The organism is Bacillus sp. UNC41MFS5, from assembly GCF_000686805.1.
On record NZ_JMLP01000019.1, the window covers coordinates 1 to 57,671 of the forward strand.

The 57,671-nt window shown below is 36.7% G+C and carries 52 protein-coding genes and 2 pseudogenes (1 of these 54 running past the window's edge); 11 read left to right on the forward strand and 43 right to left on the reverse strand.

The window, feature by feature from the left end; translation table 11 throughout:
- From BR30_RS0111280 to BR30_RS0111300, 5 genes are all read right to left on the reverse strand, one after another.
- A partial coding sequence (locus BR30_RS0111280; RefSeq protein WP_026565114.1) for an MFS transporter occupies nucleotides 1-758 on the reverse strand: 758 nt, incomplete at its 3' end.
- Nucleotides 759-977: 219 nt separating this feature from the next.
- Complete coding sequence (locus BR30_RS0111285) at nucleotides 978-1,352, reverse strand: ArsR/SmtB family transcription factor (RefSeq protein WP_331280784.1); 375 nt, start codon at nucleotides 1,350-1,352, stop codon at nucleotides 978-980.
- 222 nt (nucleotides 1,353-1,574) lie between these two features.
- On the reverse strand, nucleotides 1,575-2,129 hold the full coding sequence (locus tag BR30_RS0111290; RefSeq protein WP_026565116.1) for a TetR/AcrR family transcriptional regulator: 555 nt from the start codon (nucleotides 2,127-2,129) through the stop codon (nucleotides 1,575-1,577).
- Nucleotides 2,130-2,234: 105 nt separating this feature from the next.
- Entirely contained in the window at nucleotides 2,235-3,590 is a 1,356-nt protein-coding gene (locus BR30_RS0111295) for an MFS transporter (protein ID WP_026565117.1), read from the reverse strand.
- Nucleotides 3,591-3,650: 60 nt separating this feature from the next.
- The gene (locus BR30_RS0111300) at nucleotides 3,651-4,256 is read right to left on the reverse strand and encodes a TetR/AcrR family transcriptional regulator (protein ID WP_026565118.1); all 606 of its coding nucleotides are present in this window, start codon (nucleotides 4,254-4,256) and stop codon (nucleotides 3,651-3,653) included.
- Between the two features lie 186 nt (nucleotides 4,257-4,442).
- On the opposite strand from BR30_RS0111300, the gene BR30_RS0111305 reads away from it, so the two are divergent.
- Entirely contained in the window at nucleotides 4,443-4,883 is a 441-nt protein-coding gene (locus BR30_RS0111305) for a PaaI family thioesterase (protein ID WP_026565119.1), read from the forward strand.
- A 707-nt stretch (nucleotides 4,884-5,590) separates the two neighbouring features.
- On the opposite strand, the gene BR30_RS0111310 is transcribed toward BR30_RS0111305, so the two are convergent.
- From BR30_RS0111310 to BR30_RS33185, 8 genes and pseudogenes are all read right to left on the reverse strand, one after another.
- Nucleotides 5,591-6,019, reverse strand: coding sequence for an organic hydroperoxide resistance protein (locus BR30_RS0111310; protein ID WP_026565120.1), 429 nt, complete (start codon nucleotides 6,017-6,019; stop codon nucleotides 5,591-5,593).
- A gap of 136 nt (nucleotides 6,020-6,155) precedes the next feature.
- The gene (wrbA, locus tag BR30_RS0111315) at nucleotides 6,156-6,821 is read right to left on the reverse strand and encodes an NAD(P)H:quinone oxidoreductase (RefSeq protein WP_026565121.1); all 666 of its coding nucleotides are present in this window, start codon (nucleotides 6,819-6,821) and stop codon (nucleotides 6,156-6,158) included.
- A 133-nt stretch (nucleotides 6,822-6,954) separates the two neighbouring features.
- Nucleotides 6,955-7,557: an alpha/beta hydrolase gene (locus BR30_RS0111320; RefSeq protein WP_026565122.1), complete on the reverse strand. Its 603-nt coding sequence runs from the start codon at nucleotides 7,555-7,557 to the stop codon at nucleotides 6,955-6,957.
- Nucleotides 7,557-7,782 (reverse strand): annotated as a pseudogene (locus BR30_RS0111325) (ring-cleaving dioxygenase); the annotation flags it as partial. The gene BR30_RS0111320 and the pseudogene BR30_RS0111325, both read right to left, overlap by 1 nt.
- A gap of 47 nt (nucleotides 7,783-7,829) precedes the next feature.
- Nucleotides 7,830-8,768 carry a ring-cleaving dioxygenase gene (locus tag BR30_RS0111330; protein ID WP_026565124.1) on the reverse strand — a complete coding sequence of 313 codons (939 nt, stop codon included), beginning with the start codon at nucleotides 8,766-8,768 and terminating at the stop codon, nucleotides 7,830-7,832.
- A gap of 185 nt (nucleotides 8,769-8,953) precedes the next feature.
- The gene (locus BR30_RS0111335; RefSeq protein ID WP_026565125.1) at nucleotides 8,954-9,379 is read right to left on the reverse strand and encodes a MarR family winged helix-turn-helix transcriptional regulator; all 426 of its coding nucleotides are present in this window, start codon (nucleotides 9,377-9,379) and stop codon (nucleotides 8,954-8,956) included.
- Between the two features lie 127 nt (nucleotides 9,380-9,506).
- On the reverse strand, nucleotides 9,507-9,902 hold the full coding sequence (spxA, locus tag BR30_RS0111340; protein ID WP_026565126.1) for a transcriptional regulator SpxA: 396 nt from the start codon (nucleotides 9,900-9,902) through the stop codon (nucleotides 9,507-9,509).
- Between the two features lie 143 nt (nucleotides 9,903-10,045).
- Entirely contained in the window at nucleotides 10,046-10,498 is a 453-nt protein-coding gene (locus BR30_RS33185) for a nucleoside 2-deoxyribosyltransferase (RefSeq protein ID WP_051633569.1), read from the reverse strand.
- A gap of 273 nt (nucleotides 10,499-10,771) precedes the next feature.
- Here BR30_RS33185 and BR30_RS0111350 point away from each other — a divergent pair.
- Nucleotides 10,772-11,155 (forward strand): annotated as a pseudogene (locus BR30_RS0111350) (transposase); the annotation flags it as partial.
- A 743-nt stretch (nucleotides 11,156-11,898) separates the two neighbouring features.
- Here BR30_RS0111350 and BR30_RS0111355 read toward each other — a convergent pair.
- From BR30_RS0111355 to BR30_RS0111405, 11 genes are all read right to left on the reverse strand, one after another.
- A complete protein-coding gene (locus BR30_RS0111355; protein ID WP_026565128.1) occupies nucleotides 11,899-12,087 on the reverse strand; it encodes a hypothetical protein in 189 nt (62 codons plus the stop codon).
- Nucleotides 12,088-12,125: 38 nt separating this feature from the next.
- Complete coding sequence (locus BR30_RS0111360; protein WP_026565129.1) at nucleotides 12,126-13,109, reverse strand: ROK family glucokinase; 984 nt, start codon at nucleotides 13,107-13,109, stop codon at nucleotides 12,126-12,128.
- A gap of 268 nt (nucleotides 13,110-13,377) precedes the next feature.
- Complete coding sequence (locus tag BR30_RS33190) at nucleotides 13,378-17,664, reverse strand: glycoside hydrolase family 66 protein (RefSeq protein ID WP_051633570.1); 4,287 nt, start codon at nucleotides 17,662-17,664, stop codon at nucleotides 13,378-13,380.
- 329 nt (nucleotides 17,665-17,993) lie between these two features.
- Nucleotides 17,994-19,670, reverse strand: a complete 1,677-nt coding sequence (locus BR30_RS0111370) for a glycoside hydrolase family 13 protein (protein ID WP_026565130.1) — start codon at nucleotides 19,668-19,670, stop codon at nucleotides 17,994-17,996.
- 3 nt (nucleotides 19,671-19,673) lie between these two features.
- Nucleotides 19,674-20,921, reverse strand: a complete 1,248-nt coding sequence (locus tag BR30_RS0111375) for an extracellular solute-binding protein (RefSeq protein ID WP_026565131.1) — start codon at nucleotides 20,919-20,921, stop codon at nucleotides 19,674-19,676.
- Between the two features lie 48 nt (nucleotides 20,922-20,969).
- Nucleotides 20,970-22,508 (reverse strand): response regulator, encoded by a 1,539-nt coding sequence (locus tag BR30_RS0111380; protein ID WP_026565132.1) that lies wholly within the window; start codon nucleotides 22,506-22,508, stop codon nucleotides 20,970-20,972.
- On the reverse strand, nucleotides 22,501-24,291 hold the full coding sequence (locus tag BR30_RS0111385; RefSeq protein ID WP_026565133.1) for a cache domain-containing sensor histidine kinase: 1,791 nt from the start codon (nucleotides 24,289-24,291) through the stop codon (nucleotides 22,501-22,503). The genes BR30_RS0111380 and BR30_RS0111385 overlap by 8 nt, the downstream gene beginning before the upstream one ends.
- Nucleotides 24,292-24,439: 148 nt before the next feature.
- Nucleotides 24,440-25,147, reverse strand: a complete 708-nt coding sequence (locus tag BR30_RS0111390; RefSeq protein WP_026565134.1) for a YesL family protein — start codon at nucleotides 25,145-25,147, stop codon at nucleotides 24,440-24,442.
- Nucleotides 25,148-25,182: 35 nt separating this feature from the next.
- A complete protein-coding gene (locus BR30_RS0111395) occupies nucleotides 25,183-26,124 on the reverse strand; it encodes a carbohydrate ABC transporter permease (protein ID WP_081825420.1) in 942 nt (313 codons plus the stop codon).
- A 17-nt stretch (nucleotides 26,125-26,141) separates the two neighbouring features.
- A complete protein-coding gene (locus BR30_RS0111400) occupies nucleotides 26,142-27,032 on the reverse strand; it encodes an ABC transporter permease (RefSeq protein ID WP_026565136.1) in 891 nt (296 codons plus the stop codon).
- A 72-nt stretch (nucleotides 27,033-27,104) separates the two neighbouring features.
- Nucleotides 27,105-28,772, reverse strand: a complete 1,668-nt coding sequence (locus BR30_RS0111405) for a type 2 periplasmic-binding domain-containing protein (protein ID WP_231507679.1) — start codon at nucleotides 28,770-28,772, stop codon at nucleotides 27,105-27,107.
- Nucleotides 28,773-29,519: 747 nt separating this feature from the next.
- Here BR30_RS0111405 and BR30_RS0111410 point away from each other — a divergent pair.
- Nucleotides 29,520-29,762, forward strand: a complete 243-nt coding sequence (locus tag BR30_RS0111410) for a glutaredoxin family protein (protein ID WP_026565138.1) — start codon at nucleotides 29,520-29,522, stop codon at nucleotides 29,760-29,762.
- Nucleotides 29,763-29,845: 83 nt separating this feature from the next.
- Here BR30_RS0111410 and BR30_RS0111415 read toward each other — a convergent pair whose 3' ends face one another.
- The 3 genes from BR30_RS0111415 to BR30_RS0111425 form a co-directional block, all read right to left on the reverse strand.
- Entirely contained in the window at nucleotides 29,846-30,619 is a 774-nt protein-coding gene (locus BR30_RS0111415) for an arylamine N-acetyltransferase family protein (protein WP_026565139.1), read from the reverse strand.
- 51 nt (nucleotides 30,620-30,670) lie between these two features.
- Nucleotides 30,671-32,971, reverse strand: coding sequence for an RNA polymerase recycling motor HelD (gene helD / locus BR30_RS0111420; RefSeq protein WP_026565140.1), 2,301 nt, complete (start codon nucleotides 32,969-32,971; stop codon nucleotides 30,671-30,673).
- 144 nt (nucleotides 32,972-33,115) lie between these two features.
- A complete protein-coding gene (locus BR30_RS0111425) occupies nucleotides 33,116-33,301 on the reverse strand; it encodes a hypothetical protein (RefSeq protein WP_026565141.1) in 186 nt (61 codons plus the stop codon).
- Between the two features lie 206 nt (nucleotides 33,302-33,507).
- On the opposite strand from BR30_RS0111425, the gene BR30_RS0111430 reads away from it, so the two are divergent.
- Nucleotides 33,508-34,365: an SPFH domain-containing protein gene (locus tag BR30_RS0111430; RefSeq protein WP_026565142.1), complete on the forward strand. Its 858-nt coding sequence runs from the start codon at nucleotides 33,508-33,510 to the stop codon at nucleotides 34,363-34,365.
- A gap of 13 nt (nucleotides 34,366-34,378) precedes the next feature.
- Complete coding sequence (locus tag BR30_RS36665; RefSeq protein WP_155928579.1) at nucleotides 34,379-34,534, forward strand: type II toxin-antitoxin system antitoxin; 156 nt, start codon at nucleotides 34,379-34,381, stop codon at nucleotides 34,532-34,534.
- A 174-nt stretch (nucleotides 34,535-34,708) separates the two neighbouring features.
- Here BR30_RS36665 and BR30_RS33195 read toward each other — a convergent pair whose 3' ends face one another.
- Nucleotides 34,709-35,053 (reverse strand): hypothetical protein, encoded by a 345-nt coding sequence (locus BR30_RS33195; protein ID WP_035445415.1) that lies wholly within the window; start codon nucleotides 35,051-35,053, stop codon nucleotides 34,709-34,711.
- A 374-nt stretch (nucleotides 35,054-35,427) separates the two neighbouring features.
- The gene (locus BR30_RS38835) at nucleotides 35,428-35,511 is read right to left on the reverse strand and encodes a putative holin-like toxin (protein WP_395947634.1); all 84 of its coding nucleotides are present in this window, start codon (nucleotides 35,509-35,511) and stop codon (nucleotides 35,428-35,430) included.
- A gap of 303 nt (nucleotides 35,512-35,814) precedes the next feature.
- On the opposite strand from BR30_RS38835, the gene BR30_RS0111455 reads away from it, so the two are divergent.
- From BR30_RS0111455 to BR30_RS0111465, 3 genes are all read left to right on the forward strand, one after another.
- Entirely contained in the window at nucleotides 35,815-36,585 is a 771-nt protein-coding gene (locus BR30_RS0111455; RefSeq protein WP_026565143.1) for a putative protein N(5)-glutamine methyltransferase, read from the forward strand.
- 164 nt (nucleotides 36,586-36,749) lie between these two features.
- Entirely contained in the window at nucleotides 36,750-37,193 is a 444-nt protein-coding gene (locus tag BR30_RS0111460) for a GNAT family N-acetyltransferase (protein WP_026565144.1), read from the forward strand.
- Nucleotides 37,190-37,849 carry a YczE/YyaS/YitT family protein gene (locus tag BR30_RS0111465; protein WP_026565145.1) on the forward strand — a complete coding sequence of 220 codons (660 nt, stop codon included), beginning with the start codon at nucleotides 37,190-37,192 and terminating at the stop codon, nucleotides 37,847-37,849. Before BR30_RS0111460 ends, BR30_RS0111465 begins: the two co-directional genes overlap by 4 nt.
- A 78-nt stretch (nucleotides 37,850-37,927) precedes the next feature.
- On the opposite strand, the gene BR30_RS33200 is transcribed toward BR30_RS0111465, so the two are convergent.
- From BR30_RS33200 to BR30_RS0111490, 5 genes are all read right to left on the reverse strand, one after another.
- The gene (locus BR30_RS33200; RefSeq protein ID WP_051633572.1) at nucleotides 37,928-38,878 is read right to left on the reverse strand and encodes a sugar ABC transporter substrate-binding protein; all 951 of its coding nucleotides are present in this window, start codon (nucleotides 38,876-38,878) and stop codon (nucleotides 37,928-37,930) included.
- Between the two features lie 42 nt (nucleotides 38,879-38,920).
- Nucleotides 38,921-40,981: a PAS domain S-box protein gene (locus tag BR30_RS0111475; protein ID WP_051633573.1), complete on the reverse strand. Its 2,061-nt coding sequence runs from the start codon at nucleotides 40,979-40,981 to the stop codon at nucleotides 38,921-38,923.
- On the reverse strand, nucleotides 40,923-41,768 hold the full coding sequence (locus BR30_RS0111480; RefSeq protein ID WP_231507680.1) for a CheR family methyltransferase: 846 nt from the start codon (nucleotides 41,766-41,768) through the stop codon (nucleotides 40,923-40,925). The genes BR30_RS0111475 and BR30_RS0111480 overlap by 59 nt, the downstream gene beginning before the upstream one ends.
- A 5-nt stretch (nucleotides 41,769-41,773) precedes the next feature.
- Complete coding sequence (locus BR30_RS0111485) at nucleotides 41,774-44,512, reverse strand: hybrid sensor histidine kinase/response regulator (protein WP_026565148.1); 2,739 nt, start codon at nucleotides 44,510-44,512, stop codon at nucleotides 41,774-41,776.
- Nucleotides 44,513-44,792: 280 nt separating this feature from the next.
- Nucleotides 44,793-45,239 (reverse strand): Rrf2 family transcriptional regulator, encoded by a 447-nt coding sequence (locus BR30_RS0111490; RefSeq protein WP_026565149.1) that lies wholly within the window; start codon nucleotides 45,237-45,239, stop codon nucleotides 44,793-44,795.
- A gap of 220 nt (nucleotides 45,240-45,459) precedes the next feature.
- Here BR30_RS0111490 and BR30_RS0111495 point away from each other — a divergent pair, with 220 nt between their 5' ends.
- On the forward strand, nucleotides 45,460-46,323 hold the full coding sequence (locus BR30_RS0111495) for an SDR family oxidoreductase (protein WP_026565150.1): 864 nt from the start codon (nucleotides 45,460-45,462) through the stop codon (nucleotides 46,321-46,323).
- A gap of 83 nt (nucleotides 46,324-46,406) precedes the next feature.
- Here the strand turns inward: BR30_RS0111495 and BR30_RS0111500 are convergent, their stop codons facing one another.
- Nucleotides 46,407-46,955, reverse strand: a complete 549-nt coding sequence (locus tag BR30_RS0111500; RefSeq protein WP_026565151.1) for an NADPH-dependent FMN reductase — start codon at nucleotides 46,953-46,955, stop codon at nucleotides 46,407-46,409.
- A gap of 51 nt (nucleotides 46,956-47,006) precedes the next feature.
- Entirely contained in the window at nucleotides 47,007-47,195 is a 189-nt protein-coding gene (locus BR30_RS0111505; protein ID WP_026565152.1) for a Fur-regulated basic protein FbpA, read from the reverse strand.
- 445 nt (nucleotides 47,196-47,640) lie between these two features.
- On the opposite strand from BR30_RS0111505, the gene BR30_RS0111510 reads away from it, so the two are divergent.
- A complete protein-coding gene (locus BR30_RS0111510) occupies nucleotides 47,641-47,820 on the forward strand; it encodes a hypothetical protein (protein WP_231507681.1) in 180 nt (59 codons plus the stop codon).
- 119 nt (nucleotides 47,821-47,939) lie between these two features.
- Here the strand turns inward: BR30_RS0111510 and BR30_RS35180 are convergent, their stop codons facing one another.
- From BR30_RS35180 to BR30_RS0111540, 6 genes are all read right to left on the reverse strand, one after another.
- On the reverse strand, nucleotides 47,940-51,923 hold the full coding sequence (locus tag BR30_RS35180) for a S8 family serine peptidase (protein ID WP_051633574.1): 3,984 nt from the start codon (nucleotides 51,921-51,923) through the stop codon (nucleotides 47,940-47,942).
- A 169-nt stretch (nucleotides 51,924-52,092) separates the two neighbouring features.
- Entirely contained in the window at nucleotides 52,093-52,755 is a 663-nt protein-coding gene (locus tag BR30_RS0111520; protein ID WP_026565154.1) for an amino acid ABC transporter permease, read from the reverse strand.
- Nucleotides 52,756-52,767: 12 nt separating this feature from the next.
- A complete protein-coding gene (locus tag BR30_RS0111525; RefSeq protein WP_026565155.1) occupies nucleotides 52,768-53,406 on the reverse strand; it encodes an amino acid ABC transporter permease in 639 nt (212 codons plus the stop codon).
- Nucleotides 53,407-53,497: 91 nt separating this feature from the next.
- A complete protein-coding gene (locus tag BR30_RS0111530) occupies nucleotides 53,498-54,304 on the reverse strand; it encodes a transporter substrate-binding domain-containing protein (RefSeq protein ID WP_026565156.1) in 807 nt (268 codons plus the stop codon).
- Nucleotides 54,305-54,319: 15 nt separating this feature from the next.
- On the reverse strand, nucleotides 54,320-55,048 hold the full coding sequence (locus tag BR30_RS0111535) for an amino acid ABC transporter ATP-binding protein (protein ID WP_026565157.1): 729 nt from the start codon (nucleotides 55,046-55,048) through the stop codon (nucleotides 54,320-54,322).
- A 193-nt stretch (nucleotides 55,049-55,241) separates the two neighbouring features.
- Complete coding sequence (locus tag BR30_RS0111540; protein ID WP_026565158.1) at nucleotides 55,242-56,594, reverse strand: amino acid permease; 1,353 nt, start codon at nucleotides 56,592-56,594, stop codon at nucleotides 55,242-55,244.
- Between the two features lie 300 nt (nucleotides 56,595-56,894).
- Between BR30_RS0111540 and BR30_RS0111545 the strand changes: the two genes are divergently transcribed.
- Nucleotides 56,895-57,572 carry a cell wall hydrolase gene (locus BR30_RS0111545; protein ID WP_026565159.1) on the forward strand — a complete coding sequence of 226 codons (678 nt, stop codon included), beginning with the start codon at nucleotides 56,895-56,897 and terminating at the stop codon, nucleotides 57,570-57,572.
- 67 nt (nucleotides 57,573-57,639) lie between these two features.
- Here the strand turns inward: BR30_RS0111545 and ypfJ are convergent, their stop codons facing one another.
- Nucleotides 57,640-57,671, reverse strand: the end of a protein-coding gene (gene ypfJ, locus BR30_RS0111550; protein ID WP_026565160.1) for a KPN_02809 family neutral zinc metallopeptidase. 808 nt of this gene lie beyond the right edge of the window; 32 of the gene's 840 nt are visible here — the last part of the coding sequence; the start codon falls outside the window, past its right edge — the gene reads right to left on this strand; its stop codon occupies nucleotides 57,640-57,642.

The window sequence follows — 57,671 nt, forward strand, 5'->3', positions numbered from 1 at the left end:
CCAAATAAGCTTGCAACTCCAAGAACAAGTAAAGTAATGCTTATAAGAGAATCACTCATTCCTACATTTTTTACAAGGAATGGAGATAAATAAGTAAAAAGAATTCCGTACCCTGTCATTAAAAAGAAGGTGATTGATAATGCTAAAGCAATTTTTGGTTTTTTGAACATAGCCATTTGTCTCGTTAAAGGGATTGAAGCATCACCATTCATTTTTGGTATGGTATTTAAAACAATAAAAATGACAAGTAAAACTAATATTGCGGTACCGATAAATACAAATTTCCAGCCATACGTAGATGTAATAAAACGTCCAATAGGAACACCAATGATTAATGATGCGGTAAATCCCATGACAACTGTTGCAATTGAACTGGCCTTTTTATTAGCAGGTGCAATCTTGGCGGCGATATTTAAAATTGTAACGACCGCTACACCTGTACTTAAAGCCATAATAATGCGGGCAATTATAAATAATCCATACCCGGGAACAATCACTGAAAGTAAATTTCCTGCAATAAAAACAAATAACGCATAGATCAGTAATTTACGTCTTTCCATTTTAGCCGTTAATACCAGTAATATAGGTGTACCGATGGCATAGGCTAATGAAAAGACTGTAATTAATTGACCAGCCGCTCCAATTGACACTCCTAGAGCCTCTGCCATTTTATCCAAAATACCTGAGATGATGGGTTGTGAAGTACCGACTAAAAAACTTATCAGTGCTAAAATATAAATCCTTGCTGTATTTGACATGTGAAATTTTCTCCTCGATATATTATTAATTTATATATTTCTATATTTACATAAATACTGAAATAATTTTCAAAATGAAAGAACCTATTAAACCATTTTTTAATTTCCTCAAGAATTTGTTTCTTCGCTAATTTGACCCTTCCATTTTCTTCGCTTATTTCAGTTATTCAGTATTTCTATAAATAATGAAATTAAAAGTAAAATTATTCCGCTTTAACATTAAAGTAAAGCGGGAGCGTATTGAGCAAGGACTTCTCGTTGTAGACTGTAATATCTGAAGGTTCCCTCTCTGCGAACTGCTAATAATCCGCAATCGAGTAATGGTTTTAAATGATGCGTCAATGTTGAGTTGTTCGGGACTTTTAATTGATTTGCCATTTCTAGGCAAGCTAACTCTGATTGTTGAGTAAGTAATTTTACGATTTGTAAACGAGTCGATTCACCTAGTGCCTTATAGACTTTTACTGCAATATCATCATTCACTGTTAAAAACCTCCTTTCAGCAACCATTATTCCAGTATTTCTAGAAATTTTATATTTAATCAGAGATGCTCTGTCAATTGAGCTGCCATCACAAATATATCTAACAAACAAAGGAACATATAAAGCTATTTTTTTACAGCATAACGCTCCTCCTGAATAATTCCAATTGAATTGTCAATAAACGTAATTTTTTAAAAGTCGATCTATCCATACTTTATATTAAGTTGGCTTGCTCGTTTATGAAATCTGAGTAAAGCGATCAGTATAGTCTACAATTTTATACCAACAACCTTTACTTATTAGTGAAAGTAACGGTTGTTGGTATGTAAGCTGCTATTTATCAGTAAGATTGCTTACTTGTTTCATAAAATCGGCGATAAGGTCCTTTCCAAGCACACGTTGGTATTGAAGAACCCCTTTACCAGCAGCCAAAATCATTAGGGCAAGAGAATCGACATCGACTGAAGATTGAAGGTCACCTTGTTCCTGTATTTCCCGGAGTATATTCGTAATAATTAATAGTTCCTTTTCGCTTATTTCCTTTACCTTTTTCTGCATTGCCTCAGGCAAAGATTCAAAATCTGTTTGTAAGGACGAGATTGGGCAAATGTCATAACATCTAAATCGTTCCATTCTGTCCGTAAAAAAATTCTTTAGCTTCTCTTTTGGCGATATAGAGGCATTGCTATTCGAAAATCTATCCAATCGTTGCATGATCCTATCGGTAATCGCCGCTCCTAGATCCTCCTTTTTCTCAAAATGATAGTGAATGCTTGCCTTTGTGACACCCAGTTGTTTAGAAATGTCATCGTAGCTAAACGCTACATACCCTTTTTGTTGAATTAACTGCATTGCTAAATCTATTATTTGTACTTTTCGATTTTCCATAGTGCAATTTTAACTTACTAATAGGTAAGTGTCAATACCTCCATGATGTTACTGGCCACTTTTTATTTACCAAATCTATTTTTCCTCAATTGTTCATTTATTTCGCTATCTCGCCCGCGCTTTTTCCGTTATGTTACCCCTCGAAGACTCGGACCGACGGACGGATAGCATGTACCAGAGCAGCGTGATTAACGAGAAAATGCATACCGCAATTAAAGTGCCGTACACATTTTCATAGGCACGAACCAGCGAATTCTTTTTTTGAAATTCGAGTAATATACCGCAAACCGCAACGGAAAATGAACCGCCGAAAAACTGGATGAGTTGCATAAATCCCATTCCTGAACCGATCAACTTGTTCGGCAAAATACGTGACGTTTCGTAGTTTAAAGAAGCTAACGTTACAGAGGTCGCAGGCGAGAAGAATAGGTACCCGAGCAAGATGACAGTCGGTGATGTGCCTAGGTCTGCCCAAAAGGCTATCAAAACGAGAACTAAAATCCCATGCCCGAGTATCAGAAACCGCACACTGCCGTACTGGTCGATCCAGCGTCCGATGAAGAACGTGAGAAAGGCTGATAAAACGGCGCCTGGTCCGATAGTAAAGCCGATAGCCAACGGAGATTTGCCAAATAGATTAGCAAGTGCCAGTGGCATTAAAAACAAGTTACCGATATTCAGCACCATAAGGAAGAAACCGACAACAAGGAGTTTCCGGTACATTGGCTTTGCCAAGAGTTCCGGGTTGATAAAAGATTCTTTCGTGCGTTTGAGGTGCCAGACATGGGCAGCAATCGATAACAATCCGGCTGTCAGCCAGACGGCTGAACGTTGCGTTACGGCGGTGAGAAGAGTCACCGCATGGACGACAGTCAGAAAAGCGCCGGTTATATCAAACCGGAAAAGCTTTGGCTCCTCTTTGGGGAGCAGGCGCAGCAGAATTGGGAGAAGAGCAAGCACATGGCAAGAGACAGCAAATAACCATTTCCAGCCGATGTACTCGCTGATCATCCCACCGACGATTGGCCCGAGGCCAAATGCCATGGCAGTTCCCGCCGAAATCATTGAAATTGCTCTGCCTCGCCTTTCATAAGGAATATACCGGCTGGCTAAAACGAGGCCAAGTCCCGGCATCACGCCTGCGCCGGCGGACTGCGCAATTCGAGCTATTAGCAGAGCTTGAAAATTCGTCGCGAAGATGCCGAATACGGAAGAAAGCCCCAGTATCATGAGTCCAACTGCCAGCAATCTTCGAATAGGCAGGACGTCGGAAAGTCTGCTGAAAATCACCGTTGATAATCCATATCCGATCGAGTAACTTGAAACAATCCACGATCCAAGTGACGCCGAAACCCCGATATCCTTAATGATGCTCGGAATGGAGACGTTAAACATCGTCGTGTTCATCATGACGATGAACAGTCCGAACGTCCATACCGGCATTACGATTTTGTCATTCATATTGTTAGCTCCTATCCGATGTTATTTTTTATTCTTTAAATAAAGTGAATAATTCAATTCTCAACCTTTATTATTCGTCGTTTCAAGTTTAGCTAGGTAATCTCTTAAGAAGCCAATAGAGCGGTTTATATAAATGGGGTCATAATATAGCTTTGTCATCATAAGAGAACCCTCAATTGTGGATATAAATATAGTTGTAAAAGTTTCAGAATCTATTGTAGAAATGATTTCTCCGTTTTTTATCCCCTTTCGAACTATTCGAACAATCATGGAATATAAATCATTCATGGCCCTTACTGTCGCCTCCCGTAAATCGGGATGTGCATCATCTGACTCTATCGCTGCATTTAAGATCGGACAACCTCCAGGAATAGGCTTCCCTTCTACTAATAACAAAAAAACATCAAGTATAGCATACAGCTTTTCAATAGTAGTATTTTGGTTATCAATTGCTTTTTGAAAAGTCATGGACATGGTATTAATTGAGTAGGAAAATGCTTCCAATGAAAGTTCTGCTTTACTTTTAAAATGATTATATATTCCTCCCTTTTCCATCCCGGTTTCTTCCATGATAGCAGTAATAGAAGTACTCATATAACCTTCTATATTTAATAGCCCAGAGGCTTTTTCAATAATCATCTGCTTCGTTCGTTCGCCTTTGCGCATATTTTTGTCCTCTTTTCTGACTGATTTTTCAAACTGAACGGTCTGTTAAATTTAGTATAACTCTATAAGTCTTCAAAATCACTTTATCTTTATCTGAACATTGCAATTATATTGACAAATAAAATCTATTAAAGTATATAATAAAAACAGACCGTTTTGTATTTTTTATAATGGAGGGTTGTTAAAATGAGTAAAAAAGTTCTTGATATGCAAAAAATTATGAATGGTGAAGTTCCACCACCACCCATTGCAAGGTTAATTGGGGCGGAGCTGGTAGATGTCGAAGAAGGAAAAGCAGTTTTTGAATTAGAATGTAATACAGAAAAACATGCAAATCCTATGGGGACAATCCACGGTGGGATTCTATGTGATATTGCCGATATGGCGATGGGTGTAGCCTTTGCGAGTACATTAGAAACTAATGAATCCTTTACAACCGTTGAACTTAAAATTAACTATTTAAAACCCGTCTGGAACGAAAAAATTATAGCAAAAGGAGAGGTTATGAAAAGAGGAAACACTATAGGGTTGATTAAGTGTGATGTTTTTGATGAAGGAGGTTCCCTAGTCGCCCATGCTTTAAGCACATGTATGATTCTTCGAGGAGAAAAATCAGCAGGAAGATAGGAGTACAAATTTAGCTTATAAATTACTGGTAATGTTCCAGCGGATCCAAATGGTTTATTATCTTATCAAAACAAGAGTCTAGCTGTTCATTTTTGTTTAACAGAAAACAATAATCATTTATAAAACAGCCTTATTTTATATATTAGTTTTTTGGCAGGGGGTCATAAAAACTGAAAAATGGTGATATTATAATTTTCAATGGAGAGAAATTTATCATTCAATGGATATATGAAAGTGGGTATTGTGAAATAAAACATATTGACAAAATTAGAAATGAACTTGTCCATATTTCAGATATTCAAATCCATTTGAAACAAAACTTTAAAATTTAACAAAAATTTCTCTCTTATTTAACCATAGTGCTTGAGTGGATGATGATAAAGCTGCTTTTTACAGCAGCTTTATTTTTTGTGTTGGCGTGGCCTGTTAGTAAAGAACGGGTGCAATAGTTTAAGATTATCAACTGTTTAAGCGTCTTTTTTTGCTTGTTGCACTACCATGAAAATTAAATTCTGTGAGATCCGAAAAATAGTTTTGAATTGAGCATTTATGTCTAAAACGCCTCTGAATTGTCCTGAGGCGTTTTATTTAATTCTCAGTATTAATTTTTTGGTATTAAAAATGTAAGACAAACTTATATTGCAGAACACTTTCCTCCACAAGCCATTTATTTTTTTAATAAATTAGATCCAACCAATGAATTTGATTTATTCAACAACCTGGAGAGTGACGTCAATATTCCCTCTTGTGGCTTTTGAGTATGGACAGAATTCGTGGGCCTTATGTACAAGCTCTTCTAATTTTTCCTTTTCCACACCAGTCCCTTTTACTTGCAACGTTACCGCAATTTTGAATCCTTGATCGGCCTCATCTTTTAAGAAATCTACATTTGCCGTTACTTGTGATTCGAATTTGACATGTTCCTGCCTTGCGATGTGCTGTAAAGCCCCATCGAAACAAGCAGAGTAACCGCTAGCGAACAACTGTTCAGGGTTTGTCGCGTTTGGTAATTCTTTCGCTCTTGGGGAGCCGGGCATTGCTAAATCCACTTTTATCTTGCCATCAGATGATTCAACTCTGCCTTGTCTTCCTCCACTAGCTGTTGCAGATGATGTGAATAATGGTTTTGTAGTCATCGATTTTCTCCTTTTTAAAGAATAATGTCTTGCCTTAATGTTCACAAAGAGATAGCTTATTACCCTTAATTCAAAACCTAACATTTTGAAAAGCTAATCTGAAATTTCCGACTAGCTTTTCTTATCGGTCAAAATGTTATTGATTCGCTTTTTTGACCCACTCCGCAACTGTAACGGTACGTTTAGCTTGATGTTTAACAGCGGCCTGTACGTCTTCGATCATTTTCCCATCTTGTCCAACAGTAACACTTGTTCCATAAGGGTTACCACCTGCTCCGAAGGTGACTGGATCTGTATAACCAGGAGCTGCTACAATTGCACCCCAATGATACATGGTGGTATAAAGGGATAAAATCGTTGCTTCTTGACCGCCATGAGGATTTTGTGCAGAAGCCATGGCGCTAACTACTTTGTTTACAAGTTTTCCGTTAAACCATAAACCTCCGGTTGTATCCAAAAATTGCTTCATTTGTGCAGGCATGTTACCAAATCGCGTAGGTACACTGAAGATAATGGCATCTGCCCATTCCAAATCATTTAATGTTACTTCAGGTACTGCCTTTGTTGCTTCAACATGAGCTTTCCAACCAGGATTTCCTTCAATAACTGATTGTGGTGCAAGCTCAGGGACTTTTAATACTTTTACTTCAGCACCCGCTACTTTTGCTCCTTCTTCAGCCCATTTTGCTAATTGATAGTTTGTTCCACCCATGCTGTAATAAATTACGGCTAATTTTACATTTGTCATAGTTTCGACCTCCTTTTCTGATGAATCCCCAAATAGTTTTGATAAAAAACCCATTTTAATACACCACCTATTTTCTCAATCATTTTCAATTAATATTCATTATAATGCCGTTTCTTTATTTTTTTGATTCTCATTAAAAAACAGTTGATTTATATTCGATTCATTGTCTGAAATTTTTATTATTTAATTATAGTTTGCGATACCATTGTGCTGCTTCTTCTACCTCTTCGACGGTTAACTGATGGCCTCTATTCTCCCAATGAAGTTCAACCTTTGCGTTTGCGTGCTCAAGTAACGATTGTAGTTCAGCAGATTCCAATGGTGAGCAGATTGGGTCATTTGTTCCAGCAGCAATAAATACTGACTTCCCTGACAAATCTGGAAGATCAATTCCTTTTCTCGGCACCATTGGATGATGAAGAATGGCACCCTTTAATGCATTTTGATAATGGAATAATAAACTAGCGGCAATATTTGCGCCATTTGAATACCCAATTGCCAAAATATTATTTCGGTCAAAACCATATTTTTGTGATGCTTCGTCAAGAAACTCATTTAACTCCTTTGTTCTGAATATTAAATCTTCTTCATCAAAAACTCCTTCAGCTAATCTTCGGAAAAATCGAGGCATTCCATTTTCCAATATATTCCCACGTACACTTAATACTGAAGCCTCATCATCAATTCTTCCCGCAAGTGGCAGCAGGTCTAATTCATTTCCACCTGTACCGTGTAGCAACAGTAAAGTTGGTTTTGATGGATCAGTCCCCTTATTAAATATATGTTTCATCATTTATCTCCTTCCAATACTCGAACCTCCGCAAAAGGTAAGGTTTCTTCTAATTCTTCACGCTTTGACTCTAACCATGAAGGTAACATAAGTTTTTTTCCAAGTTCAGCGACAGGTTCATCAACCGAAAAGCCTGGCGGGTCGGTCGCTATTTCGAAGATGATTCCCCCTTCTTCATGAAAATAAAGAGCTTTAAAGTAGTTTCCGATCAAGTATTTCTGTCGGATCGTCCAGAGGCTTATCATATCGAAACAATTCTTCCTTTTCGTGAATTAATCTAATTCTCTTACTTCAATCGGAATCAATACTTGCTCAATTTCTCCTCTATGCGGTTCGTATTGTGATGGCAACATCAATTTTTCTCCCATCGTCGCCAATGATTCATCATGAGCGAATCCAGGTGGATCTGTTGCAATTTCAAATAGAATTTCTCCATGTTCTCTAAAGTAAATCGCATTAAAGTAGTTTCGATCCTGTACGGGTGTAACACCATACCCGTTCGTCTCAACATACCTCTTCCAATCCAATTGATCCTGGTCATCTTTAGCCCGCCATGCAATATGGTGTACTGTTCCTACACCCATTTGACCGCGTCCAATAGGAGTTAATTTTAGGTCGATAATATTTCCGATATCTGCAGAAGAACGATAACGAGCGAAATCTCCTTCTTTTCCGATTAATTCAAGTCCCATTACATTTTCTAACAATTCCCCGGTTTTGTTAGGTTGTGCAGATAAAAGAGTTGCGCCGCCAAACCCTTTGATAGCAACTTCAGGAGTTACCCCACCGAAAGTGAATGTATTGACTTCCCCTTTTTCTCTTTCAACAATTTCCAAGTGAAGTCCATGCGGATCATCAAATTCTAAATATTGCTCTCCAAAGCGTTCCATTTTAGTGAATGAAACATTGAATTTTTCAAGTCTTTTTTCCCAAAATTCCATAGCACCTTTCGGAACAACATAAGAAGTGACCCCCACTTGACCGTCACCAATGATTCCTTGACGAGCACCAGCCCATGGGAAAAAGGTAATAATCGTACCTGGTTTTCCCCCTTCATTACCGAAATAAAGATGATAAGTACCAGGATCATCAAAATTTACCGTTTGTTTCACTAATCGTAACCCAAGAACTCCAGCGTAGAAATCTACATTTTCCTGCGGATGCCCTACAATTGCTGTTATATGGTGAATACCCATGGTTTTCTTTGTCATTTTTGTCACTCCATTATCTAAAGTTTTTTTACCAATCATTTTAAATTGTCTGATCCTTAGTAAAACTTAAATTGTATTAATCTAATCCATAATAATTATTTTGTACAATTGATATAATTAAACTCTATTGCAATCAACTGTTTTTAATTCAATAATCTCTAATTCGAGATATTTATTCTAAAAATTCATTTTTTCACTTTTTTAATTTTTTTCAAAAGATTGACTATTATCTGTGCCTCATCAGGGTTTAATGAACCAAAAATATCATCCACCAATTCTTGATGTTTTGGCATGATTTTCTCCATCAAATCAATTCCAGCATCAGTTAATGTCACATGTATTACACGCCTGTCATCAGGACATGGAAGTCGATTTAATAAACCTTTTTGTTCTAATTTGTCAATAACATACGTCATCGAACCACTGGATATTAGGATGCTATTACCAATCTGCTGAATCGTTTGTTTTTCATTATGGTAAAGGACTTCTAAAACCGAAAATTCTGTAATACTTAGGTTATTTTTGGCCATCTCATCCCTTATTCGCTCCTGGATTACTTTTGAAGTATGCATCAATTCTAGAAATGGTTGGTTGGCGCATTCTCTTTTCATTTTAACCACCTCTTCTAATGAAATTTCTCGTTTTAAAATATCTCGGATTCGAGATATTAATAAAAATAATATAATTTACAATGTTATTTTAGTCAAAATCTCATTTTATTTGGATTAAACTTCAGATTTAATTAATCATTTGTTGAGCTTCACGAAGTTGAAAAATTCGATTTTTACGAGGCATAAATCTACGAATTTCTTCTCCGTTATATCCGACTTGTAACTTTTTTTCATCAATGATTAACGGTGTTCGTAATAATTCTGGGTTATCTTTAATGATTTTGTACAATTCTTGAAGTGATAAAGATTCAATGTTGCCATTCAATTTTTGAAAAGCTTTCGAATTTTTTGAAATGATTTGATCTGTACCATATTCTGTTAGATGAAGAATTTTTTTAATCTCATCGATCGTAATCGGTTCAGATAAAATGTTTCTTTCTTTGTAAGTAATTTGGTGGTCCTCAAGCCAAGCTTTAGCTTTACGGCAATATACACAACTAGGTGTTAAATATAAAGTTACCATTTTAACAAGACCTTCCATTTAATACTTTTTTTAATTTTATCTCAAATCTAATTATCTCAAATTAAAGATAACTTAATTATAAATAATTTTATCAATTTGTCAACAATCTATTTTTATATTAAAAAATGGAAAAAATTATATTATTACCTAATGGATCTTTTCCGTTGCTGGTATAAATTTTTAAGTTCAGCTCCATGATAAAGTATTCGAGGCAATTTATTAAAATCATATTGAATTACTTTATCAAAGCTATCTAAATAAGCATGTGAAGAATGTGCAATCATAAGATTTAGCACTTTTTCTTTTGTATTAAAAATAATGATAGGTTTATTAAGCGACCATGCATATCCCACTTCCCACATTGTTCCAGGATCCTGATCGTTATAAACTGCAAAGATAATATCGCTATACTGAATGGCATTTACATCCGTAACAAAGTTTTGATATTGCCATTGATAAGATCCAAAAGGAAACTCACTTTTGTATTTTCGTGGAGAAAAAACATTTAATCCTTTATTAAATAAAATTATTTCTAACTTTTCTAACAGTGCAATTTGTTCTGAGTTAAAAAATGGTCCTGCCAAATATACGTTCATTTATTGACCTCCAAAGGGTTATAAAAATAATTATTAAGAGGTTTATGAAAATAGAAATCACAAATGACGTACCTCTTTTAACAACTTTTGAGTAACAGAACCTTTTGTTATCTCCTCCCATCGGGAACGAGCAGATTGCTGAAACACTGATTGAACTGGATGAATCCTATGATTCTCAGTTCAACAAGGAAAGTATATTTCATACAATCACCTAATGCCTCTTGGTCAGCTACTAAACTTTAGTCAAAAAGCGTTCCTGCTTATTTCATTTAAGGAAACAGCGGAATTTCTTTAGCTGGTATTTTAGGTGAAACTGAATATATTAGTGGATTTTCTCACGGTAATTCGCAACTTCGACATGCAGGATTACATTTGGATGAAGCTAGTTCTGGGAAGTGGAAAGGGAAATTTGTTTTATCAAAACGCGGAAGGTCAAGGTTACGGCGATTCCTTTACTTAGCCACAACGAGCCTAGTAATGAATAACCCAGAATTCCAAGCAATGCACACCCATAATGTTAAAGTTTTAAAAATGAAGAAAATGGAATCAATTATGAAGTTGATTGGTAAGTTGGCCAGAATTTTTGTAGGAATGGCTCGAAGAAATGAATCCTATAGATCTGAAAAACTCCAAATACCAACATCTATAGCAGCTTAGTAGAATGAATTTTTAGAACATCAATCTTTCTCAATACGGACAATGAAATAGTAAATCTTTAGTTTTTACAAATCGAATGTTGGTTATTTTGAGTTCGTGACCATAATGTTATCACTTTATTTCTATTCGGCACCAAACCCTATGTTACCGACATCATCTGCAGATCCTGTTTTAATTGGTCTGCAGATTATTTTATTTACTTTATTAATTTTTACTGTTTAGCATATTACGAAATTGACCATTAATCTGCGTTATTGTAAATGACCTCAACCTTGAAAAGGACGAGTCTTGTATTCTTTCTAGTTATTTATTGTTACCGACAGTTTCTATAAATGTTTATTTATCAAGTGGTTTGCTACCTATTGTATTTCCTAATAATCAAAAATTATCGCTGATTATTTTAAGTTGGGTGCCAAAAGCATGCCACTGGGGATGCCATTTAATCCACCTAAATATAAGGCACTTTGTAAAAAGTAATCTTAATATTTTTACTACACACGAAAACTTATTTTTACTTATTTTATGTAACTCACGGCACATTACAAAATTATAAATGTATTTGAACTAATGGAATATGATTTACTAATTTTTATTAAGATTACTTAATTGAACAAAATAAAGAAAAATATGACGAGGTTTTGAATAATAAAAATCCAAATTCCTCGTCATTTCCTTTTTATGTCTATTTTCATATTCACTAGTTAAAGCGTAAAAAATAAAAAAGAATACGGACGATTGTACCATTACTTCTTTGTAGATATTAGCCCTGTTTTATCGACAACCCTTGGCCAACATAATTTTAATCTTCGACAAATAGTTGTACTAAATACTTGGTTTTTCCTCTTCATTAAATCATAATCCCTTTGATTCGTTGAACCGATTCGAAGCAATTCTTTTTTTAAATCTTCAAGGGTTTCTTGATTTGATTTCAACAAAACCGCCCCCTAATTTTTTCAAAGGAATGCACATTTCATTTATTTAAATTTATCAACAGTTTCTCTTTTATCAGCCACGCTCCTCCAATTACGCCTGCATTATTTCCTAGTGTTGCAGTAACAATCTCAACACCTTGAGCCACTCTTGGAAAAGCAAAAGAAATAAATTCCTGTTTCAAAGGTCCCAAAAGTGCGCCACCTGCTTTTGAAACTCCGCCTCCTAGTACAATTTTTTCTGGATTTAAGGCATTAGCTAAATTGGCAAGAGCCAGTCCTAAGTTATATACAACCTGTTGGATGATTTTCTTAGAAATTTCATCCCCTTCGTTTGCAGCATCAAAAACTTTCTTGGCTGTTAGGGTTTGATTTTCCTCATAAAAGTCCCTTAATTTACTAGTACAATCAGTAACAGATAGTTCCTTTTGTGCTAAATGGACAATTCCTCTTGCAGACGCAACAGTTTCTAAACATCCCGATTTCCCACAATTACAAGCTGAACCATCCTTAGGAACAGAAGTAATATGACCAATTTCACCACCAGCTCCATTTGCACCATGTACAATCTCACCATTAACGATAATCCCACCCCCTACGCCTGTCCCTAATGTTACAAAGATCAAATTCGTAGCTCCCTTGCCAGCACCTTTCCACATTTCACCGATTGCTGCAATATTGGCATCATTTTCAACGACAACTGGCAAAGAAGTTTCCCTCTCAAGAATATCTTTTAAAGGAAAGTTCTCCCATCCCAAATTAACAGCTACCTCTATGGAACCATCATCCTCATTAACAGGCCCCGGCGCTCCGATTCCAATACCGATTAGCCGATTTTTAGTTTGATTTAATTCCTCCAACTTTTGATCAATCGATCTTGCAATCGCTATTGGAATAAACTGACCCCTTTCTCTTTTGTCAGTATCTATCTCCCAGCTATAAATGATTTCACCATGCAAACTAATAAATGCCATTTTAATCGTGGTGCCACCTAAATCAACACCAACTAACCATTTTTCATCCATACCCATCACTCTATTTCTGTATTATATTTGTGATTTTCCTACTTCAGCGTTCCAAAAAAGCCCTTGAAATCTACTTAGTTTTATTTATATCTCTTTTTTATTTATACAGCTAGCAACACTTTTTATAAATTAATCTATGCTGATATTAATGATTTAAACGGTATTCCGCAGCTTAGTACTACTAGGCTACACCTAAATAAAGATGAAACACATTGAGGATTCAATGCGTTCCATCAAAGTTCTATAACTCTATTACTTATCTCTATAACTATTTTATTTTCGTCGGTTTTATATTTTCAGTTCCGTCGCGGTCAATGACAATCATTCCCCAATATTCCAGACTTGGAAGAGTAATAACTATCTCTTTATTCTCCCATTTATATTGAATTTCTTTTAATTGTCCCTGATCTGCATCCGGGCTTGCCGTATAAACTTTTAAGTCAGGCAGTTCTTGTTGGCTCTTTCCAATAGGATAGTGTACCGTTATATCATTATACTTATTCGGTGTTAAAGCGGCATTTCTCCAGTTTGAATCATTATTTAAGAGATTGATAAGATGAACAACATCGTAATCCTCAAATCCTTTATTATTACTATTTTCCCTGACAATCGACCAAATGGTATTTTTCTCTCCATTTCTGCTAACTTTAAGTGGCTGCCCTTTTTCCTCCACCTTTATCAATCGATCCGTCTCTTTACTATCAAACAGAAGATTTTCGTAAGCAGCGAAGAACTTATAGTAATCCTTCATCGATCCTTTAAGAGGACTTGTCATTTTTTTGCTACGATTTGGATAATATTCATGGGCCAACATGTTAGGTCCTTCTTCATATTTTTCAGCAGTACCCAATTCAATATGTGTTGCACCCAGAGCCGCTAATCCCGCATCCATTAAACGTACTGATGGTTCATCAAATAGGCCTATTGTCATTCTGCGTAAATCAATAGATCCTTTTTGATTTTCCTCTTGTTTCAATGTTATTTTATGTTTCCCTGAGTCTAAACCTGGTAAAACAACGTATCCATCCTCACTATAGGAATCCTTACTTCCTGTACTCTTAAATGCAACCGTATAAGGTTTCCTATTGTCATCTAATATCTGTTTTCCATCTACATAAATTTCCCTTACTGTATCTGCTCCTGCATTAGCATAAGTAAAGATAAAACTAGTCTCTCCCTTTTGAGCTAAATTTACGTCAAACGTTACTTCGTCCCCTGCATGCCCGAAATTTAACAATGTATCTTTGTAGATATGCATTGGAGGAAGAGAATTGGTAGATTCTGCTTGATATTTTTTACTTCCTATTTGCAAATAATCCAACTTCACCCCGTCATCATCGAGATTTTCCACTCTAATGGTTATCTTATTTTTTCCTTCTTTCAAAGGAATTCCAGTCATGGTTTCATCTTTCCAACTGTTACTATAAGTAAAGCTAATGTTTTTCATTTTCTCATCATTTACATAGACAGAACGATTTGCAGTTCTTTTCGATAAAGAGTCATTGTTATATCTCCAGACTAAATCAAAGTTTCCTGTATGTGGAGCATTTACCTCAAAAGTTAAGAAATCCCCATCTTCATTAAAATCATACACATTTCCTATTGAAGTAGTAATTCCATTACCCTCCGGAGCAAATACTGCTTCTTCGACTTGATATTCTTCATCACCAACCAGTAAACTATCTAAATTGATATACTCACCATTTGAAGCCAGTTCAAACACAACCTCATGCTGGCCAGCAGGGACAGTTGCTTTTATCGACTTCTCAACCATCGCACCATCCCAACCACCTGGTGTACTGGAAAATATATTTTCAGAAACTGTTTTTCCATCAACATAACTGTTGTTTGCTGGAATTAATTTTCCATCGACATAGATATTTACTTTTGGATTATTGCCTGTTTTATATTTAAATCTTAGTGTATCAGTTTCCCTTTGATTATTGACAGTGAAAATAGCACGTTCGCCTGCGCTTCCAAAGTTATCAGTCTTACCAGGAGAAACAGCAATACTACTAGTTCTTTCCACAAAAGGATTCCATCCAAGGTCGGCTTGTTCAGCTTCTATCACTCTATTATTCACTTCAAAATTGTCGACTTCTATTCCTGTTTCAGCGGTTTGTCCTTCCATCTTCAGTTGTATCTCATTTGTTCCTTTAAATAGATAGATTGGAATTTCAACTTTATTCCAGCCATCGCCGCTTGTTTTGGAGAAGTTAACCACTCCAGCTTTTTTACCATTAACGAAAAAGCTTCGTTGTGTTACACTGCCTGCATTTTTATACGCAACGGAGATTGGATATTCTTTTGACTCATTAGCATCTACTTTAAAAGATACATAATCTCCCTGTTGTTTAAAGTTACTTATAGAATTAGTTGATTTTTCCAATATAGGTTGCCGTGTTGGCTCCCAGCCGATTTCTGCTCTTTCAGCTTGGAATCGCGTATCTCCAACCATCATGTAATCAACTTTCCCCCCTGTATCGTTGGCACCTTCTACTTTTAGAACAACTTTGTTTTCTCCTGCTTTTAACGGCACTTGAATTTCTTTAGAATTTTCAAAAGCTTCCCAGCCACCAGTAGGTTCGAACTTAATAGAATCAAAAGCGAGTTCATCATTGACATACATATGACGATTTACAGCCACGCTTTCAACACCATATCCAAATTTAATTGGGTATGTTCCTGCCTGATCTTCATTCACTGTAAATTTAATAAAGTCTCCGTCTGTATCAAAGTTATATACATGTCCAATTTTATCTACTTTACAACTGATTAGTTCCGCATCTTCTGCCTCATATTCTTTTTCAAACAAATCCTTTTTAACAACTATACTATCTACGTTTAACCAGAGATCATTAGTATTGAGTTGAAGTTTTATTTGATTTGTTCCTTTTTCTAAATCTAATGATAAATTTTTAATCGCCACAGGATTTCCCCATCCTGTTTTTTCATTAAAAGTTATCGCATTATTAACGATTTGATTATTGACAGATAATTTCCCTTCAGGGCTATCGCCATTATCATGTCCGTATTTGAGAGAAACATTGTAGGTTCCTGCATCAGGAATATCTACTTTCCATATAATTTGATCTTCGTCCTTTTTTCCAAAGTCCCCAACCCAACCAGGAGTTTTTTGAATACGCGATACAAATTGCTCTGATTTAGGAACACCTTTCACATCTGCCACCTCATAGTGGTCTCCGGTAGCCTGCTTATAATTCATATATCCAGCAATGACAACAGCTTTTCCACCATTTGTCTTACGGGTTTCCTCAACTACTTTTACTAAATCTCGATAGTTGTCTTTATCCTGCCAAATTTCACTATAATCAAAATCTGTGTTTGTAGATGGAATCGGAACATCCTTGTAACCTTCATTTCCACCAACCATATTGAAGGTAACAAAATTTTTCTTATTATCATTCTTTACAAGAGAATCTTTTACTGAATTAATCAGAGAATCATAGTCCTTTGAAAAATAACGTTTCTCACCACTGTAATCATATAAGTAATCATTATCATTCGCGCCCCACTGATCTAGGTGTATGCCGTCAAAGCCAAATTCGTTTACACTTCTAGTAAACTCTTTGTTAATGTATTTTTGCCATAGTGGATTGCCTGGATCCTGCAGGTATAGGCCTGTATTCGCCCAGTCAAAGAAAAAACCTTCCTGATCAGCAAGTTTAGGATTTGGGAATTGAGCATTCTTCCGATACAGCCCCCATTCTTTTTTCACTTCAAAATCCTCGTAATTTTCCCTAGCTGCATAATTCATTTGGTAAGCTAAGGCTGCTGCATTATATTTTTGCGCTGCTTGAACTTGCTGTTTTATGGACAACGGAAAAAGTTTACGGCCTAATAAATCATTATAAGCAGTATTCGGTCCGATCTCCTGTGTAATAAAATTTCCTTTTTCGTCTAAAAGTGGTTTCCCGCTGCTATCCGTTTTGGAATAAACAGATACATCGTGCCGCCACATCCAATCATAAAATTGAAATCCATTTAAATAGTATTCTTGTGTAAGCTGCTTCATCTTCTTATCACTTTCAGCTGTTGTCTCTTTAGGAAACTCCGTTGTATAACCGTACCGTGGATAATGAGTCCAATCACTGGAGACATCAATTGCTGCTGTAAGAACTTGATTGGAACCCTCAATGGATGCTTTCACCAGATAGCCTCGAAAGTCTTCAGCGGAAGGTGTCCATACGATTTCCACTCCCTTTAGATCCTTCTTGACCAGAATATTTTTCTTACCTTCCGCGACCTTCTCATTTAAATGATAGACTTCCAAATTAAGCGTGCCCTTCCACTCTTGGGATGAATCGAACAACAGCGACATCGTTACTTTTTCTCCCGGATTATAACGTGATTTGTCTACCAAAAATGCTTGAATAGGTTCTGCAGGTAGTTGCTTTTTAGCTGCCTGAGATATTTGCTCGCTAGTGGCGTGAGCTTTGATCACTGGTGTAAACGGCACCGACGTTAATGCCAAATTTAATGCTACTAAACTGATAAGTGAAAACTTTTTTCGTTTACGTTTGAAAATTTTCATGCTTTCCTCCTTAGTTTCTTAAGATTTATGGAAGCGTTCGCCAAAACTAATCTTGTATTCCCTTTCGGAAAAGGATGTTAGGTTTATTTTCATTTAAATTACAAAATTTTGTAACCGTTAACATTACTTTGTTGGTGTCTTATATTTTGTTCATGGAAAATAGAAACATGTTAGAGGGAGTTTTTTATTATTACTAGTTGAGAGATAAAAAACACCAAAATTGACTGAGTTTTATAGGAACATAAAAACTGTACAAATTTCTATTAAAATTGTCCTTCACCCCCCAAAAAAAGACCCTGCCAATTAAGGCAGGGCCAAACAAATAAACATTATTTAAGCAAATATACTCTAGCTTCATAAGGCTTCAAAATAAATAAATTAATAGAATCTCCTGCATCAACTTTATAGTTGCCAATTAACAACTCTGCTATATCAAGTTCAAACTCTTTTGGCAATTTAAATGGCGATTCCTCAGCAGAGAAATTGCACAAAACAACTAATTTTTCATTCTCTAATGTTCGCGTATATGCATAAATCTTTTCATCATCTTCCAAAATCAATTCATATTTTCCATATACAATTATTTCGTTTTCTTTACGCAGCTTAATAAGCTGCTGATAGTAATGAAAGATGGAGTCTGGATCAGCAATAGCTTTTGCCGCATTGATGTCCTTATAATTTGGATTCAACTTTAGCCACGGAATACCTGTTGTAAAACCTCCATTTTCACTGCTATCCCATTGCATTGGCGTTCTTGCATTGTCGCGGCCCTTATTATAGATTGCCTCCATTATTGTATTGTGATCTGCATCACCTTTTGCAACTGTTTCCCTATACATATTGTGGATTTCAATATCATTGTAATCTTCCAAATTTTCAAAACGAACGTTTGTCATCCCAAGCTCTTCACCTTGATAGATGTATGGGGTTCCTTTCATCATATGAAGGAAGGTACCGAGCATTTTACCTGATTCAACCCTATATTCCTTGTCATTTCCGAAACGGGAAACCATCCGCGGCTGGTCATGGTTATTTAAATAAAGACTGTTCCACCCCTTGCCGTCCAGATCGTTCTGCCATTTTGACATGACGTCCTTCAAATCGGCCAACTTCCATGGTTTTACATTCCATTTGCCGCCAGGACCTGAATCTAGATCCATGTGCTCAAAGGTGAAAATCATATTCAATTCTGTACCTTCATTGTTAGCATATTTTACGGCATCATCAGTAGATGCACCCGGACTTTCACCCACTGTCATGATGTCATATTTCGATAGAACTTCACGATTCATTTCCTGCAGGTACTCATGGACACGCGGACCGTTCATGAAGAAATCGCCGCCCCAGTCGTACTGCTTCCCTCCAGGTGCACTTGGGAGTCCATCTACTTTGGAAATCAAGTTAATAACATCCATTCGGAAACCATCTATTCCTTTATCCAGCCACCATTTCATCATGTCATAAATTTCTTTTCTTAAGGTTGGATTATCCCAATTCAGGTCTGGCTGTTTTTTACTAAAAAGATGAAGGAAATATTCTTCGGTTGCTTCATCATATTGCCACGCCGAACCGCTGAAAAAAGAGGTCCAGTTATTTGGTTCTGTCCCATCCTTTCCCGGCCGCCAAATATAATAGTCACGATACGGATTATCCTTCGATTTACGGGACTCGACAAACCAGTGGTGCTCATCTGATGAATGATTTACTACCAGATCCATCATCAACTTCATTCCGCGTTCATGTATCTGTTTTAATAATTCGTCCATATCTACCATTGATCCAAACTCATCCATGATATTTTGATAATCACTAATATCATAACCATTATCATCATTTGGCGACTTATAAACTGGCGACAGCCAGATCACATCTACTCCCAGTTCATTTAAATAATCAAGCTTTGAAATAATTCCACGAAGATCGCCGATTCCGTCTCCATTGCTATCCATAAAACTTCGCGGATAAATTTGATACACAACACTTTCCTTCCACCATTGTTTCTCCATTTTTTATCTTCCTTTCTCTTTCAAAAGTAAGCTATCAATTTCTTTTGCTGCAAGCGACAATCCTTCTTTTACAGCGATTTGTTCTAGGATTATCATCCTTAAATATTTTATATAAATTTCTTCAATCTCGGCCCAATTACTCACTGGCGGTAGTGAAAAGGAATTCTTCACCCCTTCAATATAACTGCTTAAGTAGCCTGATTCCTTAGTCGATTCTTTTATTTTGATTCCTTTTACCGTTGGCATTAAGCCGGTTTTCATCAGAAGCTTTTGTGGTTCCGGACTAGCCATCCATTTAATAAACGTCCAACTCGCTTGTAAATTCCTAGCTCCTTTCATGATAACAAGGTTTTCCCCGCCAAGCACAGACCCTTTTCCATTTGTAACGGGAAACGGAGCAGAGATAGTATTCTCGGTAATTTCTTCCAGCTTTTGAGGAGTTTGGACACTATAGAACCAAGGGCCTTCATCAATCATAAAATACTTTCCATCAACGACTCCCTGCCACGTATCCGTTTTCCCCGAGGAGTTATAGAGGATCCGTAATTTCTTAACCGCTTGAATACTTTTTGGGCTGTTTAAAAATCCATCTGCCTTAGTATAATCAGGATTTAATAGTGTCCCGCCAAACCCATAAAAGTACGGCAAACTATTCCAGGGTGTATATCCAGTCAGGCCTAGTTGGTAATGGTGATTAACGATTAAATCCAGTAGTTCATCCATATTTCCTGGAGGTCTGGTGTATCCAGCGTTCTTTAGCAACTCGCGATTGTAAATGGCAGCCTTCGTATTGGTATTTAGAGGAAGGCCATAATATTTTCCGTTAAAAAGATTCGATTTTAACGGAGTTTCCAGGAAACCTTCCTTTACAAAGTGAAAATCCTTGAAATCACTAACAGAAGAGATTTGTCCCATTTTAGCGAAAAATGGAACCCAGGAAATATCCATCCGTACGACATCAGGTGGCTTCTTGGCAGAAGCTCTAGCAAGAAGAGTCCACTTCAACTGTTCACCATAGGGCTGGCGGACAGGCTTTACATCAAGATTAGGATGCTGTTTTTCAAATAGGGGAATGACCTCGTTTTCAAAAACTGCTGTTTCTTCTTCACTATAGGTATGCCAGACAATAATCTCTTCTTTTTTGTTATTAGGTTTCTGAAGAGAATAATCGCCATCTATAATCGATTGATTATTACATCCTGTGATCATAACAAATCCTGCTAAGACAATAGCCAAAAGCCATCTGTTCAAAGCCATCATCCCCCTTCCAAAACAGGTATGTTCATAGCTGCAACATTATTATGGGCTCTGATTCTTCGTCCGGAAATCAATGGGAGAAGAGCCCATTAATTTCTTAAAAAGCTTGCTAAAATACTTTACATCCTTAAACCCAGATTGTTCCGCCACTTCATACACTTTTAATGAAGTATTTTCCAATAATTCTTTTGCCTTTCGGACACGTAAATCCATGACATAGTCGATAAAATTCTGACCGACAAGCCTTTTAAACAAGACACTAAAATAATTACGGCTGATATGGACATGACTTGAAACGAGTTGCAATGTCAGTTCTTCCGTATAATGATCATGAATAAACTCCAGTGCTTTTTTCATGATCACATTTTCACCTTGTGGGTGTTGCTTACTAAATTGAATTAACTCTGAATACTCTCTTATTTGCAACAACAAGGTCTTTTTTAATTCATCGAGCGTTTCAATCTTTTTTAACTGCTCGTATTTTTCCATTAATTCATCAGCATTCCATTGCTTTATAAATAAATATCTAATAATCTCACACGCATCGTTTTTTATGTCTACTGGGGAAATAACCACCGATTCCCATTCTTGAAATCTTCTGCTGAGGAAATCTGTAAGACTTTGTTTATCATAGGGCAATAAAATCTGGTGAAGCGAAGCCGTATCTAAAGGAGGCAATTTTCCCTCATGAAACTGCTCATATCGGAAAATGGATGCACCTGGATTAAAAAATCTTCGTTCGCGGGCTGAGCCACTTCTTTTAAATCCTTGCTTTACAAAAGAAAGATCTCGAATTACCTCAAAACCAACAGTAAAGCTGAAGCTTGTTTCGAGCTCAATTTCCTTTTTTAATTTTTCTATGTCAGCATACGGATCTAATGATGTGTATAGTAAGAAAAGCATTTGGTTCTCATTAACTGGAAAACATATTCCTTCGTCCATATTCTTGTAGAAATAATTTTGGACGTCTTCCAAAAGCATTGTCTTAAATAAAAAGCCATGCTGTTCCTCCAGCTTATCCACATGATTTAGGCTCATTGTTAACATAAGGAAGGGCTCTTGCATCCATCCGAATTTCTGATGAAGCTCATTAAGATTAGAATCCTCAAGAATGACTTTTTTGATGGCTTGTTCTAATTTTTTACGTTCACTTAAAAAAGTAGTCTGATTGGCCAACTGTAGTTTCTCTTCAACTAGCCGCTCTTTTTTTATCATTTCCACAGTTTTTTGGATAAGTTTCACAAATTCTTCAGGTTCCAATGTTGGTTTCAAAACATAATCCACAGCGCCAAGCTTTAAGCCTTCCCGAACATAGTCAAAATCGGTATAACTACTGACTAAAATTACTTTTAAATTAGGAAACCTCTGAAGCATTTCCTTCATTAAAGTGATGCCATCCATGACAGGCATTTTGATATCCGTGATTAACAAATCAACTAGTCGACCCTCAGCTGCTTTGAGAGCTTCCTCTCCATTCGGATAATCTCCCAGATAATGGAGGCCCTCCTCGGCCCAATCAACAGAAGCCTTTAAACCAAATCGAATGACTGGTTCATCATCTACAATCATTACGTTATACATGATTTTCACCTCCATCCTTCGGGAATAATTCTAATGTAACCAGCGTTCCGTGAACTCCGCTTTTAATATCCACGCTTGATGCAGGCGAAAAATAAAGCCGTACCGAATCATACACATGATTTAACCCGATTCCTATGAAAGAATTTTTGGATTCTTCCGATGGCAAGATTTGGTCTAATCTTTCTTTATTGATCCCGACTCCATTATCCTGGATTTCGATTTTTACACCCTTGCCTATGGAATAAGCTTTCATGGATATCACCCCTGATTTTCCTGTAGGGACTAAGCCATGAAAAACTGCATTTTCAACTATAGGCTGAATAAGCATTCTTGGAATTATAAACCCTTCTGTCCCAGCTTCCATTTCCAGTTTGAGGTGGAAGGACTGCTCGTATCGAATTTGTAGTATAACAAGGAATTTTTCAATGATTTCTAACTCTTGCTGAAGCATTACAAAGGTACCACTTTTCCCCATGCTTGCTTCAAGTAACCGGCTTAAAGCTGATAAGGCTGTATTTGCCTTTTCTGTTTGCTTGAATTTTACAAGCCAGCGAATCGTACTTAATGTATTAAACAGAAAATGAGGATTGATTCGATGTTTAATCGCCCGAAGTTCCGCTTCTGTCTTAAGGCTTTGTTCCTCTTTTACCTGTTCCATCAACTGGTCAACTTGTTTCGTCATTTGATTAAAGGTGTCACTCATCAAACCAATTTCATCATTTGATTTAATATGGGTTCTGACTTTAAAATTCCCTTTCCCAACCTGCCTCATATGCTCCGTCAGAGTCAAAATCGGCTTTGTCACTTTATTTGCTGCGAACAAACCAAATACAACAGCAAACAGAGTAAACATGATGGAGGAGAGAATCGTAATTCGCTGTACCTTTGCCAGTTCACCGGTGATTTCGTCAATCGGAACAATACCCACAATGTTCCAGCCATTTGAAAGCGGTTGTTTCACTCCGTAAAAGAAATCCCCATTCTCTTTGTATTCAAATTCATTAACCTTATTATTTCGGATGTGCTTGTTTAAATCGGCATTTTCAATCGGCTTGCTGATTTTATCCATATTGGAATCAATCATGATTCGCCCCTGATCATCTACAACGAAAAAATGACCCGTTTTGCCTAGCTTCAATTGTTCGATTTTATTCAAAATGGACCTTCCATCCAGATTCACCTGAATAAAAGCGATATTTTCCATAGTATCAAGGTCTTTCATTACCCTAGTGACAGGCAGGACAAGGTCGGTATTCTCACCGGCCCCGCTAAAAAGATCATATTGAAGCCCCTGCCAAACCAGATCGCCGTCTTTCTTTATCGATTCCTGGATCCAGTTAAAATCATGGAGTCGATATCTGCCCAATTTGACATAAGAAAAGGTACCGCTTCCCCAGCTTGTTCCTTCATCCTTTAAAATATAAAGGATTCTGACAAAGGAACTCGAATAAATTTGTGAGTTTAAAAATGAAGTCAATTCGGCACCATTCTGTTCTTTATCTATCGAAGAGAGCAGGGGATCCTCATCCATTTTGATAATATCCTGAAGCTGCTTATTACTGTATAGGAGATCCGACATATCACTTCCTACTGATAAAACGAAAGATAGGGAGTCAGCAGCCTGTTTAGCTGTTTGAAGTGAAGATTCTCTTACATTCTCTTTCACAATGTTAGATGAAGAAATAAAATAGAATACACTGATGAACGAACTAGGAATCAATATACTAATGAATATGGCTATGATGACCTTTGTTGAAAACTTGTTTACCAGCATCTTCTTCATCAGTGAGATCCCCTTCTTTACGTCATACATCTGTATTACATGTTACCCATTCACCTAGAATGGTTCAAGCTATTTAATACTTTCACGAATTTGCCTTTACTGTTTTATTTTCATGGTCAGAATGGACAAAACGCTATTTTCAACTTCCTTATAATGAATTTGCATTAAGGTTATGAACTGGTTGCCTTTTTTTAATTTCATTGTCCATACTCTTTTGATAGAAATAAGTCACTATCAATGCTATTAATCCTGGGAGAATAAAGAGTAGAAAAGCAGGAAATACCATCCACATGATATAAGCCGCGACTACTACATCCAGAATCATCAGAACTGTATTCAAAGGATGCAGGAACAATAGATACATGGCATTAGTAAGATACGCTTTCAAAGGCAGTTCCTGATCAACAAGGAAACTGTATACAAATAAAAAGAAAAATGGTGTCACAATGACTAATACGTAAAAGACAATTGCCAATAGTGAGGACAGCCCTGAATAATACCTTAGTGATAGATAAAAAACGATCAACGCAGTGGCATTGAGACAGCCTAAAACCATACTTTTTACATACTCTCTTTTGTAATAATTCCAGAATATTTTAAGCAATGGAAACCCGTCGTCACCCTTCACATATCTTCTTGCCAAAGCCAAGGTAGCTACCGTAGTCGGTACTGCCACAAAGGGTAAGAGAACTATACCGACGATGACCATCGTGTGTACACTAGTTACATCGGGTGCCCCCAAAAGATTCACCCCTAAAAAAACATAAGGAAGATTAAATAGCCACCAAATACCCGTCAGTTTTAGAATCATATAGAGCCACTTCATCAACTGATCACTGTATTTAAACAAGTTCATTTTGTATCCTCCTAAATACAAACAGGAAAATATACCTATTCTTTAACAGAACCGATCACTAACCCACTTGTAAAATATTTTTGCAAAAACGGATAGATTAATAATACTGGTATCGTAGAGACCACAATCTTAGCTGCATTCAGTGTTTGGTTTGAAATGGCTGCAACAGCTTTTAATTGTGACACATCCGTAATTTTAGTAACGTCAATGTTCAATTGTTGAATATACGTTTGCAGTGGATAGTTAGCAGCTTTGTTAATGTAAAGCAAACCACTAAAATAATCATTCCAATGCCCTACAATAGAAAAAAGTGAAATAGTTGCCAAAGCCGGCAGCGAAATGGGCAAGTAAACTTTAAACAAAACTTTTAATTTTGTCGCACCATCCATAATAGCGGCTTCTTCCAACGATCCTGGAATACTCTTAAAAAAGTTCATTAATAAAATAACATTAAAAATCGGCACTGCCCCCGGTAAAATTAGTGACCAAATAGTATCAATCAAACCTAAGTTCTTTACAACTAGGAACGTTGGGATCATCCCACCGGAAAAGAGCATCGCGAAAATCAATAGATTCATATAAATATTTCTTGCACCAAATTCCCGTTTATTTTTAGACAACGGATAGGCCATTAAAATCGTTAACAACATGTTCAAAGAAGTCCCTAAAACAACTCTTTCCACAGAAATCATAAAGGAACGCCAAAATTGTGCATCTCCAAGTAAGACCTGATAAGAACTTACATTGAAATTAACTGGCAACAAGCCAACCTCATTTGCTTGAGCCGCAACTCTGTCACTAAAAGAAATAGATACCATATTAAGTAAAGGTAACACGCATAGGGCCGTCATAAGCAATAGGATTGCCCAAATACATAAATCGGCGATCCGACTTCCAAAGGGTTTAGAACGTTTGGATTTTATCGACTCTTTCCCCCATACAACGGCAAACTGACTGCCAACTGTTTTTGATTTCATTGACTCTTTCTCCCCTTTTAAAAGATCCGCATGTTTGCAAGTTTCTTGGACAATTGGTTAGCTGATAAAATTAATACGCAACTTACGATTGATTTCAATAAGCCAATTGCCGTTGCAAAACTGTATTGTTGTCCTAACAGACCTACACGGTACACATAAGTGTCAATAACATCCCCGGTTTCATACACAATAGGATTATATAAGGCAAAGATTTGGTCAAAACCAGCGTTTAGAATGTTTCCCAAATTCAGTGCTGTAATCAGCATAATAGTTGGCAAAATCCCTGGTAAAGTGACATGCAGTAATTGCTTATAGCGATTAGCACCATCAATTGAGGATGCCTCATAAAGACCAGGGTCAATCCCTGTTAATGCGGCTAAATAAACAATCGCACCATAACCAAAGCCTTTCCACACATCAGTTGATATAATGATACTTCTAAACCACTCATTGCTTCCTAGAAACAAAATCGGGTCATGTCCTAGTGCCTGTAAAAAGTTATTCACTGGTCCATGGTAGTCAAAGATGTTAATGAATACTGCAGCCAAGACCGCCCAAGATAAGAAGTTAGGTAAATAAACAATGGTTTGGATGGATTTTTTTGCCCATTTCAATCTAATTTCGTTTAGCAATAGAGCAAAAATAATAGGTACCAGCGTTCCTAGAATAATCTTACCAACCGCAATCACAACGGTATTCCTTAATATCTTCATACTATCCGGAATTTCCAGCATGTATTTAAAGTTTTCCAAACCGACCCAGTTTGATCCTAAAATACCTTTAGCCGGGACATAATCTTCAAACGCCATGATAATCCCAACCATTGGTATAAAACTGAAAATAATTAAAAAAATCATGCCCGGTGCCATCAAGAGATGATACTCCAGTTGCCCTCCACGTTTTTTCATTTCACATGCTACCTTCTTTCAAGTATAAATTGTATAAATGGGTACAAATTTTTTATTTGTACCCATTTGGTTTTATTTTTCTTTAATGGCATCAGATACTTCTTTTGTAATATCACTACCACCTGTTTTCTTCCAGTTTTCAACAAACTTGTCGAAATAATCTAAGTCCTTTTCTCCAGTCACAATCTTCAAGAATGCTTCATCCTCTAATTTCGTTAAGTTTGCCCATTTCAATTTCATACTCTTCGTCTGACCAAAGAAAACAGGATCTACTTCATTAATCTTAGTTTCAGACATTAACTTTCCAGCTACCATTCTAGATTTATAGGCACTCCATTGGTTTGCATCTGATTTCGCGGGATCTTCTAAATAACCTGTGATCTTTTGATAGGATGATTGATCATCAAGCGATAAGGTATTTGGTTGTTTTTTACCTTCAATTGCTGCATTAATATTTTGATACATTTGTGCGGTTGCATCATTAAAGTTAACCATGATATTTACTGGTGCCCCACGGTCACCACCAAATTTAATAAAATCTACGACAGGCTGATAATTTCTATCTTCTTGGCGTAACTTATCATCTAATGCACTAACTAATTTTGGTAGAACTTCTGGATGTTTAAAACCTTTTCTTACCACATAGAATTCAGAGGCAGGATTTTGTGTATAAGCTGTGATTGAACCGCTACCATCTTTAGAGATAATGTATGGTGCCCAATCTGCCTTAGGATTCTTCTGTTTTGCAGAGTTCAATGGATAGTCGGGTGTCCACCAAGGACCAAAGTACGCACCAGTTTGACCACCAATAATCAAATCTTCAATGCTTTTACGGACAGCTAACTGTGGATCAATCAGACCTTTTTTGTACCAATCTGCTAGTTTACCTAATCCTTGTTTGGTTTCATCGGTAATAGATCCATACACTACCTTGCCATCTTGTTCAATCCATTGACGAGGGAAAGAATTATAGGTTTGAAGGATATTATCAGCTTGGAACAACGATCCATACATCCCTCCAATGCTAGGAGATAATGCTAAACCAACCGTTTTTCCTTTACCGTTTCCACCCGGATCTTTTTGAATAAATTCTGTTATAACTTTTTCCATATCATCAACAGTCTTAGGTGCTTCTAAACCAAGCTTATCCAACCAATCTTTACGTAACCAAAGCATAGTTGGAATATTAGCATTAGAAGTAGAAGGTAATGCCATTAATTTCCCTTCAATTGTTGCTGCTTCTAATGCACGACCATCGTAGGAATCATACATTTTTTTAACATAATCAGATGCACTTGATTTATAAACATCTGATAAATCGGCAACCAAGTCATTGTCGACCAATTGACGTAATGTTGTCGCATCAACAGCCATAATATCAGGTATATCTCCTGACGCAACTGCCATTGAAACCTTCTGCTTGTACGCATCTCCATCTTGAGCTTCAAACTTATCTTTACTTTGAATATTAAGCGTTTCCTTTAAGTAACTTGTATAAGCATTGTCTTCATACGTTTGCCCAGGAGGTAATTTGGCAATACCTGGAGTAGCCTTTCCAACGGTATAAGTAACAGTTTCTTTATATTTCCCGAAAGGTTTTAGTTCCTCTTTAGTTGCCACGGTTTTTGTTTGTGTATCTTCCGAGGCGTTTGAGCCTACTGAACATCCTGCCAAAATGCCAAATGACATCATCGTTACAGCAGCAATTGAGAAAATTTTCTTCATGAATGTTCCCTCCAAATTTTTAGGTTTATCATTTTTTTCAATGCATTTAACCAGAATCATAATTTCATAGCTAAGGCTTTCTACAACGATAAATCTAATAGAATATTGTTCTGTAAATACAACGCTTACAAAGCAAAAAAATTAATTAGTACAATTAAACTGTTACGATTTCTTCATTTTTCCCCCTTATTTATTTATAAGTTTATTATGATTCTAAAGCCCCTTTCTAGAAACCGTTTCCATTACTAGGATGGTGTCTTATATTACAAATATCTCACCACCGATTTCCTGCAGATTGATAAGGTGTTTTATATTGTTATTAAAGAGAGATAAATTACACCATTTTTGAAATTTGTTTAAAAATTTTTCTTGTTTTACAATTTGATATTATTCATCTAATAGTTTAGAACGATTTATACACAGTGAACTTCTCAAACGTAGAAACACATTACCAAGGCCGAGTAAACAGTATGATTTATACTCTAACAGCAGTAAGGATTGGTTTACCGCTCAAACAGTATATTTATATCGGCGAATAGCATGTATGGTCACAACCCCATAACCATATCTTTCTACTAGGTGCCGAATATTTGGTTTCAGTTTTTGATTAAAAGGATAATCAGACAGGTTTACCCCTATACCAAGCCTGTTTGTATGCTGCCGATTTTACTTCAAATCGTGTTGTAATATCATCAGTATATAATTGTTCCCATAGAAACAGATTTCATTGTACAATGACTTTAATGAAATGGAGGTTATGAAATGAAAAAAGTGATTATTTATTCGCAAGAAACATGCCCGCCTTGCCATGCGGAAAAATTATGGTTTAAGGAAAATGGGATTGAGTTTGAAGAGAGAGACATCCGGAAAAATGATCAATTTCTGCATGAACTAATTGGACTTGGTGCAGCAGCTACACCAGCAACCGTTATAAAAGATGGGGATAATGAAGAAGTAATCCTAGGATTTGATCAAGCGAAATTGGCTGAAATATTAGGGATATAATGTATGTCAAACGGCATGATATTTGAAATCATACCTTCATGAAACTAAAATGGCGAACAGTGACTGTCACTGTTCGCCATTTTTTACAGCCCAAACTGTTGCTTTGCAAGCTCTTTAAATTTCTTGTTATCAATGGTCTCTTTAGATAGAATTCCATCTGCCCATTGGGTAAAGGTGGTATCGGTTAGGGTGATATTTCCGTTTTTGGTTAGTCGAGTGATTAATGGATGTTTGTTAAATGAAGATTTCGGGTCTTCGGCAATAATCGATTGGATTTCATTCAAATTCGCATCTTCAATAGATTTCCGCGAATCAAAAGCATAACCTATTTTCCACTCCGTATCTTTATGCTTTAATTTCATTTCTAAACAATAATCCCCAAGTTCATGATTTACTTTTTTAATTCTAAACTCTCCATTATCAGAAGAGATGGTCTCACCCGATAAAGGTACAGGTTTTAACGGTAAATTCCCTCCAAATCCGGTGTCAACTAAATATGTTTGTCCCTTGTGATTTAAAAGCACCGTTACATGTGTCCTTCCAAGTTGAATATACTCTTTGGCAGCATGATTATAAACAACACCGTCTGTTAGGACTGCGTTAAAGCCATTTTCTATGAGGTAGAAATAGAAAAGCGGATTTAATTCGTAACAAAGTCCGCCTTCATTTCTTTCCACTACTTTGTTGATTAAATTTTCCTTTGTAATCCTACCAGTTTTGTTTTCAATGATTGATAAATTTTCAAAGGGAATGGTTTGTGCTGTTTTCTCAAGAATCTCTGGTAACTTTTCAAAGGTAATTATTTCATTATTCGGCATGCCTATTCTTTTATGAAATAACGGCGTCAGGTTTTGCATTACTACTCCTCCCAGCACTTTCTTTGCACTCCATAGCTCATTTACTGACCACTAGAAACGGCCCTGTTGGACTCTATCCAATAACAAGTCCGATGGTGCACTCGCATATAAATACAATCGATGCATGGGTCTTGTCATGGCTACATATAACAATTTTATGTCTAACTCTTCGTCACTGTACGATTCTTCCAGAGTAACAATCAGAACGGCATCAAATTCTAATCCTTTTGAAAGGTGCGAAGGTAAGATCACAATGCAGCCCTTTTTCATATCTTCTTTTTCTTCTAATAGCTGTATTGGAAGATTGCTATTTTCCAGCATTTTATGTATACGTAAGCACTCTTTGTCAGTTCTGCCAATAATCGCAATCGAGTTCAACTCTTCCTTTTTGATCAACTGAATATCATCTTCGAGGATTTGTTTTACTTGTTCCAAATTGGCAGGATTTATTTTCGTAAAACGGGGTTTGTCTCCATGACGAATGACTGGTTCAACTTTTGGCAAGTTTTGATCCATAATTGATAGAATGTCGTTCGCCAACTGCATGATTTCGACCGTCGTTCGATAACTCTTTTGTAAAGATTGATAATTTGCATTTGGAAAAACATCCCTCAATAACGGTTCCCAGCTTTTTAACCCTCGATATGAATGAATTCCTTGGGCTAAATCTCCCACGATCGTAAACAATTCTGTTTCAAAGCCTTCTCTAAGTGCGGCAAATTGGAAATAGCTATAGTCCTGTGCTTCATCAATGAAAACGCTCTTCATTTTATATGGTTCTTCGATTCCTTCTAATTTTGCCTTCATATAAAATAACGGGGCGAAATCCTCAAGTTCTAGGGCATTTTTATCAAAATTCCTTTGACAATATTTACTTAACGCTCTGCATTCTTTCTCTGAAAGCGTATTTGAATACTTTTGTAAAAGTTCAGGCGAAGTCATCAGTTCCTTGTATAAAGAAAAAATATCTTTTTTTACAAAAGGAGCCATATAATTTTTTATCGCGACCTTCGACTCTTTCTCCACAGAACTGATTCTTCTTTCTTTTGAATCCATGAAACTGACTACTTTTTCCTTTCTTTTTTCTGATTCCAGCCGGCTCCTAAAAAGAAGCTTTTCTAAAGCATCGTCATATTTGCTATTAATTTTAGAAAGAATCAACGATTTTTTTAATCTTAGATCATTTGTTAATATATTTTTAATTTTATCCAGTCTCTTATAGATAGGTAAGTATTGAAATTCTTGTATAAATAGTTTTTTGAGTTTCGCCCCTCTTATAAGGCGAGATTTTTCAATGATAAAATCCTCGGAAGGTGCCAAATTAAACTCAATTTCTTTTAAATAATGGTCGATTACTTCCTTAAATTCCAGTGATCCTTTATAACTGGAAACCCATTGAATCATATTTGATTTTTCGTTTCCATTAATGAGCGCCATTAATTTTGAATTAGGAGATATTAATTTCATTTTCTTCCCTAAACACTTGCTCATAAATTCAATATAAGTCGTTTGTTTAATCTTGTTTACCCCTAGATCAGGGAGAACCGCGGAAATATAATCGATAAATAATTTATTAGGTGCAAGAATCATTAATTTTTCTGGAGGAAATCGATATCCAGATGAGTATAGAAAGTAGGAAATTCGATGGAGAGCAATGGTTGTTTTTCCACTTCCAGCAGCTCCTTGAACGATAATGGGATGTTTAAGAGAGGCTCTAATTACTTCATTTTGCTCATTTTGGATGGTCGCAACAATCTCGGTTAAGCGATTGTCTGCTTTTCCTGATAAGGATTTCTGCAATAATTCATCATGAGTGGTTAAATCGATATCTCTAATGTCTTTTAAAAATCCATTTTCGATTTCGTACTGCCGCTTTAGCGATAAATACCCACTTTGTGTTTCCCCATAGGCCTCATACGTTACATCCCCAAGACGACCATCATAGTAAACATTGGCAATTGGAGACCGCCAATCGACAATAATGGGGATCTGATTGACACGGTCAAACAGGGAGGCTTTTCCAATATATAAAATCTCTTCGTTGCTGTCACCACTGCTTGTAAAATTGATTCGAGAAAAGTACGGTTTGCCGATGACGCTCTCTAACCTTTCCAATTCACTCTCAGCTAATTCTAAAAATTGAGCATTCGTCAGTAAGGTCATGTAGCTTAAACTACTATCAGACGTATCCAGTTCCGCAAAGGCTTCTTTCAAATTCTCAACAAACTGTTCTTTATTCCCCTTTGACATTTCCAAAACGCTTTTAATATATTCCTTCGTAAACTCTAAGCGCTCCACTTCTTCTTGATAATCTTTATGTTCCCGAACTGATTTTTGTTTGTTTGAACTCATTCTGTTAATCCGTCACCTCTCTCTATAGAGTTTATAGGGGTGGAACACGCACAAAAAGAAACATCTACAATTTTTTTGCAGATGCTTTCTTTCACAATGGAGTTATATTTTACCATTTGGCAAGTGATAATACAATATTCTTGTTTACCCTTTGAAATAAAGTAAAGCAATGAGGAAAAGAATCAATCCTATTAAAAAAATAGGACCAAGACCTGTACTGTATACAAAGTAAATTCTAATATGAAGAAGCGCATGAATAATAAGAATGGCCAGCAAGCAAACCAGCAATACAATGGTTAACTGCACATTTTTATTTCGATTTCGATTCAACGAATTTGCTCCCTTCTAGAGCTTTACAGGGACACTAAATGAACAAATAGTTTTTTATATAAATATTTTACATGAGCTTGAAATATTCCTTTCGACCCTCCCCTGCAAAGTTTTCTTAAATATAAAAAATCCCCACTTTTTACAACTGAATATGATATAATTGTGATATCACTTTTATATCACTTATTCATGATGGAGGGAACGAAATGAAGGAAAAATCAATTATTAAAATGAATGGGTTTGCTGCACTGGTCATAGCACTATTTTGTATTGGATTTGGCATCTTTTTAATCGTTACTGGAACGATAACGGAGAAAATAACTGGTGGAATCGTCATAATTCTAGGATTGATCATTGCAACAAGTTTGACGATTGTTCAGCCAAACGAGGCAAAAGTTTTAACTTTCTTTGGTACTTATCTTGGTGTCATCCGGGACCAAGGATTATGGGCCACCATCCCATTTACGTTCAAAAGAAGTGTATCCTTACGAGTAACAAACTTTAACAGCGAGAGACTAAAAGTAAATGATTTAGAAGGAAATCCGATTGAAATTGCCGCTGTTGTTGTGTATAAAGTGAGGGATGCAGCAAAAGCATTGTATGACGTTGAAAACTATAATAAATTCATCCAAATTCAAAGTGAAACCGGTCTTCGTCATATTGCGAGCAGATATGCCTATGATTCATTCGATCATGCTGAAAACCCATTAACCCTTCGTCAGAATAGCGATGAAGTCGCAGATGTGCTTATGTATGATTTACAAAAAAGACTAGATGTTGCTGGGGTGGATGTCATCGAAGCTCGGATTATGCATCTAGCCTATTCTTCTGAAATTGCTTCCGCCATGCTGCAAAGACAACAAGCGCAAGCCGTATTATCTGCTCGAAAAGTGATTGTCGACGGTGCCGTAGGGCTTGTAAAAGCTGCAATTGACCAACTAGCAGAGCAAGAAATTGTTGAACTGGATGAAGAGAAAAAAGCGCAGATGGTCAATAACCTGATGGTCGCCATTGTCTCTGAAAAGGGAACGCAGCCCATTATCAATACAGGAAGCATCTATTAAGGTTGTGTATTAAATGAGCAAACGAAAATCATTTCCGCTTCGGATTGACCCGAAGTTATATGAAGTGCTGGAAAAATGGGCAGATGATGAAATAAGAAGTGTCAACGCCCAAATCGAAGTCATCCTAAAAGAAGCCGCTAAAAAGGCCGGAAGATTGAAAAAAGAATAGATGCCATATGGACATTTCCCATTGGCCTCTAAATGAGTTAGTTACGACTACTAGGACCGGGCCCATGGTCTTCTTTGGTCGAAAAAAATAATCCATCCATGGAGATTCCAGGATGGATTATTTTAATGGTAAATGATAGATTTAGTCTAAGTGAATGTTTAATAGCAGATAAAGTTATTGTCTTAGTAATTTTTCAATTTCTGTTTCAACATGAAAAAGCCGTTTGATTAGGGCAGACGTTTTATCATCCGTATATTGAAACATCTTTTCCGAGTAATCTCCTATACTTTGTATTAAATTCTTTTGTAGTTTTTCTTGTCCGTTTTTAATTTCAATCACATCTAAATGCAATTTAATTTGACCTTCTTCTAAATGTTTTTGTCCAGCTTCCAATTGTTTCTGTCCAGCTTCCAACTGTTTCTGTCCAGCTTCTAAATGATTTTGACCTGTTTCTAAATTTTCCAAACGGGTGTTGATTTTTTGTAATTCATTGAGGATTAGTTTAAAGTTCTCTTCCATTTGAACTCCCCCAGTATTATAAAAAATATATGATTTACTTCAATACCGAACATACTTTCTTATTTGTATTATAACAAATTGAGTAATACCTGTCACGATAAACTCATCTTGAACCGACTAGATTATAATTCACTTAAATAATCACAAAATAGATTTGGTTCCTTTGGTCAATAATTAATTCATTAAAAACCTAAAACTCATACTCTATTTTCTTTTACTGGTATTTTAGTTATAATATAACTATATCATTGCATAAAATAAAATGACCGCGGGTGCTGGTAACACCTAACGGTCATGCAATAGCAGGTTCCGGTGCAAGGGAATCAGCATTAAGTGTAAGTAATCCACCTAGGGCAGCTAAACTCAAAGGTGGATTATTTTTTTTGATTAAATGATAGAACTGCAACGATTAGACTTCCAAATGCAAACATAATCATAAATGTCTCAAATACTGTCAATCAGCATCACCCCCTTTCTGATGGGAATGTGCCAATCACCCTTGAGAAATCCTACTCTATTGCTCTTCTATTTTATCATGTATTTCTACAAATAGGAACATACGTTTTGTTTTTAGGATGAAATAGGTCCTTACGTACAAAATCATTCTTAGTTTTAACTTTCTCGTGGTAATAATTTCCTATGTTAGTTCCACTAAGTTGAATAAAAGTGGGCTTATTTATTTTAATGAATAACGAATTATAAAAATATTAAAAGTGGTGAGGTAAATAGAAAAAAATATTAAGTTCTTTTTGGACAATAAAATGGAAAAATGGATAATCAAAAGGCTTCGGAGCGCCGGTTGTGTTTTTGCCGAAGATGAGACCCGATTACTTATCTCAGAGGCACGAACTCCAGATGATCTCAAGAAAATGGTTGAAATGCGAGCCGGTGGTTTACCTCTTGAATACGTCGTCGGATGCACAAAGTTCTGTGGACTGCGGATAGAAGTGGACCAGGGAGTTTTCGTGCCTCGCCAACGTACCGAGTTTCTTGTTCGACAGGCAGAAGCCCTGTCATGTTCTAGCGATATCATCGTTGACCTCTGTTGCGGGTCAGGCGCCGTGGGGGCAGCATTGGCCGTAGCCTTGGGACAGGCTTTGTTGTATTCTGTTGATATTGATCCTGTTGCAGTACGATGTGCCGCCCGTAACGTAATAGGCCTCGGTGGTCACGTTTTTGAAGGTGACTTGTATGAGGCTTTGCCCCACTCACTTAAAGGCCATGTGAACACCCTAGTTGCGAACGTACCTTACGTTCCTACTAAGGCAATCAAACTGCTTCCTCGGGAGGCCCGCCTACATGAGCCAAAGGTGGCACTTGATGGAGGAGAAGACGGACTTGACATTCACCGAAGAGTAGCTAAAGAAGCACCTCTCTGGCTGGCACCGGGAGGACACTTGTTGGTAGAGACGAGCGAAATGCAGGCACCTCAGACCTTTGAAATTTTTGTTAGGGCTGGGCTAATCACGAAAGTGGCCAGAGACGATGAACTGGACGCTACTGTCGTTATCGGAACCAAGTCTGGCTTTTAGAGTAAGTACACAGTTAGTCCTATCCACAAATGTCTTTCTTATCTCCATAACTCACTTTTTTGTTGCATTTACTATAAAATTGATATAAATTTAATTTAACCTGATTTTATTGCATTTGCAACAAAATCATTATGGTCATATTAATTTTAAAAGGACTGAAAAAAATGTATGCAAAAAGAATAACAATTGATGAAAATTTAAGGGCAGCATTTGCTATTCGGAAAGAAGTATTTGTAAAGGAACAAGGCGTCCCACTAGAAGATGAATTTGATCAATTTGATACACTGAATGGACTTTGCGAACACATATTAGTCCATTACAATGAACAACCAGTCGGAACGGGAAGGATAAGGTTTATGGATGGAGTAGGTAAATTGGAAAGAATCTGCATCCTCAAACCTTACCGTAAATTCGGTCTTGGAAAAATCATTATAAAAGCGTTAGAAGAAATCGCGGAAGAACGGGGAGCCTCACAGGTAAATTTACATGGACAAACACAGGCAGAAGGTTTTTATAAAAAACTAGGGTTTAGGACTTCATCTAATATCTTTATGGAAGATGGTATCCCACATATTCTCATGCTCAAAGAATTGTCTACTAAAAAATGATAATGAGGTCGAGTAGAGCCAAATATGTTGTTTATGTATTAGGAATATTACTATTAACCCTTGGTATTTCCTTCACTATACAATCAGACCTTGGTACTTCACCTTTTGATGCACTTTTGGTAGGATTGTCCATAAATGTGGGGCTTACTGTGGGAAGTTGGGAAATAATAATAGCTTTCATATTAATAGGTTGTAATTCAATTTTAAAAAGACAAAGACCAGAAGTTTTGGGGTTGTTAACAGCATTTATAACGGGTATTGGTATTGATATGTGGCTTTTTTTAATGCACAATTTGATAACACCCGAACTATGGTACGGCAAAGTAGTTTGTTTTGGAATCGGCTTAGTTGTAATAGGATTAGGAACTGCAACATATTTACACACAAATTTTGCACCGATTCCAGTAGACCGATTAACCTTAATCATACAAGAATTAACTAGAACAAATATATTTTTTTCGAGAACATTCATTTACCTGGTATTCTTGATACTTGCCATGATTTTAAATGGACCAATTGGCGTTGGAACTTTATTAACCGTTTGTTTAGGGGGGCTAATACTTAATTACTTTATGCCATTTACTGAAAAAGTATTAGACCGCATATTAACACACTCCAGTACATTACCCAATTATGATAAAGAAAAATACCTTTAATATAGGCAACCGTAAAAAAGGTGTCAGGCACCATCCATGTGGATGGTGCCTGACACCCTTTTACTCATTCTCATTGACTCATTTTAACAATTTATTCAGGAAGTCTAATCTCTGTTTTGCATTCTCTTTAATGATGATATCCACACCGGTATCAACGACTTTTTCAACATTTTTACCTTTTGTTACTTTCAATGCTGTTTCAACGCTTAAATATCCCATATCATAAGGGTTTTGTGCCACTGTACTAGATATCGTTCCATCCTTAATTAACTTTAGCATATCGGGTGTTCCGTCTGCTCCAATGACTGGAATTGTAACACCTTGTTCCTCCAATTCCTTTATTACAAGCAATGCGGAGATGTCATGAGTCGCAAAGACTCCCTTAATATCGGGATGTTCACGCAATATCTTTGTCATTTCTTTTTTTATGTTCTTGGGATCAGCCGATATCCCTACAGTTTCAGACGCTACTATGATTCCAGCATCTTTTAACGCTATTTTAGCTCCACTTATCCGTTCTTTAAATACGGAGATGGACAAATCTCCCCCGATAATGACCACTTTATTTCCAGGCTGAAGCTGTGAGGCTAAAAGTGAGCCTGCTTTTTTTCCTAACTCTACGTTATCGGTTCCGATATAGGAAGTTTTATTTTTCCATGGAAAATCGTTATCTACTAGTAATACAGGTATTTTTTTAGTTTCAGTAAACTTTTCCAGTTTTGGTATAACAGTTGAATCAGTAGGTGAGACAATTAATACATCTGGATTTTCTTGATAGGTCTTCTCTAATAAACTACTTTGTTCTTTAGCAGATTCATTAACTGGTGCTATGACCTTCCCATCAATTCCAAAGTCACTGAACGCTTTTTCAGCTCCTGCTTTCATAATTTCCCAATATTGTGTGTTCAAATTTTTTAAAACAACAACCACTTTCGGTCTATCAGCTGCAAATGATTTAGAAATAAAACTTATAATGATAACAGTAATAACCGCTCCAACAAGTAAGGCTAGTCTTCCATTCTTTAACACTGCATCCTCCCCTCTCTTTTAGTTTAAGTAAAGAAACTATCACTAATTAGGACTGGAATTTAATTGAAAGCGAATCGAGAAAACAGTCCCCTTTTCCCCTGTTGTGATATCAATTTCGGCATGATGTCGTTTGGCAACACTGTAGCAGATAGCCAAACCTAATCCAGTTCCCGTCTCCTTCGTTGTAAAGAAAGGTGTACCTAATTTTTGCAGGACTTCCGGGCTAATGCCATGACCCTGATCTTTTATTTCTAAAACGACGGCCTGTTTTTCCGTATAAGTTTTTATGGTAAGTTTTCCGTTAGACGACATGGCATCTAGCCCATTTAGAGTAATATTTAAAATAAGTTGACGGATTTCTTTCTGATCGATGAATATATCCGGACACTGATTTAACTCCAGCTTAACATGTTTGCTTGATCGAAAAGCTTCTGCTTGTATTAATGGAGATAAGGCTTCAAGTATCGTATTTAAGTTTTGCTTTTTCTTCACACTGACCTTATTTTTGGCTAGATTAAGAAATTCCGTGATAATGGAGTTTGCTCTTGTTAATTCGTCTAACATCAAATCAATGATCTCTGCTGATAAACTTGCACTGTTATTCCTTGATAATTGCAAAAATCCTTGAACAGTAGTCATGGGATTTCTAATTTCATGGGCAATTCCTGCAGCCATCTCACCGATTAAATTCAAACGATCTAAGCGGGACATCTCTTTCTCTAAGTGAACGGTTTCCGTAATATCTGTTAAAACAATGAGCGTACATGGTTCAGGATGGATATCAATCATTTCAGTCGATAATAAACCATCGCGAATATCGCCGTTTTTCGTCTTATAGCTAATTTTCCTATTACGAATTTTCAAATCCAGATTAATAGGTTTTCCTGTGGACTCATCGATAAAATTCTTTACATTTATTTTGTGTTTTTCCAACTCTTTCATGCTATAACCAGTAAAGTTTAACCAACTGGTATTTACTTCAATAAAGGTTAAATTCTTCTGTGAAAATATCGCCATTAAACAGGGACTAGATTCAAAAATTTTACGAAATCTTTCTTGGGAACGGTACAGATGGCTGGCGATCCTTTCTCGTTCCTCTATCTCATTTTGTAGTCTCTCATTAGCCCTTATCAGTTCTTTTGTTCGTTTTTCTACTATTTGTTCCATACTATTGTATTGAAGTTTCTTAATTTCCTCTATTTGCTTTCTTTCTGTGACATCCCGAATACTACATACAAAGAGGTTTTGATTTTCAATGGTAGTTTCACCAATGAGAATATCAGAATGAAAGTGACTTTCATCTTTCCGAACAGCTACCGATTCTATCACTTTGCCAACGGATTCTTTAATAGAGGAAAGAAAAGAAAACGAAGAATCTTGGACATGATCACCCATCCATGTTAGAAAAAGCCTCAAAACATGACCGCCGATTAATTCCTCAGCACTGTATCCAAACATGCTTTTTATCGCTGGATTCACAGACAATATAGCTCCTTGATCGTCAAACGTAAGAATCGTGTCAACGATGGTTTTACTAATAACTTTAGATAATGCCTCTGTCCGACGTAAATTTAAGGTGGTTCTTTCTAACTTTTTATTCATCTCATTCAGTTCAACTTTACGTTCTCGATCGGTTTGAATGATATTTTCTTGATGATTTCGGTGAATTTTAACAAATTGTTCAATTTTATACTTCAATGTTTTTGGATTAAAGGGTTTCATAATATAATCAATGGCCCCAACTGAATACCCTTCATACACATGTTCCATATCTAGATTAATCGCTGTTATAAAAATGATTGGAATATGTCTGGTTTTTTCTCTGGCCTTAATGAGCTTCGCTGTTTCAAAACCATTTAGCCCAGGCATCTGTACGTCTAGTAAAATAACAGCAAAATCTTGTTTAAGCATACATTTTAATGCTTCTTTACCTGAATTTGCGCTAACCAAGTGATAATTGGGAGAGTTAAGTACAGCTTTCAATGCTAATAGATTTTCAGGATGATCATCCACCATTAATATATTTACCTTATCAGAATGGGGACTAGTTAACTTTTCGATAGAGTTTTTCTGATGCGTCAAATTCTCTGTAACAGTGTTCATAATTTGTAAATTTTATCCCCTCTCTATTACCCAACCCAAGAAACCCTGTTCGGCTTAGGCTCTTATATAATAACGTGTGGACATGATTTTGAAGAAACTTATTAAAATAGATTAAAACATTTCGACATATAATTATATCAAACTCGTTAAACGATTGGTCTGTTACTAAATTATGCTGGGCAAACACCACATTTTTTTGCAAAAAGGAATGGAAAAATACTTTATCATCCACTGCCTTATAATATTCTGAAAAGGCCCTTTTCCCGTCTGCGTCGATATAGTTTTTAGTGTAAAGCTGCATCCTGTCCAATGGAAAGGTCCCTTGCTTTGCCTTTTCTAAAACACTTTTGTTTATATCAGTAGCAAATATTCTCGTTTTTTCGTAAATCCCTTCTTCATGCAAGAGAATAGACATAGAATAGACCTCTTCTCCTGAAGAACAGCCAACATGCCAAATGCGAATTTCAGGATAATCTTTTACTAAAGGGATAATCTTTGTTCGGAATGTCTTAAAAAATGATGGATCCCGAAACATCTCAGTTACATTAATCGAAAAATCAGAAAGCAATTCCCCCATGACAATTGGATCCCGAAGTACTTTTTCCTGGAGAGCAGATATACTAGGTAGATTTTCCTTACAAACACGATGGTTAATTCTCCTTTGAATGAAAGGAAAGGCATAGTTTCGAAAATCATAACCATAAAATCGAAAAACGGCCTCAAGCAATAAATCGATTTCTATTCTTTCTATCTCATCTGTCTGTAGAATATTAGGATTTTTTATCAAATTTTCTACCCCTCCTTACTATACAGCCATACTTGCATTAAGGAAAATAACTGGTCTAAGTTAATCGGCTTACTAATATAATCCGTTGCTCCCGCATCTAAACATTCTTCTCGGCTGCGTTTCATTGCCTTAGCTGTAAGAGCGATGATTGGTATCGTTTGGAATTCAGTTATATGACGAATGCGCCTTATTGCTTCAAACCCATCCATCTCAGGCATCATAATGTCCATTAAAATGAGGTCTGTGTCTGGGTTTTCCTTTAATACCTCAATTCCTTCACGGCCATTTTCTGCTACAATGATATCCATTTCATACTTCTCAAGAGCGATGGTTAAGGCATACACATTTCGTATATCATCATCTACAATGAGAATTTTCTTGTTTTTCAAAGAAGAAATGCCATCTTGTTTTATTGGACTTTCTAAATCTTTGAGTGAATCATCCTCATAAAGACTTATGGCTGCTTCTTCCAAAGCTGTATTTTCTACTATTTTGCTGTTTGTTTGAAAGTATGGCAAATATAAAGTGAAGGTGCTTCCATTTCCCTTCGTACTAGTTACCTCTATAAATCCACCTAATAACTGGGCCATTTCGCGACTAATGGAAAGTCCTAATCCAGTCCCGCCATATTGACGACTTGTCGTTCCATCTGCTTGTTTAAAGGCATCAAATATCGTTTCTTGTTTGTCCTTATCAATGCCTATTCCTGTATCGATAACGGAGAAAGCAAGCATCGATTGCTCTCGAGTACCTCCCTCAAAAAGCTGCCCACTTACGTCTTTTATTTCCTTCCGAATATCTAATGATACACTGCCACGTTCAGTAAACTTAAACGCATTAGAAAGGAGGTTTTTTAATATTTGCTGTAACCGTTGTTCATCTGTATAGACTGTCCCTGCTAAACTTGCTTCCATCTTAATTGAAAACAGTACATTTTTTTGAATCGCAAGAGGGGAAAATTGTCTTTCGATAAAATCTTGAACATCATGAAGATCTACCTCTTTTGGATTTACATCTAATTTTCCTGACTCCACTTTCGCCAAATCTAAAACATCATTGATTAAATGAAGTAAATCATTACCAGATGAGTAAATCGTCCGAATATACTCCACCTGTTCAACGGTAAGATTTCCATCCCCGTTTTCAGCAAGTATTTGCGCTAAAATTAGTAAACTATTAAGTGGCGTTCTTAACTCGTGTGACATATTGGCTAGAAACTCGGATTTATATTGAGAGCTGAGCTCTAATTGTTGAGCTTTTTCTTCAAGGTCCTCTCTCACCTTTTCAATTTCCTTGTTCTTTTGTTCAGAGGCTATATACTGCTCCTCAAGTTTTTCATTTGTCGTCCTTAATTCCTCTTGTTGTAACTGCAGTTCTTCTGATTGAGCTTGGAGTTCTTCTGTTAATGCTTGTGATTCTTGCAATAATCTTTCTGCTTTCATATGACTAACAATACTGTTTATCTTGATACCTATATTATTAATTACTGCTTCCAATAACTTTACCTGCAGGGGACTAAAGGACTCAAATGAAGCAATTTCCATGACAGCTAGTACATCATTTTCAAATTGAATCGGTAAAATCATAATATTTTTGGGTGAACCTGCTCCTGTGCCTGATCCTACTTTTACGTAATGATCTGGAACATTGGTGAGCAAGATGGAATGTTTTTCAAGGGCACATTGTCCGATAAGGCCCTCTCCAAAACGAAACCGCATATAATCTTTATTATCATCTAGAGAAGCATAGGCAGATATCTTTTTTAAATACTGCTCTCTGTCTTCCACTTCCTTAACATAGAAAACTCCGCAACTTGCTCCCACCATTGGGACAAGCTTCGTAATTAATAATTCTGCTAACATAGAAACATTTTCAACTTCAGGATAGATCGTGGCTATTTCCGCAATTTTTGCATTAAGCCAACTTTGATCTTCTGCTTCTTCTTTTAATTGGATCTCCAGCTTACTTTGCTCCTCTAGTGCATGTGCCATTTTATTAAATGTAACAGCAATTTCAGCCAATTCACCCTTAGAGGAAATCTTAATTCGGGGTAATGAACTAAAATCACTTGTGGTCGCACTTTTCATAACTTCTGTTATTTTGTTAAGGTTATTTGTGATACCTCTAATAATCCAAATCGTGAACAAAATGCCAATACATAAGGCAATGGCAAGATAAATGTATATGATGGTGACAGCCCAGTTGTATGTATCTTTAGACCTTAATAGTTCATCTTTCATCTTTTGTTCTTGCAATCCATAGAGAAGATCGGCAATTTGAATCATTCTTTGACTAATCAGTTCAGAATCCGTCCAAAAATCAGCTGGAATTTCCATATCCCGATTTAGTTTTTTGGCTGTCAAAGCCTGTTGACCCATATTTAAATACTGTTCATGCAATGTTTTAAATTTTGCGATTAGTTCTTTAGATTTCTCCTGCTTGTCCATTTTTTCTAGTGATTCTATCGCAGATTGCAAATTGGTATGGGAATCTTCCCAAGAATTCGTTGCATTTAATTGGGTATCATTTCCATGCACGGTTAACATCGAAGTTAGCTCTAAACCTATTCTAGAAGTCTCATATTTAATCTCATTAGCCATTTCGATTCTTTCATTTAAATCATTTATTACAACGTTCATATTAACTGTCGTTTGTTTGAGCATGTTCATTAAAATGACGGCGATAATAAAAAATAGCAGTAGTAATGATCCGATGCTTGTATAGAGCTTTGTTTTAAATTTCATAAGACCTCCTTTATAGTTATCAAAAAAAATAGAATATTCAAAACACAAATCTTCCCGTATACTTTACATATTTTTTAATTTTACTTTATGTCATTATTAACGTCTAGATAATATTTTGTTAATTGGAAGCAAGGTGCCTGATTAAAATGATTCAGATACTTCGACCCAATATAAAACCATCAAACTATCCTCTCACGGAAGCAAAAACGCCAAACCATGGAAAAATTTAACGGTTTGGCGTTTTTAAGATTTAATAGCAAAGAATTGTACTTATAAAATTTTATTTTATACTATTTTGATTTTTCTCTTTTCCAACAATGTCCTTAACAATATCTTCAATCGTGACATTTCCAAGTACCTTTTCCATCGCTAATTGAGCTGCTGACAATATTGGAGTAATGGAATCTTGTATGTTCCTGCCCACAGGGCAATCAGGGTGGGAATTTTCATGCACACTAAACAATTCTTTTTCCTGGACCACGTCTACCGCCTTATAAACGTCAAGTAATGTTATATATGATGGTTCCTTTGCTAGTTTTGCTCCTGCAATACCCGGTTGTACGACAATTAACCCAGCTTTTTTTAACATCCCCATAATTTTTCTTATCAAGGTTGGGTTCGTATTTACGCTGCCTGCTAAAAATTCCGATGAGCTGGTCCCCTCTTTATTTAATTCAATAAGAGTTAGGATATGAATTCCCACGGAAAATCGGCTGCTGATTGACATTTCATTCACCTACTTACTATTTGATCACAATTATTTCACAAAACATGTACTTAATTTGATTACAACTTATTATACCTTAAAATTCATTAGAAATAAAAAAGGTATTAAAATCATTGACAAAAGTTCAAGATGTATCTATTATGAATACAGGTATTCAAATCAGATACAAGAAAAAGCTGATTTTATGTAAGCTATTAAAAATAATTGGAGGTAATGAACAATGAAAATATTAATTACTGGAGCAACAGGAAAATTGGGAACCAAAGTTGTTGAAACTTTATTGAAAACTGTACCAGCAAATCAACTAGCTGTTAGTGTTCGTAACCCAGAGAAAGCAGAAGGATTACAGGCTTGTGGAGTGGACGTTCGTCAGGGAGATTTTGACCGTCCAGACACATTGGAAGCTGCTTTTTCAGGAATTGATCGGCTATTAATTATTTCTGCAGACGGGGACAATGAAACCAGAATTAGACAGCACACGAATGCAGTAGAAGCAGCAGAACGGGCTGGAGTTAAATTTATTGCTTACACTAGCCTAGCCAATGCAAAGGAAAGTAAAAACTTCCTCGCTCCAACGCATCAGGCAACAGAAGAAGCTATTATAAAAACAGGCATTCCTTATTCTTTCTTACGCAACAATTGGTACTTGGAGAATGAAAGTTCAAGCATACAGGGTGTACTTGCCGGAGCCCCTTGGGTGACTTCAGCAGGAACAGGAAAAGTTGGCTGGGCATTGCAACAAGATTATGCGGAGGCTGCGGCAGTGGTCTTAACAGGTAATGGGCACGAAAACACTATTTACGAACTTTCTGGCAAGTTATTGACCCAAGAAGAAATGGCATCTGCAGTTGGAACTGTAGTGGGGAAAGAAGTCCCTGTACACCAAGTCGATGATTCCACTTACGCTGACATTATGAAAGGTGCTGGCGTTCCAGATTTCCTACTTCCTTTTCTCGTTGATATCCAAAAAGGTATTCGGGAAGGTACACTAGCAGTGGAGAGCAACGATTTGGAGAAACTTCTTGGACGTCCCGCTACACCAATTAGTGTGGGATTAACTCAGATTGTTAAAAGTATCTCTTAAACAGTTTAATTGAACCTAATTAAAAAACCGACCTTCTTTACGATTGAGAGGTCGGTTTTTCCTTTATGTGATTTCCAGTCATCTCAGACCGATTTTACAAAATCAATAAACGTAGCTACTTTCCTATCTAAGAAACTAATTGTTCCTTCATCCACCAACTGACCTGTTTGATCATCAAACTTCTGACTCGCTAGGCCAATCAATATTTCATTTCCTCCTGGCGGCAGAATTTTAGCCTGAATACCAGGTGCTGCTAGGATTTCACGCAAATGCATTTGAGCCCGTACGGTTCCAAGCTGGCCCAAGGTTACTCCTAAAGGCATCACAGGTTTACCAATGAAAACCTTGTCCACCCTAGAAGCCCAATCTAACGCGTTCTTTAACACACCAGGAATCGACCAGTTGTATTCTGGAGTAATGATGAGGACCCCATCCGCACTTGCGACTGCCTCTTTAAACTCTTTTACAGCTGGTGATGGTTTATTTTCCTCGTCTTGGTCAAAAAATGGGAGAGAACGGATATCAGCAATTTCAATATCCATTTTATCCTTATAACGGGCTTGGATGTTTTTTGCTAGATGCATGTTATACGATTCTTTTCTGAGACTACCTACGATTGCCACGATTTTCATGATGAACCTCCAAAATATTAATATGTAATCTTGTAAAAAGCTCTTCAATTCTTATAAGTATTGGTCTAATTGTAATTGACTCATCCCACTCATTTCAAGAAATAGGTATTCTGTTTCTAATTCACTCAAAGTCCATTCATAGAGATGTTTATTATTTTTTTTATAGATTCCGACTTTAATGAGTTCATTTATTAGAAATTGCCTTTTTTGCTGAACAGAATTTCGTTGGATTTTTTTCATAAAGAAGGCTAACAACTCCTTTCCACAAATGCAATTATAAATGACATTTTTTAATAATTTGTCGATTGAGCGTGTATTTAATGACTTTTAAAGGAATTGTTAATCACCTTTAATAAAAGAAAAAAAGTTGCCTTTTTTGTTACGATTGAAAATAACTCTTAATCAAATGTAATGTGATCGCAAACCTAAAAAGTTTTATGTATAATACCCTAAATTTAATTTTTAACACAAATATTTTTCTACAAACAGTAACGGTGCTATTTGATTTACCGTCTTAATTTGTCCTATAAAGAAGGAATTTTCCATTTCTTAATGAAATTTGAGGATTAATGTAGATAAGTTTTATAACGTAATAGCAGGAAAAATACCTCTCGTTACAAAAATAGTAAAGAAGACGAAACGGATGTCTAACGAATAAGTTGAAAGGTGGTCATTTTGCTTGAATATGGAATTAACCCTACAACAAATCGTCGAAGGTCTGCCCAAGTCGTTATTAAATGCAACTGATCGGGATTTGGAAGGCTTCCAAAAAATTATTGAAGAAACAATAAAATTAAGAGAAGGCCATCGAAACTTACAAAAGATGGTCAAAAACTTCTCAACCTCTACGATACAGCGAAGCTAAAACTAAATATAGCAATGAATGAAGGAGGTGAAATTTACCTTCTTTTCTTTTCGCTCTTTTTTAAAAGATATTTTCAAACTTAAAACAATCCGGCCCATTTATGAGCCGGATTGTTTCAATTATTTAACGGATGTAAACTGTGTTACTTTAAATGCATCAATATTTATATACGCACTTGTTGCAGCACTAGTCTTTTTGCCAGTAGCTACAATCTTAATTTTGTGTGATTTATTGGCAAGATTTTGCTTCTCAAAAACATTCGCTTTATACTTGTGGCTTGCAGAGTAAAGATTGATTTGCTTTACTTTTACTCCGTCAATGTAAATATCAGCTTTTCCCATATTCTTATATTTTAACGCATAAAGTGTAATTCCAGTTCCGCTAAATGAGTATTCAAGGGAGCCAGAATTTCCTTTAGTCCGATTAATACTGCGCCCGGAAGCGTGAGAATATTTCAGCTTCGACCAAGATCCTGCATATTTAATAGTCGAATTTGTATTTTCAACCGATTTTGTTGTTTGGACCGAAATAGTTACACTATATTGCCCTGACCCTTTTAAAGCAACGGGAACAATATAATACAGCCCGGATTTCACTGGTTTAAATACGATTTTCTCAACAGATGCCGTGCCACTCGATTTTTTCAAGGCAGATTTACCATAAATAGTAGATGTGCCCTTATTAAATAAAGAGAGATCGAAATTGGTACCAGAAGGTCCAGTTAAAGTAATCTTATAGGTTTTGCCCTGATCCAAGTGTTTAGACCAAACGTCAGTTACGTCCTTGGTGTTAATATTCAGACTTCCTTTCGCGGTCCCTGCCATTGGTAAACTTCCTTTAATATCATCATCATAAACATAAGTGAAAGCTGATGAAAAAGGTGTCTCCATTTTATCTTTTGTATTAATGACGACCGTGTAGTTATAGGATTTCCCTGGAACTGCTGTGGTATCCGTATAACTTGCTGTAGTTATAGGGTTTTTATTAATTTGTACATAGTCTGCTTGTGAGGATCCTTTGCGATAAATGCTGTAGGATTCTGCCCATTTTGCCGCTGTCCATGTAATAACCGGGAATTTCTTGTTCTTATCAAAGTAGGCATTTAATGACACAGGATTACTTCTTACGATTAATTTATCTAGATTGATCCCTGAAGCACTTTTTCTCGAAGCAGAATCGCTATTACCGGTCCAGACGATTTTTACTGAGTGTCTGCCATAAGATGCATAGTCTTTTTTATAGATTGTTTGCTTCGCTTTAAACGTACTCGCATAAAGGGATGGAGATGCAATCTTACTGCCGTCTATATAAATATCGGCTATACCTTGTGTAGGATCTTTAAACCCTTGCCACTCAAAGCTGTACCCTACAAACGAAAAGTTCACTTCCCCTTTGGAATTAAGAGCATTTGCAGAATTTCCTGAATGCTGTGGATTAAATACAGGCATCCATTCCCCTAAGAAAGTCATGGAGTTTGAATCATCCTCATACGAGCCTCCAAAATTTCCAGTGAACAGCTTGTAGTTTCCAGCACCTTTGTAGGCATAGACATTAACGAAATAAATCCCTGTTCTAGGAGCAGTAAACTTAATCGATTCATTGGATGTATTTTCATTCTCAGAGTAGGCAACCATCCCATTTGTATTATTTATACTTATGGTAGATTCATCATACACGTATAAATCAAAATCATTACCTGATTTGCTATTCAGAGAAAGTGAAAGGGTTTCTCCTTCTTTTAAGGACAATGCGAACACATCATTTTTATCTGTTGCCGCATTCAGGTTATCGTTTAAAATGCTTTTTTCCAAAGGAATTCCTGGCGTTTCATTATCATTAAAGTTATCTAGTTTCGAAGTTTTAACCAGTTTCCCACTGCTTACGCGCCCCTTTAGCGTATCTAGGCTATTCCCTTTTGTGCTTGTATATAACTTTAGCATTTCAGGAGACATGTTTGGACGTAATCCAAGTAGAATAGCCGCGGTGCCCGTTGTATGCGGCGTTGCCATGGAAGTTCCGCTATAGTAATCATATGCCTGTAAATAATCAGAAACATACTTAGAATTGATGATTGTCCTTGAATCATTGGATTTAACTAAATCAGCAAAATAGTAAGGTGTTTCATATCTATTTACTTCATATTTTGTATTTTCATAGATTCCACCCTTTAAACCTTCCACGTCCAAACTTGGACCCATATCAGCATAAACTGTTAAATGCAAATAATCCTTAACAAGTGGTGACTTCTCTTGACCAGAAAGGGCATTCTGTCCAGTTAACAACAATTTTCCGCCACCAGAGAGGTAATTTTTTAACAATTCAGAATCCGTTGTGGTTAAAGTGGTTCCTTGCTCTGAAAAAAAGCCAAGACCGTTTCCTGTAAACCAAATGACCCCATCGTAGGCGGATAAGTCACTACTGCTCAAGTAATCGGATAAGGATGAATCGGATTTTACCGTAATCGTTTTTAGTTCAGGATGGTTAACTAATAGTTTTTGATAAATTGGCAAATAGTTCTTAAATAGGGCGCGAAGTTCAGGCTCGTTCTTAAATAATGCTGCAAGATCACTTTCATCATCTTGGACAAGAAGTATGTTTTTCGACGGGTCATTTATTTCTAAATAACTTAATGCTTTGTCAAAAGCTTCCTGCCTTTGTGACTTGGAATTTGGTTCTTGCCTTTTTGCATCGGAATATTTTTCGTACCCAATGCCATCAAAAATCGCTTTATAATTGTTCCCAGTGATTTGTGCCGATGCTCCTGGCTGGTCAATATTCAATGCTTTTGTCAGCTCGTCCAATGGAAATTTAGGGACTGTACTTAAAATGTCCACGCCAGGGGCAGCCACATCAACAGAATTGGAGCCATAATTGGAGAATGGAGCTAGGTTACCCTTGTTATCGACAGCAGCAACTGCTAAGATATTTGCACTTTCAAAGCTCGCGGGATAAGCTCCACCTTCATCATTATTCATTCCATCATTTCCAGCAGCGGCGACAAATAAACTACCACTATTTGCGATGGCTTCTTCGAGTAAGGGGTCATATTCCTCTCCGCCCCAACTGTTATTTGTAATTTTAACACCCATCTTTTTTGCATAGGCAATGGCCTCGATGGCATCTGAAGTTGTTCCCCCATCAGGACCTAAAAATTTTATTGGTAAAATTTTTACGTTTGGAGCAACACCGACGACACCTTTATTTTCATTAATATTTGTTCCTTCTAATTCTGCAGCAATCGTTCCGGAGACGTGTGTACCGTGCTCATCTCCTTCTAGCGAATCATAGACCGTGTTATCATCATTATAAAAATCCCAGCCATTGACATCGTCAATATAACCGTTGAGGTCATCGTCTACATTAGGTTTGCCATATAATTCTTTAGTGTTCTTCCAAATTTTCTCCTTTAAATCAGGGTGATTGATGTCCACGCCCGTATCTATGACTCCGACAACCACTTCTGGTAGTTTTGAACTAAATTTGTTCCATCCTTGGGGCGCATCTACATCTATATCTGCCAATCCATTAATCTCTTTAATAGGCTGTCCGGTATTATTCAAGCCCCATAATCGATCATAAAAGTTTGGAGAATTATGGATATCAGAAGCATAATATTTGTAGTTCGGTTGGACGGATTCAATGGTTTGATCTTTTTTTAGTTTGTTTATGTAATCACTCGTACTTTGATTAGTAGGAATTTTTACAACCTCTGCATTTAGGGCCTTAAATTTCTTCTTTGATTTTAAAGAAAATTTCTTTTGAAGTGCACTAATATCCCCCGTTGACACTTTTTTCTTATATTTAATAATCAATTCGCCTGTTTGATATTTACTTTTACTTTGTAATTCTTCATTATTTAATTTTTCCTTAATCTCTGTTGCTACCTTATTTTGTGTCTTCTTATTAATAGAGAACTTTTTGTTTTCTGTTTTTATTTCTTTCATTTGGCTTTTTCTAAGGTTTTTACTAGAGTTAACTTGCATTTCACCCGTTACGAAACTATTAGTTCCTGTTTGTGCGGCTACTTGCCCTGTTCCTGTAAAAATGGTTGATGCTAATAGAAAGGCAGAAACCGGTAAAGAAAAAAGTGTTTTTTTCTTCATTCATGCACCTCTTTTTAAAAGATTTATAGAAAAATTTATCTATATTAGAAGAATTATACAATAATTATTAAAGAATAATAGTACATAATCACTCGACAAATTTCTTCCTCTACTATATTTAAGTAGTTTTTTCTATAAAAAAATCCGGCCCATCCATAAGCCGGATTTCTTATGTCTCTTTTATTTCTAACCTTCTGGCAACTAGTGATAAGGCATAATTGACGATAAAGTACATGAGCGCCATCATGATAAAAACTGGAATCACATATGTTCCCTTTTGTGCGTATATGATTTGGCCGTTGTGCAATAAATCCGGCAAGGCAATGACGACAGCTAACGATGTATCTTTGAGCAGTGAAATAAATTGACTGACGATGGGAGGAACCATTCTTCTCAGCGCCTGTGGCATGATGATAAAACGTAATGTCTGGATGTAGGTCAATCCAGACGCCCGCCCTGCCTCAATTTGACCTTTTTCAATCGAATTTAAGCCGCCTCGGATAATTTCTGAAATCATCGCAGATTCAAATACCGTCAAAGCCGCAATCGCCGCCGTCGATATCTCCATTTCTAATCCAATTTCCGGCAAAGCGAAATAGGTAAAGAAAATAATGAGCAGCAACGGCAGGTTCCGAATTGTCTCGACAACTAGAGCCAATAGTTTAGAAACAACGGGAATCCGCGCATATCTGAGCGTCCCAATGAGACCGCCAATAACAAAGCTGAGCACGATGGAAATGGCTGCGACCTTAAGCGTAACCGCAAATCCCTCGAGTAAAAATTTAAAATGGTCCAGGGTATATACTTCCACGAACGGTGCTAGAAATTCCAACTCTGCACCTCCTTAATGACTTCGAGCCATGCGTCTTTCTAAAAATCCTACACCAAGACTTAATGGGATTGTTAATATTAAATAAAATAAAGCAACTAGAATATAGGTATCAAAGGTTACGTATGTCTTTGCCGAAATTAAATCGCCTTGATACATTAAATCTCCTCCCGCGACAACGGCTAACAAGGATGAATTTTTCACTAGATTGAGAAATTGATTGCCAAGTGAAGGGATGACGATTTTAATAGCCTGAGGAAGAACCACCAGTCTCATTGCCTGGCCATAACTCAATCCTGTCGAGCGGGCAGCTTCCATTTGTCCTTTTGGAACAGACATAATCCCAGCACGGATCGCTTCGGCAATGAAAGCAGCCGTATAAATCGTCAGTCCGATCGTTCCTGCAGTCATCCCTCCAAAGTTTCCAGCCAAGTAAGTGAAAAAGATGATTACTAGCACTGGGATATTACGGATAAATTCAACATAGGCCGTGCCCAGCCAGTTAAGAGGTTTGACTGGGGCCATGCGGAGGACTGCAATCAATGTACCCCATATGAAACTGGATAGTAGGGCGATTAAACTCGAGATAATCGTTATTTTTAATCCTTGTAAAAATGCATCAAGATTATCGGTTAGTATCGAGAAATCCAGCAAATGCTCACCACCTCATTAAACAGGATGAGTAGGACCATAATCGTGCAAGCAGGCTACTACCCATCCTGACGAGAAACTGTGTATATATGGTTTAATTTTTAATCCATTTATTCTTAATTTCATCGTACTTGCCTGAATCCTTCAGGCTTTTCAATGCTTTATTCAATTCATCGACAAGTGCTTTATTTCCTTTTTTCACAGCGATCCCATATGGCTCTTCAGTAAACGTTCCTCCTACAAGACCATAAGACGGATCTTCTTCTGCCATTCCATAAAGGATTGCATCATCAGTCGTTAGAGCATCCCCCTTTCCTGCCTTTAAGGCGGTAAAAGCTTCCGCATAGTTTTCGAATTCGAGGACGGTTGTTTCAGGAGCTTTCTCTCGAATATTGATCGTCGAGGTCGATCCTTTCACCGCGAGCACCTTCGTTCCTTTCTTTAAGTCTTTAATGCTCTGAATCTTGCTTCCTTTTTTCACGAGCAAGGATTGCCCAGCATCAAAGTAGACATCTGTAAAATCCACTTCTTTCTTCCGTTCATCTGTGATAGTCATCGTAGCTACTACTGCATCCACCTTACCATTGTTTAAGAGTCCTACCCGCGTTTTCGATGTCACCTCTACATACTCTGGCTTTACATCCTTGCCAAACATTTCTTCTGCGAGGGCTTTAGACAAATCGATATCAAACCCTTCCACCTCACCAGTTGAAGGATTTTTTAATCCAAATAAACGAGTGTCATGCTTTACGCCAAAGACAATTTTTTTCTCCTCTTTAATTTGAGCAAGAACATCCTTGCTGCTCCCGTTAGAGTCCTTATCCCCACCACAACCGGCGAGAAACAAGGCAGCCATAGTAGTTACTAACGCCATTTTCATTAGATTTTTTGTTTTGAACATTTCTTTTACCTCCAATTAATGATTTAAGATACGGCTGAGAAATAAACGTGCCCGTTCTTCACGCGGGTTTGCATAAAATTCAGCCGGAACTGCTTCTTCTAAAATCCGCCCCTCATCCATAAAGACGATTCGGTCGGCCACCTCCTTGGCAAAGCCCATTTCATGGGTTACGACGACCATCGTCATGCCTTCTTTGGCGAGAGCTTTCATGACATCGAGGACCTCCCCTATCATTTCGGGATCCAGTGCCGAGGTGGGTTCATCGAAAAGCATAATTTCCGGGTTCATGGCAAGACCGCGCGCGATGGCAACACGCTGCTGCTGACCTCCAGAAAGTTGAGAAGGATAAGCGTTGGCCTTATCCAATATGCCAACCTTATTAAGGTAATGTCTGGCTGTTTCTGTCGCTTCTTTTTCGGATTTGCCCAGCACTTTCATTGGAGCTAGCGTGATATTGTTAAGCACTGTTTTGTGCGGATATAAATAAAAATGCTGAAAGACCATGCCAATATTCCGCCTTAATTGATTGATATCTGTTTTTTTATCCCCTACAGATATCCCATTTACAGTGAGTGTCCCGGCCGATATGGTTTCAAGTTGATTAATGCACCGGAGCAAGGTACTTTTTCCTGAACCGGAAGGTCCGATTACGACGACGACTTCTCCTTGATAGATTGTGAGGTTAATATCTTTTAAAACATGAAAATCCCCATAAAACTTATTTACCTGCTTAAATTCAATCATTCTTGACCTCCTCAACTAAAACGTATAAATTATGGCAATTTTCAAGATTACTTACATGTTATTCAAACCTTGTCCACTTCAAACCGCGACCATCGACTTGTTTTAGAGATAGTAAAAAAGGTGGATAAAGTAAAAAAGGTGTCAGGCACCATGTGAAGAATTCACATGGTGCCTGACACCTTTACTGACACCTTTACTTTTTAAAACGATAACCGACATATAGGACTATAAACCAAACTGGTGCTACCATTAATGCTACTCGCATTTCTTCTATAAAGGCCATTAAAATGACGACAACTGCTAAGAAAGCAAGGGCTAGGTAGGATGAAACTGGATATAGCGGCATTTTAAATGCTAGTTTTTTTACTTCTTCTTTTGCTTTTGATTGTCTAAATTTGATTTGTGTAACCAATATAATGGTCCAGCTCGTAATCACCGCGACGGTTGCTACAGAAGAAATATACATAAATACTTTTTCGGGAACAATATAATTTAAAAATACCGCCACAAGTAAAAACGAGGACGAAAATAGGATTCCACGTCTTGGAGTAGAATGCTTGTTTAGCTTTCCAAAATATTTCGGACCGTTATTTTGAAGTGATAAATTGTAAAGCATTCTGCCTGTACTGAAAAGACCACTATTAAAAGCAGACAATGCTGCAGTTAACACAACAAAATTTATGATATGAGCTGCTCCAGGAATTCCAACTTTATCAAAAATCAATACAAACGGACTTCCATTCGTCCCCACTTCATTCCAAGGATATAAACTCATCATGATTCCTAATGCAGCAATATAAAAAATTAAAATCCTCCAAACTACATTGTTGATGGCTGATGGAATTGATTTTCGAGGATTTTTCGCTTCCCCTGCCGTTATACCGACCAGTTCCACCCCGCCAAATGAAAACATAACTAGAACCAATGACATTAAAATACCATTCATTCCATTTGGCATAAATCCACCATGTGCCCATAGATTATTAAAACCTATTGGCTGACCTCCGTTACCGATACCTAGGAGGATCATTCCTAAACCAACCACAATCATTCCAATAATAGCCACAACTTTGATCATCGCGAACCAGAATTCAAACTCTCCAAATGCTTTTACACTAGTAAGGTTTATCATAGTAATAACCACTAGTGTAGCCAATGCAGTCACCCATTGTGGAATATCAGGGAACCAATAGTTCACATATACGCCAACTACCGTAATTTCTGCCATCCCAACGACAACCCACATAAACCAATAGGTCCACCCTGTTAAGTAACCGGCAAACGGACCTAAATATCGATTGGCATAGGAGCTAAATGAACCTGAAACTGGCTCATCAACAGCCATTTCACCTAATGCCCTCATAATTGTAAAAATAACTAAACCTCCGATTAAGTAGGAGATTAATATTGACGGACCAGCCATCTGAATCGTTGCACTTGAACCATAGAACAAACCAACACCAATGGCCCCTCCTAGTGCTATTAACTGGATATGCCTATTGTCTAAACCACGTTGTAAATTTTCACCTTCTTGATTTTTGCCCACTCCATGTTTCCACCCTTCTTAATTATTCTTTTAGAATAACTAAGTTGGATTTCCCTTTCCACATGAAAGAATATTCATACAAATCAAATTATTCATTCCCTTCAAAAAATCCTCAGTAAAATATTCCTCTATTTCGTAAAATTGGGTTGAATATGTCATTTATACAGGAATTATGTCATAAATCAATTTTACCTGTAATGTTGTTCAACAAACTATAAAGAAATGTAACAGAGGTGTTCTGTAATTCGTGTACTAGCACATGCTAAAGTAGGTACATACGAATTTACAGGAGGTAGCAACATGAAAAACAATTCCCTGAAGAAATTAATTGTAGCTTGTGTAGCTACATTTTCAATAATAGCTCTACAAAATACTACGGCAGAGGCAATTACACAATCTCCACTTGTAAAAGAGGTTAACCTCAATGAACTTGGGCAACAAAATGGATTAAACACTATTAATATAGAACAAGAAAATAATCGTCCTGATAATTGGGTTGATATAGAAGAAGAATTGCAAAATCCTATTCAACCGAAAGCAGCAGAAAAAAAAGCATCCAAACCTGATAAAAAAACGCCAAAAAAAGAAAAAGAGAAGCCAGCCGTTACAATTTCTAATAAAGAAAAGGACTTATTTGCGCGATTAGTAAATGCTGAAGCAAAAGGTGAATCCTTTCAAGGAAAAGTAGCCGTTGCGACTGTCGTATTAAATCGAGTTGATTCACCTGATTTCCCAGATACAGTTACAGGTGTAATTAATCAAGTCGTAGGGGGTACCTATGCCTTTTCACCCGTACAAAATGGTGAAATTAATAAGCCCGCATCAGATGAGTCGAAACGAGCAGTAGAAAAAGCACTAACTAGAAAAGACCGTTTAAATGATTCTGTATTTTTCTATAACCCAGAAATTGCAGAAGATCAATGGATTCGTACACGTCCAGTTGTAAAGACGATTGGTGATCATGTTTTTGCAAAATAGAGTTTGAAAGCCGTCGAATGACGGCTTTTTTTGCATGTAAGAAATATATACTTACGTTTGATGCCATTTAAAGGTTTGCTGCTTTAAAGGTATCGCCTC

What these genes read in the sequence shown, in the direction of transcription:
- BR30_RS0111290 (WP_026565116.1), bottom strand. Translation starts at nt 2,129, where the DNA reads ATGGAAAATCGAAAAGTACAAATAATAGATTTAGCAATGCAGTTAATT.
- BR30_RS0111295 (WP_026565117.1), bottom strand. Translation starts at nt 3,590, where the DNA reads ATGAATGACAAAATCGTAATGCCGGTATGGACGTTCGGACTGTTCATC.
- BR30_RS0111300 (WP_026565118.1), bottom strand. Translation starts at nt 4,256, where the DNA reads ATGCGCAAAGGCGAACGAACGAAGCAGATGATTATTGAAAAAGCCTCT.
- BR30_RS0111305 (WP_026565119.1), top strand. Translation starts at nt 4,443, where the DNA reads ATGAGTAAAAAAGTTCTTGATATGCAAAAAATTATGAATGGTGAAGTT.
- BR30_RS0111310 (WP_026565120.1), bottom strand. Translation starts at nt 6,019, where the DNA reads ATGACTACAAAACCATTATTCACATCATCTGCAACAGCTAGTGGAGGA.
- wrbA (WP_026565121.1), bottom strand. Translation starts at nt 6,821, where the DNA reads ATGGGTTTTTTATCAAAACTATTTGGGGATTCATCAGAAAAGGAGGTC.
- BR30_RS0111320 (WP_026565122.1), bottom strand. Translation starts at nt 7,557, where the DNA reads ATGAAACATATATTTAATAAGGGGACTGATCCATCAAAACCAACTTTA.
- BR30_RS0111330 (WP_026565124.1), bottom strand. Translation starts at nt 8,768, where the DNA reads ATGACAAAGAAAACCATGGGTATTCACCATATAACAGCAATTGTAGGG.
- BR30_RS0111335 (WP_026565125.1), bottom strand. Translation starts at nt 9,379, where the DNA reads ATGAAAAGAGAATGCGCCAACCAACCATTTCTAGAATTGATGCATACT.
- spxA (WP_026565126.1), bottom strand. Translation starts at nt 9,902, where the DNA reads ATGGTAACTTTATATTTAACACCTAGTTGTGTATATTGCCGTAAAGCT.
- BR30_RS33185 (WP_051633569.1), bottom strand. Translation starts at nt 10,498, where the DNA reads ATGAACGTATATTTGGCAGGACCATTTTTTAACTCAGAACAAATTGCA.
- BR30_RS0111360 (WP_026565129.1), bottom strand. Translation starts at nt 13,109, where the DNA reads ATGGATGAAAAATGGTTAGTTGGTGTTGATTTAGGTGGCACCACGATT.
- BR30_RS33190 (WP_051633570.1), bottom strand. Translation starts at nt 17,664, where the DNA reads ATGAAAATTTTCAAACGTAAACGAAAAAAGTTTTCACTTATCAGTTTA.
- BR30_RS0111370 (WP_026565130.1), bottom strand. Translation starts at nt 19,670, where the DNA reads ATGGAGAAACAATGGTGGAAGGAAAGTGTTGTGTATCAAATTTATCCG.
- BR30_RS0111380 (WP_026565132.1), bottom strand. Translation starts at nt 22,508, where the DNA reads ATGTATAACGTAATGATTGTAGATGATGAACCAGTCATTCGATTTGGT.
- BR30_RS0111385 (WP_026565133.1), bottom strand. Translation starts at nt 24,291, where the DNA reads ATGAAGAAGATGCTGGTAAACAAGTTTTCAACAAAGGTCATCATAGCC.
- BR30_RS0111390 (WP_026565134.1), bottom strand. Translation starts at nt 25,147, where the DNA reads ATGAACTTGTTTAAATACAGTGATCAGTTGATGAAGTGGCTCTATATG.
- BR30_RS0111395 (WP_081825420.1), bottom strand. Translation starts at nt 26,124, where the DNA reads ATGAAATCAAAAACAGTTGGCAGTCAGTTTGCCGTTGTATGGGGGAAA.
- BR30_RS0111400 (WP_026565136.1), bottom strand. Translation starts at nt 27,032, where the DNA reads ATGAAAAAACGTGGAGGGCAACTGGAGTATCATCTCTTGATGGCACCG.
- BR30_RS0111410 (WP_026565138.1), top strand. Translation starts at nt 29,520, where the DNA reads ATGAAAAAAGTGATTATTTATTCGCAAGAAACATGCCCGCCTTGCCAT.
- BR30_RS0111415 (WP_026565139.1), bottom strand. Translation starts at nt 30,619, where the DNA reads ATGCAAAACCTGACGCCGTTATTTCATAAAAGAATAGGCATGCCGAAT.
- helD (WP_026565140.1), bottom strand. Translation starts at nt 32,971, where the DNA reads ATGAGTTCAAACAAACAAAAATCAGTTCGGGAACATAAAGATTATCAA.
- BR30_RS0111430 (WP_026565142.1), top strand. Translation starts at nt 33,508, where the DNA reads ATGAAGGAAAAATCAATTATTAAAATGAATGGGTTTGCTGCACTGGTC.
- BR30_RS36665 (WP_155928579.1), top strand. Translation starts at nt 34,379, where the DNA reads ATGAGCAAACGAAAATCATTTCCGCTTCGGATTGACCCGAAGTTATAT.
- BR30_RS33195 (WP_035445415.1), bottom strand. Translation starts at nt 35,053, where the DNA reads ATGGAAGAGAACTTTAAACTAATCCTCAATGAATTACAAAAAATCAAC.
- BR30_RS0111455 (WP_026565143.1), top strand. Translation starts at nt 35,815, where the DNA reads ATGGAAAAATGGATAATCAAAAGGCTTCGGAGCGCCGGTTGTGTTTTT.
- BR30_RS0111460 (WP_026565144.1), top strand. Translation starts at nt 36,750, where the DNA reads ATGTATGCAAAAAGAATAACAATTGATGAAAATTTAAGGGCAGCATTT.
- BR30_RS0111465 (WP_026565145.1), top strand. Translation starts at nt 37,190, where the DNA reads ATGATAATGAGGTCGAGTAGAGCCAAATATGTTGTTTATGTATTAGGA.
- BR30_RS0111475 (WP_051633573.1), bottom strand. Translation starts at nt 40,981, where the DNA reads ATGAACACTGTTACAGAGAATTTGACGCATCAGAAAAACTCTATCGAA.
- BR30_RS0111485 (WP_026565148.1), bottom strand. Translation starts at nt 44,512, where the DNA reads ATGAAATTTAAAACAAAGCTCTATACAAGCATCGGATCATTACTACTG.
- BR30_RS0111490 (WP_026565149.1), bottom strand. Translation starts at nt 45,239, where the DNA reads ATGTCAATCAGCAGCCGATTTTCCGTGGGAATTCATATCCTAACTCTT.
- BR30_RS0111495 (WP_026565150.1), top strand. Translation starts at nt 45,460, where the DNA reads ATGAAAATATTAATTACTGGAGCAACAGGAAAATTGGGAACCAAAGTT.
- BR30_RS0111500 (WP_026565151.1), bottom strand. Translation starts at nt 46,955, where the DNA reads ATGAAAATCGTGGCAATCGTAGGTAGTCTCAGAAAAGAATCGTATAAC.
- BR30_RS0111505 (WP_026565152.1), bottom strand. Translation starts at nt 47,195, where the DNA reads ATGAAAAAAATCCAACGAAATTCTGTTCAGCAAAAAAGGCAATTTCTA.
- BR30_RS0111510 (WP_231507681.1), top strand. Translation starts at nt 47,641, where the DNA reads ATGGAATTAACCCTACAACAAATCGTCGAAGGTCTGCCCAAGTCGTTA.
- BR30_RS35180 (WP_051633574.1), bottom strand. Translation starts at nt 51,923, where the DNA reads ATGAAGAAAAAAACACTTTTTTCTTTACCGGTTTCTGCCTTTCTATTA.
- BR30_RS0111530 (WP_026565156.1), bottom strand. Translation starts at nt 54,304, where the DNA reads ATGTTCAAAACAAAAAATCTAATGAAAATGGCGTTAGTAACTACTATG.
- BR30_RS0111535 (WP_026565157.1), bottom strand. Translation starts at nt 55,048, where the DNA reads ATGATTGAATTTAAGCAGGTAAATAAGTTTTATGGGGATTTTCATGTT.
- BR30_RS0111545 (WP_026565159.1), top strand. Translation starts at nt 56,895, where the DNA reads ATGAAAAACAATTCCCTGAAGAAATTAATTGTAGCTTGTGTAGCTACA.